The organism is Sphaerochaeta sp. (assembly GCA_022482495.1).
Classification (GTDB): Bacteria; Spirochaetota; Spirochaetia; order Sphaerochaetales; family Sphaerochaetaceae; genus RUG023.
Window position 1 is genome coordinate 1 of sequence record JAKVPA010000011.1, and the last position, 57,671, is coordinate 57,671.

Genomic DNA, 57,671 nt, shown 5'->3' on the forward strand with positions numbered 1-57,671 from the left:
GCTAGGGCATCGGCTTTGCAAGCCGAGGGTCGGGGGTTCGAACCCCCCTGCCTCCAGTGGAAGGTTTTTTTACAGTTGAGCGAGAGGACGGGAAGGATGATATGGTCAAGCGAAGGAAGGGTTCGCGGAGGATGCCTGGGAGCCGCCAGGCGAGGAAGGGCGCGGCAAGCTGCGAAAAGCCGGGGGGAGGAGCCGACATCCCGAGATCCCCGGGTGCCCGAATGGAGTAATCCGCGCGGAGCAATCCGCGCGCCGCGGTGCTGAATACATAGGCGCCGCGGGGAGAGACGCAGGGGAGTGAACCATCTAAGTACCTGCAGGAAAAGAAATCAAACGAGATTCCCCCAGTAGCGGCGAGCGAACGGGGAGGAGCCCAAACCGCGGGCCTTCGGGGCCGCGGGGTTGTAGGGGTGCGCCTGGGATTTGGTCCCGGCGCGCGCCGCATGCACAGCGGAACGGTCTGGGAAGGCCGGCCGGAGCGGGTGAGAGCCCCGTACGCGAAGTGGATGCGGTGGCGCTGGGCGCGCTGCCTGAGTACGCCGGGACACGAGGAATCCCGGCGGAAACAGGGGGGACCACCCTCCAAGGCTGAATACTCGGCGGCTACCGATAGCGTATAGTACCGTGAGGGAAAGGTGAAAAGGACCCCGGGAGGGGAGTGAAAGAGAACCTGAAACCGCGGACCCACAAGCGGTCGGAGCCATGGCGACATGGTGACGGCGTGCCTTTTGTAGAATGAGCCTGCGAGTTGCCGTGCGCGGCGAGGCTAAGGGACAGGAGTCCCGGAGCCGGAGGGAAACCGAGTCCGAAGAGGGCGACGAGTCGCGCGGGGCAGACCCGAAGCCAAGTGATCTAGCCGCGGCCAGGCTGAGGCAGGGGTGGAACCCTGTGGAGGGCCGAACCTAAGTCCGCTGAAAAGGGCTGGGATGAGCTGCGGCTGGGGGTGAAAGGCCAAACAAACTTGGAGATAGCTGGCACTCTCCGAAATAGCTTTAGGGCTAGCGTCGCGCGGACCGCGCGGGAGGTAGAGCACCGGATAGGCGAGGGGCCGTCACTGGCTGCCGAGCTTAACCGAACTCCGAATGCCCGCGCGCCATACGCGGCAGTCAGGCGGCGACTGATAAGGGCCGTCGCCGAGAGGGGAACAGCCCGGACCGCCGGCCAAGGTCCCGAATGCGCGCCGAGTGGGAAAGGAAGTGCGGATGCACAGACAGCCAGGAGGTTGGCTCAGAGGCAGCAACGCCTCCAAGGAGTGCGTAACAGCTCACTGGTCGAGTATCCGCGCGCCGATAATGTAACGGGGCTAAGCGCGCAACCGAAGCCGCGGGGGCGGGCGCCGTAGGGCGTCCGTCCGGTAGGAGAGCATCCCGCATACGGGAGAAGCGGGGGCGGGAGCCCCCGTGGACGGGGCGGGAGAGAGGATGCAGGCATGAGTAACGTGAAAGACGGGTGGGATCCCCGTCCGCCGGAAGCCTGAGGTTTCCAGGGTAAAGGCAATCTGCCCGAGGGTCAGCCGGCCCCTAAGCCGAGGGTGAAGACCGTAGGCGATGGGAAGCGGGTCAACAATCCCGCGCCGCCGGGCGCTTACGATGGGGCGAAGCATTGCGCAGTACGCCGCGGGGCGGCGGTATGCCCCGCCAAAGCCGCGAGGCGCTGAGGGGTCCAGGGAAGTCCGGGCCCCGAGCCGAGCGGTGAGGGAGGGTCCTTACGGGGGCCTGAAGGGTGTGCTGTGCGGTGACGAGAAAGAACCCCTGGGTGCTACGCCCGGGACCGTACCAGAGACCGACACAGGTGGGCGAGCTGAATATGCGAAGGCGACGGAAGAGTTCGCGTCAAGGAACTCGGCAAACTGCATGCGTAACTTCGGGATAAGCATGGCCCCCGCGAGGGGGCCGCAGAGAAACGGCCCATGCGACTGTTTACCAAAAACACAGGTCCGCGCGAACCAGCGATGGGAGGTATGCGGACTGACACCTGCCCGGTACCGGAAGGTCAAGGGGAGCCGTCAGCGCAAGCGAAGCGGCGAGCCCAAGCCCCGGCAAACGGCGGCCGTAACTATAACGGTCCTAAGGTAGCGAAATTCCTTGTCGGGCAAGTTCCGACCCGCACGAATGGTGTAACGATATGGGCGCTGTCTCGACGCGAAATCCGGTGAAATTGAAGTCCAGGTGAAGATGCCTGGTACCCGTGGTTAGACGGAAAGACCCCGTGAACCTTTACTTCAACTTGGCGTCGGCGCGCGGACAGGGATGTGTAGGATAGGTGGGAGGCAACGAAGCGGGGCCGTCAGGCAACGCGGAGCCGCCGGTGAAATACCACCCTTCCCTTTCCGCGCGCCTAACCCGGGCCGCGAACCGGTCCGGGGACTGGGCCAGGCGGGAAGTTTGACTGGGGCGGTCGCCTCCTGAAGGGTAACGGAGGCGCGCGAAGGTCGCCTTAGGACGGTCGGGAATCGTCCGGCAAGCGCAAAGGCACAAGGCGGCCTGACTGCGAGGCGTACATGCCGGGCAGACGCGAAAGCGGGTCTTAGTGATCTGGCGGTGGCGTGTGGAAGCGCCGTCACTTAACGGATAAAAGGTACTCCGGGGATAACAGGCTGATCTTGCCCAAGAGTTCACATCGACGGCAAGGTTTGGCACCTCGATGTCGGCTCATCGCATCCTGGGGCTGGAGCAGGTCCCAAGGGTTTGGCTGTTCGCCAATCAAAGCGGTACGCGAGCTGGGTTCAGAACGTCGTGAGACAGTTCGGTCCCTATCTGCCATGGGCGCTGGACGTCTGAGGGGTCCTGCCTCTAGTACGAGAGGACCGAGGTGGACGGACCTCTGGTGTACCGGTTGTCCCGCCAGGGGCAGCCGCCGGGTAGCCATGTCCGGAAGGGATAAACGCTGAAAGCATCTAAGCGTGAAGCCCCCCCCAAGATGAGACGTCCCCGAGGGTATAACCCTCCTGAAGGAACCAGGGAGACTACCTGGTCGATAGGCCGGGGGTGCAGGCGCCGCAAGACGCACAGCCCACCGGTACTAATCAGCCGTGAGGCTTGGCCATATCATCGTTCCCGCCGTCGCGGGGAGGCTCGGGGGGCGTCCGTCCTGCGGACGGACCCGGAGCCGGCCCGGTGGCCACAGCAAGGCGGACATACCCGTTCCCATCCCGAACACGGTCGTCAAGCGCCTTCGCGCCGATGGTACTGCGGTTCTTCCGCGGGAGAGTAGGTAGCTGCCGGGCCCTTTCTTTTTCCTTTTCCAACACCCTTTCCCAAGGGTGTTTTTCTTTGCCCAAAAAGAACAAGGAAATTCTGATCCTCTCATGAAAAACGGCTCAATCATAAATCCTGTGGGATTTTCTCAGCCACAGGGTTTCTGACATAGCCTTTCCTGCTTGCATCAAAGAGCTTGAGGAAGAAGTAATCGTCATCAGGGTAACCATACCCTTGCCTCCTTAGGGTCTTGATCCGGTTATTGACGCCCTCGATCTTTCCAGCAGAGATATCATAGGTTGCATGGGCGATGATTCCCTCGAAATGGTTGTCCAGCAGTCTTCTGAACCAGAGCAGGTGCTTGTTGCCGGTAGCCATGCACATGTCCATGATTTCTGAGATTGCTCCGGCCATGGATGGCTCATCGGTCATCTTGTAGGCCTCGCAGAGTTTCTCCTTGATCAAGTCCAGCGTGAACAGGAGCTTGTTCTGCCTGATGAGATCCTCATATCTGGCTAGATGTCCGTCCTTGCGGACTACCTGCTCCTTGCTGAACAGCGAGCTTCCCTCGCTAAGAATCTTCCCATCCTCTGCCTCCTGGTCCTTCCTTGCAAGGGTCTGCTTGGAAGAGGTAAGGATATATCTGCTTCCCTTGAGGGATTTTGCAGCCTTCTCATCCCCCTCTGCAATGAGCCGTCTCTGCTCGTCCTTACGGATTTGGCCCACCACCTTGTCGTTGAAGTTCTTGACGATGTGAAAAAAATCGAAAACCGTCTGGATGTGGGGGCAACGGTCTTCAAATGCCTCCTGGAAGTCGCTGTTCATGTCGCAGGCGACCGCCTCAACCCCTTCCATCCACTCCTTGCCCACGTGCTCGATGAACGAGTATACCGAGGCCTTCTTCTTTCCGTGGGCGAGCCACAAAATGTGGCCGGTCTCCATGTCTATGATGATCACCGCGTACTTGTGCCCGTCATGGAGCTTGAACTCATCGATGCCCAGGAACCTCGCCTGCCTCTCGGGCTGGATGAGGCGCTCTCCGTCGACGGTGTACTTCTCTTTCAGACGCTTCAGGTCGATGTCCTTGACGGTATTCCTACCGAGCCCGGTGATATACGCAACTTGCTTGTTGGTAAAGCCATAGGCGAGCAGGTCCCTGGTGAAGTTCAACAATTCAGAGCTGATGCGGTGTCCCTTTGCCTGGAAAGGAACGTCCTGCATATGGCTGTGGCCGCATCGGGGACAATAATAGCGCAGCTTGGTGAACCTGAGACAGCTCAACTTGTCTCCGAAACACAGATGCCTCAGGGTGGCCTCACAGCGGTCATGGATGTGCATCGAGCTTCCGCATAATGGACACAGGCAATCATCGGCACTGCTCGCAAGCTCTCCTTTGAGCAGGTACATCTCTCTGTTTGATACAGTCTTTACTATCTCCGTGGTACGATTGGTGAAGCCTACCAATTCTGAGGGCAACATGATACAGTGCATCTAGGGCTGTCTTCCTTTTCTGTTGAGTGTGGTAACTAAACATTACAGGGACGGCCCTTCCTTATGCAATCATCTTCATTTCCTCTGATGTTCTCGATTCCCTATATGTTGACAGCTCTATCCAATCCCACAGAAAAAGTGATTGAACCTGAAAAACTCATACAATCCTTCAATCGAGTTGATTGACTACGTGAAAACAGTGAACGTACGATACGAATGATTCGTAGACCATTGGGAAAGGAGTTGCCATGCAACCGTTGATCATCTTCATGGACAGTGGAGATACCTTGGTGGATGAATCCACCGAAGTACGAGACCGTCCCGGTGGAATGGTAAGGTCTTGTTCTCTGTTTCCCGGAGCTACGGAAGCCATACGCAGTCTCTGGAGAAAAGGATACTGCATCGAATTGGTCGCAGATGGACTGGTATCGTCGTTCCTGAACATCTATCAACAACAGGGATTGACGGAATGCTTTGCAGCATGGACCGTCTCCGAAGCAGTGGGTGCGGAAAAACCGGATCCTCGGATGTTCCGTACGGCGTTTCGGAATCTGGGGCTTTCCGAGGATGCAGAGACGAAACAGCGTGTCGTAATGGTGGGGAACAATGTTGTACGGGATATCCGTGGGGCCAAAGCGTTCGGCATCCGAAGCATTCTTGCCAGATGGTCGCCCCGGTACGACTACACGATTCACGGAGAGGAAGAACGCCCCAATTATGTGCTGGATTCCATCGGAGGACTGGTGCCTTTGATCGACCAGATCACCTCCCTCCTTCTGTCTGACACATCTGTCTCGTGAAACTGGAACAATCGCTTCGTTTCATGATATACTGCATCGTAGCTGTTGGTCGGAGGAGGACATGATGCAGGACCTTAGCACTCGCTATCTCGGGCTCCAACTGAAGAACCCCATCATAATCGGAAGCGGACCGTATACGTCTACACTTGACAATCTGAAACGATGTGAGGACAGTGGCGCCGGTGCCGTGGTTCTCCGTTCGATCTTTGAAGAGGAGATCGAGCAGACCGCCCAGAACGCGATTGATGAGAATGAACCATTCATGACGCACAGTGACGGCGACGCCTATGTGCGGGAGCATACCGCAGAGCGCGCCATGGAACAGTATCTTGATCTTCTTTCCGGCGCGAAGAAATCCCTCTCCATCCCCGTCATCGCTTCGTTGAACTGCAAGAGCGCCGGGACGTGGACGGAATATGCCAAACGGTTGGCGAAAGCCGGAGCCGACGCCATTGAGGTCAACCACTACACGGTGGCTGCGGACAAAGAGGTCAGCGGGCAAGAGATGGAGAAGCGGTTCCTCAAGCTGGTACGCACGGCGCGTGCCTCCATTTCCCTCCCACTCACCGTGAAAATGGGAATGTTCTATTCTTCCCTGTCCAACCTGTTGTACACGTTCAATGGAGAGAAGATCGACGGCGTGGTGCTGTTCAACCGGTTCTTCCAGAACGACATTGACATCAACGGACAGAAGCTCAGTCAGCATCCCGCGTTGAGTTCCCCGGATGACTATCTCATCCCGCTTCGCTGGACGGCATTGATGAGCGCCCAATTGAAAATGGATATCTGCGCTTCTTCGGGTATTTGGAGCGGGGAGACGGTGGTCAAGCAATTGCTTGCAGGAGCAAAAGCGTGTGCCGTCTGTTCCGTTGTGCTGAAGAAAGGGCCGTCCGTCATCGGAGAGATGCTTTCCTTCCTGAGTGACTGGATGGACCAGCATGGTTACGAGAAGATTGCAGATTTCAACGGCAAGCTTGCCCAGACGAACATCGACCATCCGGAACTCTGGGAACGCAGCCAGTACATGAAGGTCGTACAGGCCAAAGAGGTGTAAGGTGGATTTCAACGCGTATCGTGACATCGCGCCGTATCGTGGCAAAGACGTGGAGGACGCCGTCCAGCGGGTCATCGCCAACGCGCCCTCCGTCCAGCAGATGCTGACCGGTCTGCAGTGCAAGGCGGACCGGTTTGACACGGCAAAGACAAAGGCGTATCTGGAGCATGTCATCACCCAATTGAAACGGGTCCATTCGTATGATGATTTCCAGCGATACGTCACGGCGGGAATTTTTCTTCCGTCCATCCTGAAGAACAGTTCCACCGGATTCTCCACCAGTGGGGTTGAGGGGATCGATCCTCATGAAGCATACTTTTTCATGAGCAACCACCGGGACATCATCCTTGACTGCGCGTTGATCGACCTGGCGCTTCTCCAAGGGGGCAGGGGAATGTGCGAGATGGCCATCGGGGACAACCTGCTGTACAACCAGTTCGTCATCGACCTGTTCAAACTGAACGGAGGCGTGACGGTCAAACGGACGCTTCCCATGCGGGAGAAATATCTGGAGTCCATCCGGCTTTCCCGATACTTCGTCGAGTTGATCACCGAAGAGAAGCACTCCATCTGGTGCGCACAGAAGAGCGGAAGAGCGAAGGATGGCATTGACGTGACCACGCCGGCTATCATCAAGATGCTGTATCTCTCCCAACGCCATCGTGACATTTCCTTCCCTGATCTGATCCGTGAATGCCATCTGGTGCCGGTCGCCGTCAGTTACGAGTACGACCCCAACGACATCAACAAAGGTCGTGAGGAAGTGGATATCGCTGTCAAAGGGTGCCATGAGAAGAAGAAGTACGAGGATTTGATCAGCATGATCCGTGGCCTGACCAAACCGAAGGGAAGAATCCACATCAGCTTCGGCACTCCGATCGTCGATGACTGCGACACCCCGCAGGCGGTGGCCAATCAAGTGGATCGGCAGATTCACTTGATGTACAAACTCTGGCCGACCAACTGCTTCGCCTATGATTACCTGGAGCAGAAACAGCTGTTCAAGGACGAGTACAAGGATTTTGACGGGGACGCGTTCCTTGCCCGGTACGCCCATCTCCAACCGGAGGTGCGTGAATTCGTTCTGAACAGTTTCGCCAATCCCGTCCGGTCCTATCTCCGTGCGAAACAAGGGTGAACGGTCTCTGATCATCCTTCTCCTGCTTGCTCTGGTATCCTGCACGCCCCAAGAGTTTTCGTTGGATGGGACGATAGGGTTTCCCGTATATGACGAGGATTCCAAAGCGGAATCCCTTGCGTTGTTCGCTACGTTCAACGTACCGACGGACCAACAGGTACAGATGGAGATCACCAGCCCTCAGGGGGATGTCTGGACGTTGATGGCTGACCCGGTGCAGATCGGAGAACTCTGGTACTGGGGGTCTTCCTTGTTGGAGCATCAGGATCTGCAGCCTGGCACGTACCACCTCAAGGCGATGCGTCGTGACGGCAAGGTGCTCCAGACGGATGTCTCCGTCCGATGGGATGGGGAACCTCCCGCGTTACCGGAAGCATTTGTCTCTGACGGTCAGTTACAGTGGAAGGGGAAAGCGACGCTTGCGTATCGGTTCCTTTCCTCCTCCGGTGTGGTCATATCCTCAGGAGAAGGGGAGAGCGGGGTGGTGATTCCCAAAGAGGCTGCACGTCTGGAGCTTTCCCACCATGATGATGGCACGAACTGGACGGTCCGTAGGACCATCCCGCTGTGATCACACGATCCGTCCCACCGCTTCCATCAGTTCTTTCTTTGATAAACGGATGACGAACGTCCGTCCATGGGGACAGACGGGATCTTCAAGCCGGAACACCTGACGCACCAGTTCCGCACCGGTGGCGCGGTCGACGACATCCCCCTGGCGGATCGCCTTGTGGCAGGAGACGATGGCATACAATCCTTTCTCCACTTCCTGGCTGGAACCGGTTTCTTCCCGGATGAAATCCACGATTTCTCCTTCGGTGTCCCGCATCAATGACGGGACGGAAAGAAGCTTCCACATCAACGGTTCCGTTCCTTTCTCCAGTTTGATCCCAAGATTCAGGTAGACATCAAGATTCTGGGCCAGGTAGGCGTCCACGTCAGGCGCCACTTCGAAGGACCGGGGCACCAGCAGTGTCTGCACCTGCTTGGTCGTTCGCAGTTCATCGAACAGGATCCGCTCGTGGGCGGCGTGCTGGTCGACCAAGTACAGGTCATCCCCTTTCTGTGCGATAAGGAACAGGTTGAATGCCTGGCCGATGTATACGATTGGCTGGTCCTCTTGCTGCTGGACATCCCAGCTGTCTGCGGCTTCCCGTGTCTTGTCCACTTCCATCCGTGCCTGGGGAGGACTCTGGAGGATCTCCCGTGCCTTGGAAAACCATTCAGGATCCAGAGGTTTTTCTCCCTGATAGGATGGTTGTGGTTCATGGCTTGCGGAAGGCGCGGCGTGTTCGGGACGTTCCTGATGGACGCTTTCCAACGGCAACGTCGGTTGGGCGACGGTGGTGGTCTGCACCACCATGCGCGGAATGGTCCGGCGCATGCCGCCTTGGATCAACTGGGAGACGGCATGGTGGACTTCCGCCTTGTTGCGAAGCTTTACTTCCCGCTTGGTCGGATGGATGTTGAAATCCACCAACGTGGGGTCGATGTCGATGAACAGGCTGCAGTAGGGAAAGGAACCTCCGGGAAGCATTTCCCCGTAGCCGTAGGTCACCGCCTGTACCAGCGCGTAATCTTCCACCGGGCGTTTGTTGACGAAGATGGTGATGCCGGATCGGTCGCTGCGGTGCAAGGCGGGGGAGGAGGTGACGGCATACAGACGGAACCGTTCCGATTGGGAGGAGAGCTCTTCCATTTCCGTGGCGTCCACCCGATGGTCCAGCTTGAGGATGTCGACGACTCTTCCCTTCGGTGTTGTTGCGGGAAGATTTGCCGTACGTTCTCCCTCCATATCCAGACGAAATTCCACCTGGGGGAACGCCATCGCCTTTTCCAGGAAGACGTTCCTGCACATCTGCGCTTCCGTAGCCGGTCGTTTGAGAAACTGGCGTCGGGCGGGGATGTCCATGAACAGACCTTCCACCGTCACCCGTGTTCCTTTGTCCGGACCACCGGGAACGATGGGATTTGTTTTTCCGTTATCAACCGTAATGCTGAAAGGTTCTTCTCCTGGTACCGCCGAAGCGATGGTCGTCCTGCTGACCGAACTGATGGAGTAGAGCGCTTCCCCACGGAACCCCATGGTGGAAAGATGGTACAGGTCATCCAGCGTATGCACTTTGCTGGTGGCATGACTGACACAGCACAGGGGAAGGTCTTCCTTCGCGATGCCATCCCCGTCATCCATCACGGTGATCATTCCCGTCCCTCCTTCGGTGAGGGCGACGGTGATCATCGACGGATGGGCATCAATCGCATTGTCCAGAAGCTCACGCACGACAGAAGCCGGGCGTTCGATCACCTCTCCCGCCGCGATACGGCGGGCCACCAACGGGTCGAGAACGGTGATATGCATCAAAGCTCCTTGCCCAAGGTATACGTGCACAGGACAAATCCTTGCAGAGGATTTGTGCCTGGCATTTTCCGCGCGCCAAGGGAGAAGGTGACATTGGAGATGGTATAACTCGTCGTCACCGATGCTGTCGCGTAATTGCTTTCCAGGTATTCCATGCCCGTCAACTGACCGATGCCGTAGATGGCATATCCTGCTTTCAAGGAGAACGATCCCAGAGACAGACGGAACGAAGCTTCCAGATAATCGGCGCCCAATGAGGTTGCGGCGTTCAGCATTCCCCGCGAGACGGTCGAACCGGTGATGACCAGCGGTTGCAGATACATCAGGGATGCGGAGAAGTACTTGCCCTGCCAATCAGCCTTTCCGACCACATCCAATGTGGAGGTGAAGGAAGTGTCGACGGAAGCGCGTGAGAACTCGCTGTCCATGAGTGGCATGACCACCCCTTTGTGGGTTTCGGCGAACATCTGGAACGTGAACCCTCCTCCACCCAATGAAAGACCGCCACTGACCAGATAGTTGGGGAAGCTGTCCGATGAGGAGCTGTCATAGATGCCGGTGATGTCAACCGCAGGGGAGACAGGCAGGTAGGAAGCGATGCCAAACAGGGCGTTCATGGCGAACAGCCGGGTCGAAACAACCGGGAGGTTCACGTTGAAGTACGGGTACGTTTCTATGGTGGAAGCATTGTTCAGACGATACTGCGCGCCAAGGGCCATTGAAATGGATTTCGCGTCGGGAGCGTAGGTGAAACTTACATTGCCGTACTGGAACTGGGTGTTTCCATCCAGCATTGGCTGGAAGGAGAGATCACGGAACAACATACGGAACGTCACAGTGCTGAAGCGGAGCGCCAGGAACGCGTTCTTTTCCCCTGTTTCAATGGTATTGCCGGAAGCGAGCAGCGACCCTTCCTCAGCGTAGTTGTTGGTATGGTCAATGGCAAAATAGAATGGTGCGGTTTGTTTTCCGATGGACAGCCCGTCAATGTAGTCCAACACGGACGCGATGGTCTGCAACATGGAGTCATGGGCGAAGACGGTGACGTTGGACTGGTAGGAGGTAAAATCGGAAGTGCGGGCGTACGCGTTAAGCTTCAGGGATAAATACTCGGAGTTGAAGAACGGTTTCGCGAACACGGCGTGTTTCATGCGCTGGGTGGTGTCCATGGTGAACTGGTAGGAGAGAGCGACGCCAATGACCGAGGGCCGTTTGCTGACGCTGGTGGTCAACGATGACACCGGAGCCGCGGCAGTGGCCGGCTCAGTGACGGTTTCTGCTTCTTTGGGCTCTGTTGTCACCTTAGCCTGTGGTTCTTCGATTGCTGTCTGTGGTGCCATCACGCGGATCTTGGTCGGCTTGAACACCGGTTTTCCGGGAGTCATCGGTGTGACCGTTATGACAAACGTGGTATGGTACACATTCTGTGATTGCGGCGTTTCTTCTGCCGGCTCGGGCTCCTGGGAGACGGTTTCCTTTACCTGCAGGGTTGTAGGTGCGGAAGGATTCTGGGGTGCCACGGAAGTGACGGAGAGGGACGCAACTGGGGGAGGCACCACTTCAACAGGAACGGAAGTGACGGTGAGGGACTGGGGTTCCGGAGCGATCCGCAACGTGTTTTCCGTTTCCGGTTTGACCGTAGCTGTCAGCGACGTGGGCGCGGATGGGGTGGTGTTGGCCTGAAGTGTTTTGGGCTCTTCCGGCGTCATCGCCGTGGTGGTGCTGGTGGGAGCCGAAGGTGTCACTGGCGTGATGACCGGTTGCAGGTTGTCCACCGCAACGCTCCGGTACTGGTCTTCAGTGGGAGTGAACGGGGATGTCGTGTTGGTTGCGACATCATAGGTGGTGGATGCGGAAACCTTCTGCATCCGTCCGGTGATGCCATTGACTACCCGGATGTCTCCTTGCCATACCGAGACGGATTCTTCTGTCTTTGTGCTGGCGATCAGGAATCCTGCAGGGCCTTTTGCCTGAAACTGCGTCACCGGAGTGCTGACGGTAAGCGTGCCGGCGAAATCCTCTTCCGTCCGGAAGGAGGCGGAACCGTCAACCAGGTACAGGGAAGGGGTGTCCGTGACGAGCGTGCCGGTGACCAACGTGGTGTCGCTTTCCAGGATGACCGTCCCCACGGGGGTCGTGATGATGATCTTCTTGTCACCGCTTGTGATGATCCAGCCGTTTCCGACCATGCCGGCCACTTGGTCCGTCAACGGCATTTCCTTCCCTTGGGCGTCATACAGTTTGAGCTCATCGGAACTGACCGAAAAGAGATCTGATGCGAACAGCGTACACGCCATCGCCAGGAGAAGAACCGTCACCAAGGTTCGTTTCATACCATCCCCCTTACAAAAACACCATCGAAACCGCCAGATCCCATTGGTAGGAGATTTGAGCGTATTCGTCAAATTTCACCGTCCCCGTCACGTCGAATTCCACACCACGGACGCGGAGTTGCACCGTTCCATACAGATAGACATTGTTCAACGTGAACAAACCAGGGAAGAAGGATTCCATATTCCCTTCTCCTTCCGTAGGATAAATCTTTTCATAGTTCACGTCCAGAGAAATGAAATTACGGAACAGCTTGTCGATCCGCACGGTGCCCAGCACCCGTTGCCCGGAGAATCCTTCCCCGGAAAGGTTGGTTCGTAGCCGGATGCCTGCATAGATCTGCTCGCTGTCCCAGTTCATTCCCAACGTTCCATCCAATCGGACGGAGCCGATGTGGAGCGGGTAGAGCTGACCAAGGGAGGAATCATACTCATTGCTGTTTGGATTATTATATCCGGTGGTGAAATAATCGCTGTAGTAGACGCCATCGATCGGGGTCGTCGCACTGAGGTTGAACAAAAACAGGCTCTTGCTTCTTCCCCAAATACCCGCGCGGAGCGCTTTCCCGCCACCAAGAATGTTATCTTTTTCCCCTTGTCCAAGAAAATCAAGGAACAGGGTCAATTGCCCGGCGTCACCGCTGAACATCGGCTGGGCCACCTCGATGCTGCTGAGGAACAACGGACGGAAACTGTAATCCCCCTCTTCGTCCGCTTCAGTACGTGGGTCGAACACGAACGAGTACGCCCATTCCATCCGGTTGATCCGCCGTTCCTTCTGGGGGTCATCGACGGCGAACGGCATCAGATATCCTCGGGCACCGATCATGGTGGGGACGAAAATGTCATCGACGACCAGTTCGAAACCAAAATGGCCCAGTGGACCGAGTTTCAGGTTCAATCCAGGACGGGATTCCAGAAATCCGACGGAATTGTCAAAGTAGGAGGACAGGAGTGCTCCGTCCCCCAAGGTGATGTTGTCCAGTTTCCCGTACCGGAAGTAGAAGAAATCATACCGGTTGCCATAGTGCATTGTCTTGATGAACGCGCTGTACTGCTTGAGCAGCACCATGGAGTAGTCCCAGTCGGAAACACCTTCCTCCTGCTCAGGGATCAAATAATTGGAGAAGTCCAAGGCAAGTCGGAACGGGTCTGTCGTATAGGTTCCCTTCAGCAGAAGGTTGAAGGTCATGGAGAACTTCTTGTAGGAGAAGCCGGGAGAGAACGAAAAATTGAATGAACCGCCACCTTCCGTGTCTGAGGAGGTGATGGCTGTGATCGTTCCGAGGCTACCCCCGTCGCTGAAGACGGGAAGCGGGAACAGGAGGAATAGGGTCGCCAGCAAGGCGATGATGGATAGACGCTTCTTCATCTGCCCTCGATTGTATCGGAAAAACCGTGGGCGTGATAGATATGCTCACGGGTCAGTTTGTCAATTCGGGAGAGATCGGAAACGATCGGCTTGAGCTTGGCTCTGATGTTGGTCTGGTCATACGGGCACACCGGTTTGACCACCGGGATGTCGTACGTGGCGGCCAGCCGCTTGGTCACGTTCTCGTGGACCAAAATCATCGGCCGGATGATGAACAGCTTACCGTCGAAGAACGACTGGACGGGAAGCATCGTCTCAAACCTGCCACGGAAACAGAGATTGATCAACGTGGTCTCCACCAGGTCATCCAGATGATGGCCCATCGCCACCTTGGTGATATGATGGGCGTCGCAGTAGGAAAACAGGACTCTCCGACGGTTTCTGGCGCACAGATAGCAGTTGAACTCTCCGTTGAACGACGGGCTGTACTGGTTCTCGTCCACGATGGTGAACGCGATTCCCAGATCCTGGAAATACTGTTGAAGCGGTTCGCGCATCTCGGGCGCGATGGGATGTTCGATCCAATTGATCATCAAGGCGGAAAGCTGGTAGTCGATGGGAAGCCATTTCTTGCGCACGGAAAGCGCCAAGGCGAGCGCCAGGCTGTCTTTTCCGCCGGAGACGGAAAGGAGCACCTGGTCTCCGTCCTTGATCATCTGGTGTTGGTTGATCGCTTTTCCGGTGGTCTTGATGAAACGCATCACCCACGGAGGAATGTCGCCTTCAAGCAGGCGGTGATAATCAAGCTTTTCATCCATGCCGTTATTGTAGCAGATTTCCCCACCTGTTGCCATCCACGGTGGGAGGTAGGTACAGCCGGGTGAACCGGAGACAGGAGGAGAACGTCTTGCCGATGTCACCGGAGAACAACCGGTCCACCGAGGAAAAATCGGTGAGGGAACCATCGTCGCGGAGGATTGGCATCGTCGCGTCGAACGTGATCGGTTCGGGGATGTCGATCACCACTTCCCATCGGTGGAGGTTGGGATAGTGGGGGGAGAGCCGGGCGAACACGGAGTCTTCCGCATGCATCCGTCCCGCAAGGGAAGAAGCGTTTCGGTCGAACGGATTGGTTTCGTCAAACGGTCGCTCCTGCGCCACGGAGAGCAGGGCGCCGCTCCGGACGGATGCGATCAAAGCGAAGGCGGGATTCCTGACCGTCTGAGCGAGACGGTAGAACGAAGGATCATCCAGTCCGTACAGATCCTCCTCCTTGATATCCCCGTCCCGAAGCGCCGACAGGAGCGCTTCCTTGATCATCGCCGTCGCGGAACGGACATCCTTGTGCCAGTAGACGGTCCGGTACATCAGGTACTTGGCGAACAGAACATGTTCCACCGAGGTGATGGCCCGTTCGGCAAGCGCCGGTTTTCCTTCCGCTTGGGACAAGCTCCGGATGATGTACGGAGCGTCCTGGAATCCATAGGGGATGCCGCAGAAGAACGCGTCACGGTTCAGGTAGTCCAGTTTGTCGGGATCCAACGTGCCGGACAATAGGGATCGGAAGAACCGAATCTCCGTATCGTCCGTCTTCCGGTCCGTGTCAATGATGTCTGCGACGGAAGCGGGATCGGCGCCGGCGTTTCGCACCGCGTCGTTCAGCGGCCCCGGAGAAAGGATCAGATCGGCGGCAAGTTCCTCATGCTGTTTCAGCGCGAGTTCCTTCAGGGAGTGGGCGTAGGGGAAGTGGCCGATGTCATGCAGCAGAGCGGCGACAAGGAAGGAGTGGATCCCTTCCCAGGTGAAAAACGGGTGTTTCCTGACGGGACAGCAGGGAAAGAATGATCTCGTTGGACAGGTGATAGACCCCCAGCGAATGTTCCAGGCGGGTGTGGACGGCGGATGGATAGACCAGGCTGACCGGGCCCAATTGCCGGATGCGTCCCAGCTTCTGGAACACATCCGTCCGGACGATGGCGTCAATTGCAGGACTGATGCGGATGTCCTTCCACAGGGCGTCCCGGATGGTCAGGGTCTCTTCCGCCAAAAGGCGGGAAAGCAACGTTGCAGCGTTCATGGTTCCATCGTACAAAGCGATTTGACAAAAGGGAAGTGCCATACCATGATGGAAGCCATGAGACGCCTACCCCTGATCATGGTACTCTTTTGCCTAGCCCTGCCGCTGTCCGCCGGGGTGGAGCAGTCGTTGGGGCTGTGGGGAAACAAGGTCGAGCCGGTGGATGGAAAAATCGGAGTGTTGTCTGACGATGGGACGCATGCGGCTTTGGTCCGCGGGATGCTCTCCCAGCCGTACAGCCTCACCTGGGTGGAGACCTACGTGGCGGAGGAAAACCGCCCCTCATTCACCACGGTGTATGGCGAGATGCTCGCATCCTTGTTGCCTCAGACCGGTTTCGTGCTGGGGGCGGAGAGCGAGGAGGGGGCGTTTGTTACCGTTCCCGTCCGGCTTTCCGATGGACGGTATCTGACGCTCTCATTCCATGATGACCTGCTTGTCGCCCTTACGCTATGAAAAAGCCCGCCGGTGAAGGCGGGCCAGAACAATCGTTCGCTTCCGGTCACTGACTTTGTTTGTTTCCGTACAGCAAATCAAAATACTCCATGTCGGTGGAAAGCACTTTGTTCAACGACGGAATGGTCTTGCGGTAGCTTTCCAACGTTCTCCACAGCCGGAAGAATTCCGGGTCGGCCTGATAGGCGTCCGCGTAAATCTTGGTTGCCTGGGCGTCGGCGACACCTTTGATCCGTTCGCTTTCCGCGTAGGCGGTGGAGAGGATGGACTTCTGTTCGTTCTCCATCTTTCCTTGCCACTGTGCCAGCTGGCCTCTGCCGTAGGAGCGGTACGCCTCGGCGATCTGGTTCCTTTCCTTGATCATCCGTTGGTAGACACTCTCCGTCAGGTCGTCGCTGTAGCGGATCTGCCGGATGATGATGTCGATCAACTGGATGCCATAGGCATCGGTGAACTTGCTCGCCTGGGTGAACATCATCTGGCTGAGTTTTTCACGGCCGAGGCGGATCGTCTCCTGCTTGGTGTTGGTCTTGGTCAGCGAGCGAAGCGTTTCGGCGTCCTCGATGTTCTCCATGTTCTGCACCTGTTCCGTCATCTGGATGTCGTTGATCTGGTTGGAGTTGCGGACCGCCTCGTTGAGGTAGTTGTCCGAAATCACCGTCCGGATGGAACTGTCCAGGATGTCATTCAGGCGCAACAGGCCGTTGTCCACCGTGTTGACCGACTCGTAGAACTTCGCCGGATCGGTGATCTTCCACCGCGCCGTGGTGTCAACCCAGATGAACTGGTTCTCTTTGGTCGGGATGCGCTGGGCGTCTCCGTCCCAAGAGAGGATCTTCTTCGGATAGACGACGACGTTGTCCACCAGCGGCATCTTGAACTTCAGGCCTGCCGTCGTCTGGGTGTCGACAATCTTGCCGAAGCGGGTGACGACCGCCTGTTCCCCTTCGTTGATCACATAGAATGGCCCCAGCAGGAGGAAAATGATCAGGACGACCAGAACGATCACCAGCGTGGTGATCAGTTTTTTCATGGTGATGGCTTTCATTTGGAACCTCCCACCATCTGCACCGGCAGATAGTTCGCCAAGGATTTGTCGATCAACGTGACCGAACCACCATCGGTGGGGTTGATCACCGATTCCATCGTCTCAATGTACAGACGGGTCTTGGTGATATCCTTGCTCTTCTCGTATTCCTCACGGACGCTGTTGAACCGTGCCACGTCACCTTGCGCGTTGTTGACCCGTTCGGCGGCGTATCCGTTGGCCTGTTGGATCAGCTGGCTTGCTTCACCTTGCGCCGAAGGGATCACCTTGTTGTAGTTCTCCTTGCCTTCGTTGATGTACCGGTTCATGTCCTGGACCGCCTTGTTGACATCCTCGAACGCGTCCTGCACGTCCCCGGCAGGAGGAACGGTGTTCTGCAGCTTCACCGTGACGACCCGGACGCCGAGATGGTAGGTATCGAACAACGTCTGCATCATGTTCTGCGCCTCGACTTCCATTTCGGTCCGTTTGCTGGTCATGACGGAGAGGATGGGAAGATCTCCCACCAGCTGGTTCATCACGCTCTGGGAGATGTCACGGATCGTGATCTCTCCTTTCTGTACGTTGAACAGCCAATCCTTGGGGTTCTCCACCTTGTACTGGACGATCCACTCCACGTTGATGATGTTCAGGTCCCCGGTGAGCATCTCACTTTCCTGGGGGACGCTGCTGGATACCAGAAGCGGTGTGTTTTTCGCCGTGCTCCGATAGCCGAAACTCATTGTGTTCACCACCTGCGTGGCGATGTTGTAGTTCTTCTCAATCCCGAATGGGATCTTCATCTGCAAGCCAGGACCGACGGTGCGGTTGTATTTTCCGAACCGGGTTACCACTGCCTGTTCCGTCTGGTCAACGACGAAGAAGCTTCCCATGACCAGCGCGATCGCCACGATGGCTACGATGATCCAGATGACCAGCTTGGGGCTGATGTGCTGGAACGAGGGTTTCACCTGGCGCGCGCGTTGTGTATTGAATTCCATACGCCTTCCTTCTTCCATCAATGTACTTGCCGCCATCCGCCCGGTCAAGGGAACTGGACGAATCAGCGGGATATTCGTATGTTGGACTGCAAGGAGCATAACCAATGCATGACATCAATGAAGTGAATGCGTTTTTGAAAAAGGCGGGGACGTACTACCTCGCCACAATGGATGGGGACCAGCCGCGGGTACGGCCGTTCGGCACCAGCACGATCTATCAGGGAAAACTGTATATCCAGACGGGAAAGAAAAAGAGTGTTGCCCACCAAATCGCCAAGAATCCCAAGGTGGAGATCTGCGCGTTCCAGGATGGAACATGGCTCCGCCTCTCGGGTACCTTGGTGGAGGATCCTGACCTGAAGGCCCAGGAGTGGATGCTTTCCCAGTATCCGGAGCTCGGCGGCATGTACAAGGTAGGGGATGGAAACAACATGGTCCTGTATTTCAAGGACGCTACCGCTGTGTTCAGCTCCTTCTCCGCGGCTCCGTATACGGTGAAATTCTGATTCAGTTTGCTTCCCGGGCGACGGGGAGGACGGTGTACTTGGGGATGACGCGGCAGGGGTGGTAGCTGAGTTTGCTCTGCCTCAGCCCCATGTCCCCGACATCTTCCTCCCAGTTGATGTACTGGATCCGCTCATCGGCAAACCGTTTGGCGAATTCATGGCTGATCATCTCGCAGGCGCCTTTGATCTTGTGGTCGGCCTTCTCGATGTGGACGTACAGCGTATCCTTGACGATCTCCCCCATGGAGAAGGCGCGGATGGTACCCTCGGAGCGGAGTACGCCCCCCAGCATCCCATAGACATCGTTGTGGTCCAGCACCTCGAACACCTTCGCCTGTTCTTCCTTGAAGACCTGGGAGTTCTTTTCGTCGATCAGGCCGGAGGAAAGATAGAATTCCTTCACCTGGGGAATGTCCTGTTCCGTCAGATCGGTGAATGTGTATCCGGGGTGGCTCTTTTTGAAGAAATCAATGTCGTTGCGTTTGCCATGGAACTTTCTTCCCGCCAGCGTCAGCAACTCCTCTTTGGCGTACAGGTAGTCCCCCCAATCGGGTTCGGGAAGTTCCTGGATGGGAAAGTAGGAGTTGATCATGGCGACATCATCGTCGGTCATCGTGCAGAACGCCACAGGGATGTCCATCACGGCGCAGTACTGGTCGATCTCAGCCAGCGCCGCGTGGATGTCTGGTCCCAGGGGGAGCATGAAGCAGGGCTTTCCTTCGTTGTTCAGTTCCTTGATCACCAAGGTATCATGAAACAGGGCGTATTCCGCCTGATAATAGTCCCTCCACATGAAGAGACCGCCGACGGTATAGTCGCAGGTGCGGCTTACCGCATAGTCGAAGAACGGACGGACGACGGCAATGTCTTCCAGTCCGAGCGGCTTGAACTTAAGCATGGGGCCCCTTTGCGGGGCCGGCTAAGTGGATGGCCATACAGCTCCTCGTATTCGCTTTGAAGAATCGATTATCTGATGGTGATACTACCAATTTCATCAGGAAAGTCAATATGGGGGGAAAGGGTGGACTTTGCTTGCAGTTTCCCGCCTTTCTGTCTATGATTGTCCGTATGAAAAAACGTCTGGTCACTTCCGCATTGCCGTATGTCAACAACATCCCGCACCTGGGGAACCTGCTGCAGGTGCTTTCCGCCGATGTCTTCGCCCGTTTCTGCCGTTCCAAAGGGTATGAGACCCTGTATGTCTGTGGTACGGACGAATATGGGACCGCCACGGAAACCCGTGCCATCCAGGAACATGTCACACCCAGGGAACTGTGCGACCATTACCACAAGATCCATCGGGACATCTATCGCTGGTTCAACATCAGCTTTGATTATTTCGGGCGTACCAGTACTCCGAAACAGACGGAGATCGTCCAGGATATTTTCCGCCGGGTGTATGATGCCGGCTACATCACCGAGCATGAGCAGGAGCAGCTGTACTGCCCCCACTGCCAGCGGTTCCTGGCTGACCGCCTGGTGGAGGGCACCTGTCCCCACTGCGGTTCCGACAAGGCGAGGGGGGACCAGTGCGACAATTGCCAGACGTTGCTTGACCCCACCGAGTTGATCAACCCGAAGTGTTCCGTCTGCGGCACCACGCCGGAGCTCAGGAAGACCAAGCACCTGTACATCAACCTTCCCAAGGCGTTGCCGCTTCTGGAGAAGTGGATGGAGAAAGCGTCGGTGGATGGCTTTTGGGCGAACAACGCCATCCAGGTGACGAAGAGCTGGATTCGTGACGGACTGAAGGAGCGGGCCATCACCCGCGACCTGAAGTGGGGGATTCCCGTTCCGATGAAAGGGTACGAGGACAAGGTGTTCTACGTGTGGTTCGACGCCCCGATCGGCTATGTGTCCATCAGCGCGTACGCCACGGAAGATTGGAAGAAGTGGTGGTTTGATCCTGAGCACACCGAACTGTTCCAGTTCATTGGCAAGGACAACATTCCGTTCCATACGGTGATCTTCCCCTCCTGCCAGTTGGCCACCGGCCAGAACTGGACGATGCTCCATCACATGAGCTCCACCGAATACCTGAACTACGAAGGTGGGAAGTTCTCCAAATCCAACGGCATCGGCATTTTCGGCAACGATGTGGAATCAACGGGCATTCCCGCCGACGTGTGGCGGTTCTACCTGTACTACAACCGTCCGGAAACCAGTGATTTCACCTTCACCTGGCAGGATTTTCAGGAGAAGGTCAACAAGGAGTTGATCGGCAACCTGTCAAATCTGGTCAATCGGACGCTGACGTTCACCAAGAAATTCATGGACGGTCATCTGGACGCAGGAGCGGTGGATGAGACGTTCCACCAAACGGCGCTGGAGTATGAGAAACGGATCGATGCGTTGATGGAACGGGCCGACGAACGTGAAGCCCTCCGGACCATTCTGGAGCTTTCGTCCGCCGGCAACAAGCTGTTCCAGGACAGCGAGCCGTGGAAACTGCGCACCACCGATCCTGTCCAGGCAGAGAAGATGCTCCGCACCCTGACCTGGTTGATCAGGGATCTGGGGGTGATGTGCGCGCCGTACATGCCGACTACCGCGGAGAAGCTGCTTGGTTTCATCGGCCAGGAGAAGGCCACGTGGAAGGATCTGGGCGCCTGGGGTGGGGCGGTGGATGTCGGTGAAGTTTCCTTGTTGTTCTCCCGTCTGGAGGATGAGACGATCGCCACACTCAGAGAGCGGTTCTCCGGAAGCCAGAAAGAACGGGAAGCCAAGGAACATGCCGCACAAGCGGCGGAAGAAGCAAAGAAAGGGGGGGAACTCATGTTGGATCCATCAAAAAGCATCGCGGAGCAATTCTCCGAGCATGTCATTCTGAAAGTTGCGAAGATCACCAATGTCGAGAAGCATCCTGGCGGGGATAAACTGTTCATCCTTACGTTGGACGTCGGAGAAGAAGAACCGAGGACCATCGTCAGTTCCATTGTGCCGTTCTACAAGGCGGAGGAACTGCAGGATCATCACATCGTGCTGGTCTCAAACCTCAAGCCGGCCAATTTCCGCGGGGTGAAGAGCTGTGGAATGTTGCTTGCCGCCACCGATCCTACCGCCGCCGATCCGCACAGCACCTGCGAAGTGTTGTTCCCCGATGACATTCCGGTCGGCACGGTGCTGGAGCCCCAAGGGTATGCCGAGCCGACGGAAAAACTGAGCTATGTCAAACCGGACATGTTCTTCTCCATGCCTCTGTCCACCCATGACGGCGTGCTCACCGTCGATGAAAAGCCGGTGATGAGCAAAGACGGGCTGACGGTTCACGCGAAGAAGTACCTGAACGGCCCGGTGGGCTGATGTTCCTTTCTCCCATCCCGATGGAGGAGTTGGATGGGAACCTCTGCATGCAGAGTTCCTATTGGGCTCGCCTGAAGGAGAAGCATGGGTGGGAGGCGTATGCGTTCCGCATGCGCAAATCCACCCTGCTGGTGTTGGTGCGCAGGTTCCTGCGGTTCTTCACCTTTGCCTACGTTCCGTTCGGACCTCAGGAGGATGTGGATCTTTCTCGTCTTTCCCGTCAATTGGTTCCTTTTCTTCCCAAACACCTGTTCGTCATCCGCTACGATCTTCCCTATGGAAGTGGGGCGGAAGGTCGGTCATTGGTCGTCCAACAGGAAAGCGTCCAACCGGACGCCACCGTGGTGATCGACCTGAAGCCGGGGTATGAGACGGTCTGTTCCGGTTATCGGCAACGGGCACGCCGTGCACTGCAGAAGAGCAAGGATCGTGTGTTGGTGAAGCTGTGGGACGGGGACGAGGAAACGTTCCGTCAGTGGTACGGAGTGTACCTGGAGACGGGAAGCCGGGATGGGTTTTCCACCCGCAGTGAAGCGTATCTCAGGGATGTGCTCTCCCTCTCTGATGCCAAGGTGGAGTCCCGCCTGTTTGTCGCGTGGCGTGACGGGAAGGTGGTGGGAGGAACGATCCTGCTGGCCAACCAGAGGGAAGCGATCTATCTGTTCGGCGCTTCGAAGCGGATGCCGGACTGTACCTGCAGTTACGCGTTGCAGGACGCGATGATCCAGTACAGTATCCAGACAGGCCGTACGGTGTATGATCTGTTCGGCGTCAGTGGAAATGACGGCAGAGGATCGCACTTGGCGTCATTGGATTTGTTCAAGACTGCGTTTGGGGGGCGGAGGATTGCCCGGCGTCCGACGTGTGACTGGCCTGCCGACCGCCTCGTCTATGCGTTGTTTTCTTCTGCGGAGAAGATCCGCTATCGCCACAGCCGAGGCGCTTCACCTCGGCAATGAACCGGTCTCCCCGGTCAAATTCATTGGTAAACAGCTCAAACGAAGCGCAACCCGGAGAAAGGATCACCATGTCGGGGTGCTCCGGATGCGCTGCGGCGTCTTGCTTGGCTGATGAGAACGCCTGTTCCACCGCTTCCTTCATGGTGGCGAACGGCCCTTGGAACGGAATCTTCCGTTCCTCAAGAAGCGGGATCAGCTTGCGGGTGGTGAAGGAGCCGTCCAGTAACGTGACGCTTCCCGCCTGGGCCAGGTCATCGGCCATCGCATCGGCGGAAAGGTTTTTGTCCGTTCCCCCGGTGATCAGGTGGATCGTCGCCATCCGGTAATGGGACAGGGAGAAATGGACCGCCTCGGCGATCGTCGCGGCGCTGTCATTGATGAACGTGATTCCGTCGACGACACATACCAGTTGGCAACGGTGAGGGACGCCGGGGAAGGTGGAGAGGGCGGTCTTGACCGCTCTGGGTTTGAAAGAAAGCGCCGTGAGGGCGAGAGCCGCGGATCTCAGGGTGTCCGGGCAGGCCGAAGGAGCTTTGTCCAGCGAGCGGACCCTGCGTTTGTCGATGTGGCAGGAAGATGCCACCACGTCGACCAGTTCCGGAGGGACGATGATCACGCCATCCCCTTTCTGGAACAGCTTCAGCTTGTCCTCCAGATAGTGCTGCATCGAGTCATAGCTGTTTTGGTGGTCAGGATAAAACGAGGTGAGGATCGTCGCGGAAAACGGCGGCATGGCGTCTCCCAACGCCGCATAGGTGTCGCGGATCTGCCAGGAACTCATTTCGATGATCAGGTATTCTGGAACGGGCTTTTCTTTCTTCTCCCATGAAGAAAGGACGGTGAACGCGCTGATGCCCATGTTGCCGCACAGCTGTGTCTGGTGGCCCAGATGGGTCAGGGCATGGGAGATGGCGAAGCAGGTGGTTGTTTTTCCCTTGGTTCCGGTGACGACAATCGTCTTGATGATGGAAAATTCGGGGGAAGTGAACAGATAATACATGTCGTTGCGTACCAGCTTGGCGTCTTTGAGCAACGGATTATCCGGGGGGATGGACGGGTTTTTGATGACGACGTCCGCCCAGCGGAAATCCTCTTCCCTGTGCTGGCCGGTGATGCAGACGGCACCGCGTTTGGTCAACGCGTCGACCTCGTCTTTCAATTGCTCGCCGCCTTTCAGGTCGGTGACGCGCACCTGTTCCCCATGGTCCAGAAAATACTGGGCCGCGGCATAACCGCCTCCGTTGACCCCCAGGCCGAATACCAGTACGTTCATCAGCTTCATGATACCAGACTGGGGGAAAGGGGACAAGACCGACTGGGGAAAAAGATCGTGTTCCTCTTGACGCAAGGGGGGTATCTTCGCATAATGGTCGGGTAATTATGTCCGACTTCCGTAAAATCGGAATAGGAGAAGGAGCTCAACTGTGCCTTGCGGTAGAAAAAGAAAAAAGCATAAGATCGCCACACACAAGCGGAAAAAACGCCTTCGGATGATGAGGCACAAGAAGAAGTAATTCCCGCTTGGTGATCAAGCTTACCAAACAAAAATCCGTCGGTCGCTCCGGCGGATTTTTTTTGGTCTGATACCCATGGTCTGTTTTGTTGACCTTTTTCCCGATTGTATGGTAAGGTGTAATGTAACCTCTTTATCCACCTTGAGGTGGATCATTTAGTCCGCAAGGAGGAACCATGAGAAATTATGAGTTCACCGTCATCTTCGACGGAGAAGATGAGAAATCGAAGAAGGGCTTGGAAGCGGTCGCAGAGATGTTCAAGAACGCGAACGTGACGATCACCAAGCAGGATGACATGGGAATCAGGCAGTTCGCCTATCCCATCAAGAAACAAGACAAAGGTCATTACGTCTATTACGAGCTGCAGGCCGAACCGACGTCGATGGACGAGTTCGAGAAAGAGTTGCAACTTAATCCGAACGTATTGAAATACCTGTTCGTCAACAAGAGCAAGTAACAGAAAAGAGGAGGAATTCCATGGCGACTGATTTGAACGTGGTAGCCCTTGTGGGTCGCCTTACCAGAGACGCCGAGATCCGCTATACACAGGGCGGTTCGGGGATCTGTCATTTTTCCATCGCGGTCAACCGGAGAAAGAGGACGGGAGACAACCAGTGGGAGGATGAGGCGAACTTCTTTGACTGCTCACTGTTCGGAAAGACAGCCATTTCGATGCAACCCTATCTTCTGAAGGGCAAGCAGGTTTCCATTCTTGGCGAACTGCGCCAGGGCAAATGGGAATCGGACGGCCAGCAGAGGAGCAAGGTGGAGATCGTGGTGAATTCCCTCCAGTTGCTTGGGTCGAACCCCAACGCGTCTTCCTCGTATGGACAGAACTCTGCTCCATCCGCACCGAAGAGCGCGCCAAAGAGCACGCCAGAGACGGCGGCCGCTCCGCAGACAGCGGAGGAAGAACCGGCATCCGGTGGGCCTGACCAGTTCGATGACGACACGATTCCATTCTAATTCTAAGGAGCATACGCATGAACGATCGCGATGAAAAAGATGAAGACCTCATGGATGATGAGGACATGATGGACAAAGGCGGCAAATATGACCGCAAAGGGAACGGCGGCATGCATGGCAAGCCGATGTTCAAGAAGAAGATCTGCAAGTTCTGCACCCAGAAGAGCGAACCGGATTACAAGAATCCTGATCAGCTCCGCAGGTTCACTACGGAACGGGGCAAGATTCTGCCCGCCCGCATCACGGGTTGCTGCGCCAAACATCAGCGCAAACTGACGGCGGAGATCAAGAAGGCGAGGGTTCTGGCCTATCTGCCGTTCGAGAAGCCTTGGTGATGGAACGGTATGACGGGACAAGACAAACGGAATGTTACGGCAACAGCCGTAGCAGTGGGCCTGAGCGTCCTCTTCTCGTATCTGGATCTGCTCTCTCTGCTGTACACCATTCCGGTAATCGTCGCCTCGTCATGGTACCGTGATGGGAGGAGGCTGCTTCCCGCAGCGGTCGCCGGGTTTCTGGTTGTCTCACTCACGTTGGTGAGCAACCGAGAGGCGTTCGGCACCGATTCGGGACGGTTGGCGATCCTCATCGCGTTGTTCATCCCTGTAGTGGTTTGGATTTCCGCTCTTCTCTGGATTGGGTTGGACGGAAAACGGTTTTTGACACGATTTTTGGCAAGTTCAGCGGTTCCGGTAATCGCTTCACTGGCGGTTCTTGTGGTATTTGCCGTACAGGCGGATGCCGCGAAGGTCTTGGATGGTTACTTTTCCAAGACGTTTGTGGACCTTTTCCAGGAAATCGCCATCCATGGCGAAGCGGATCCCGTCGTCAACGCGAACCTCACCAAGTTGTACCGCATGGTGGTGCAGGTGATGGGGGCGGTGTTGGGGCCTATGATGATGACCGTCTGTGGAGTGAATGCGTTCATCGCGCTTTCCATCCAACAGAAGGGTACCGTCAGGCTGACGGAAAAGGTGCTTACCTGGCGCCTTCCGCAGGATTGGGTCTGGGCGTTTCTGGGACTTTGGTTCACCGTGGCGCTTGGATACTTCCTTTCCTGGCCGTACCTGGTGAAGGCGTTGGTCATCAATGTGGCCTTGAGCGTCTCCCTCCTGTATGAGCTTCAGGGATTTGCCATCCTGCTGTTCTGGCTTCGGAAGCGTCATGTGACGCTGACAGCCGGCAAGCTGTTTGGATGGGTGATCGTGTTGGTGCTGTTCCTGCCAGGGATGAACATGGTGGGTGTCTTGGCGCTTCTCGTTGTGGGAGTGTTGGAGACATGGTTTGAATTTCGGAGAAAAGACAAGGAGATTTCCTATGAAAATCATTCTTAATCAAGATGTGACGAACCTCGGTGAAGAGGGAGATGTCGTAACGGTAAAAGACGGTTACGGCCGTAACTATCTGTTGCCGTACAAGATGGCTGTTCCCTATACGCCGGGTAACATCGCCCAGGTGAAAGCCCGGGCTGCGGCGATCGAGAAGCGCAAGCAGGAGAAGCGCGCGGCAAGCGCGTCCCTGAAAGAGAAGCTGGATGCCATGACGATCAACATGATCGTCTCCGCCGGTGAGAACGGCAAGCTGTTCGGTTCCATCACGTCCGCGATGGTCCAGGCTGAGCTGTCCAAGCAGGGTGTGGAGATCGAAAAGAAGAAAATCGATGTCCCGACCCACGCCATCAAGATGACGGGTACCTATGAAGTGCGCGTCCATCTGTATGAGGACGAGTACTCTCTGGTCAAGCTGGTGGTGGAGAGCGAGGCTGAGGTGAAGGCCAAGGCTGCCGCGGAAGCGGAGAAAGCCAAGGCGGAAGCCGCTGCCGCAGCCAAAGCAACCAAGGAAGCGGAAGAAGCCGCGAAGGCCGCTGAAGCCGCACCTGCTGCCGAGGCTGCTCCTGCTGAAGAAGCTCCTGCCGCGGAAGCAGCGCCGGCTGCCGAGGAACCGAAGGCTGAAGAAGCCCAACCGACCGCGGAGTGAGAACGCTTTGAGCGCGTTGATGGGACGTGTCCCTCCCAATGATGTTGAGGCGGAAAAGGCCCTTCTGGGGTTGCTCATCCAGAACAGCAAGCTGATCGATGAGATTCAGACGATGCTGCGTCCGGATGACTTTTACCAGAAGAGCCATGTTTCCATCTACGCGCAACTGCTTTCCTTCAAGCAGAAGAATCTGAAGGAGACATTGGACTTCCGTTCGTTTGCCGTATTTCTGACCAACGAAGGGAAGCTCGATGAATGCGGCGGGTTGTCCTATCTGGTCGAACTGACCAATTCAGAGAAGATCGGATTCGCGACCAACGCCGTCTATTACGCCCAGACGATCCGAAGCCTTTCCCGGCGAAGGAAGCTGATCGACTTCACCGCGTCGCTGCATGAGCAGGCGTTCGACATCTCCGAGGACATCCAAGGGGTAATCGACCATGGGGAGCAGACGCTCTCCGACCTGAACTCAGAAGGTGGCGCAGGTGCTGATTACAAGGACCTCAAGCAGGTCCTTTCCTCCGTCACCAACAATCTCAAACCGTTGAAGAAAGGGGAGAGCGAGGGGATTTCCAGCGGGTTTGAACTGTTGGATGACCTGACCGGTGGATTCCGCAGACAGGAATTGACCATCATTGGCGCCCGTCCTTCGGTAGGAAAGACGGCATTCGCCCTTTCCATGGCGCTGAACATGGTGATGAAGGACATTCGTGTCGGTTTCTTCTCCTTGGAGATGACCGCCACCAGCCTGGGGCAACGGTTGATCTCCCAGTTGTCCAACGTGGATTTCGCGTTGATCCGCAAGCGCTTGGTCAACACCGGAGCCATGATGGACGCCATCATGAAGGCGGCCGGGACGTTGTATGAGAAACAGCTGTACATCCAGGATACGCCGAACATGAAGTTGATGGACCTTCGGGCCCAGGCAAGACGGATGAAGCTGAAGAACGACGTGCAGATCATCTTCATCGACTACATCGGCTTGATCGAGTACGAGGACCAGTCGTTGGAACGGTTCAACCAGGTCTCCCAGATTTCCCGGAGCTTGAAACAGCTGGCGCGGGAATTGGACATTCCGATCATCTGCCTGTGCCAGGTGAACCGGCAGGCTGAGGGGATAGAGCCCAAATTGTCCGATTTGCGGGACAGCGGATCCATCGAACAAGACGCCGACCAGGTGATTCTGCTCCATCGTGACAAGATGAAAGAAAACAGGGAAGACCGGAACGCCGTCCAGGAAACCAAGTTGATCATGGCGAAGAACCGGAACGGCGAGACAGGAACGTTCACCATGGGATTCCGAGGGAACGTCGTCAAATTCGTCATGCTGGACCAAGGACGCAGTTACGCTCCCGGCAACAGCAACAACGCGTAACAGTCATTTGTGGAGCATCGGCTTGAGTTTCACCAAGTACAGGTGCTTGAAGTCCACATAACTCATCAGAAGGAAGATCAGAACCACGGAAACCATACCGACCAACTGGAGTACCCAGTAGGTTCGGGGGGAGAGGCGTTTTCGTGTGAGCATCTCGGCGATGGCGATCACCATCTGGCCGCCATCGAACGCCGGAAGGGGAATCAGATTGCCCACTGCGATGGAAACGCTGACGATCCCGAGGAGATACCACAGGGAACGGAATCCGCTTTCCGTATTGCTCTCCAATCCCAGTGTCGCGATATCCCCGATCATAAGCGCCGCCCTGCCGGTTCCCGTCAACTCCTGCCGTACATCGGTGGTGGAGCCACGGAGCACCGCCCAAAGGGTCGCCGTGGTTTGCCGAAGCAGACGAAGCGCCGTAGAGGTCCCACGCAGCAGGGAGAATGAAGCTCCCGCTTGGATTCGCGTGCGTTCCTGCAGACTGAACTGGAAGGAACCGGAGCCGTCTTCCTTGCTGGCCGCGGTGAACGAAATAGTTCGTTCCGTCCCCTCTCGTTGGATGGTCAGGACGGTTTCCCGCCGGTTCCCCAACGCGACAAGGAGATCATAGTTGTTGGCGATCCGCTGTCCGTTGCAGGCGATGATCTTGTCACCAGCCTTGAGTCCTGCTCGTTCTTCCGGGCTTTCCGACCGGACATGACCGACGATCGGCTCCACCAGATTGGCGATCCCCCAGCGGCCGGTTTCATCACTTTTCCCTCGAAGCGTCATCGTGACATTCTGGCGCAGAATGGTGAACCGATGGCTTTCCCGCGTCGCTGACGCAAGGAGTTCCTCAAGTTGCTGGTAATCACGGACGGGGATGTCATCAAAGGCCAGGACGAGGTCTCCACTTCTCAGTCCGCTTGCGTACGCGGGGCTGTCCGCGTTCTGGAACAGGGTGGGGTAGTCGTTTACCGTGACGATGGCCGCCGGAGTGCTGAGCACGTTGACGGGGACGCTTGCAAGAACGGCATAGATGATGGCGGCGAGGAACAGGTTGAAGAGGGGTCCTGCCGCATAGGTGAACAGCCGTTTGTACGGTTCCACGGAAAACAGCGATCCTGCTTCAGAGCGTCCGAACGTCTTGGACTTGGTTTCCAAGGCTCGTTGCAGGTCATCGCTCCCTTTCATCCTGCAGTACCCGCCGAAGGGGATCAACGAGAGCCGGAATTCTGTCTTCCCCGCCTTGGTGCCCCAGAGTTTCGGACCGAATCCGAAACTGAAGATTTCCACGGAAATGCCACAGAGCCGCGCGACGATCAAATGGCCCAGTTCGTGGAAGATCACCACGACACCGATGCCGACATACCCGATCAGATACTTCAGGAGAAGCATGCGCACGGGAAACCTCCGGCGAAGGAACGATAGCGTTTGTTCAGGGAGACCGCTTCGGAAAGGTCGCGGGGAGCCTGAGCGTCCGCATGGGCGACGGTCGTCTCCACAATGTCGGTGATATCGGAAAAGGCGATTTTGCCGGAAAGGAACGCCGAGACCGCCACCTCATCGGCGGCATTGAACGCAAGGGAAGCCGCCCCTCCTTGTTCCAGCACATGGTAGGTCAGTTCCAGAAGCGGAAACCGCTTGAAATCTGGTGCTTCAAAGGTGAGGGAGAGGTGGGAGAAATCCAATGGGGAAACCAACGGTGCCGTGGTGCCGGGAAGGAGCGCGCTGATGATGGGCAGGCTCATGTCCGGCATCCCAAGCTGGGCGTATACGGCGCCGCTCTTCATGCGGATCATCGAATGGACGATGGACTGGGGATGAACCACCACTTCAATCTTCTGGGGTGGAAATCCGAACAGCTTGCTCGCTTCGATTACCTCCATCCCTTTGTTGGCCAGCGTCGCCGAATCAATAGTGATCTTTTTCCCCATCTTCCACGTGGGGTGGTTGAGCGCGTCCTGGACGGTCACATGGTGCATCTGTTCCTCACTCCACGTTCGGAACGGACCACCGCTTGCCGTGATGACCAGCGTATCCACTTCTTCGGGATGCTGTCCGTTGAGCAACTGGTAGATGGCGCTGTGTTCGCTGTCCACCGGGATGATGGCGCAGTGGTGTTTCTTGGCAAGGTCAAACAGAAAACTCCAGCCGCAGACAACGCTTTCCTTGTTGGCTAACGCCAGGTCTTTGCCTGCCTCAAGGGCATAGACTGAGGCGGGAAGCCCGTCAAACCCACTGATGCCATTGAGAACGATATCCGCTTTGGTTTCCTGGAGCATTTGCCTCAAACCGGGAAAACCGGAATACCCTTCCGTCCATTTGCCACCAGTCAGACAACGTTTCGCGTCAGGAAACTCTGGCCCCAGATCCTGCAGTCTGTCCTTCTGGGTGTGGCAGGAGAGTCCAACGACATGAAGGGGGAGGTGATGGGTTCGGATGGCGTTGAGCGCCGTCGTGCCGATCGAACCGGTCGCTCCCAGGATGATGACGTCCTTCATGCCTTGAAGATGACGAACAGCACCCAGAAGACCGGAGCGCTGGCAAGAAGGGAATCGATCGAATCAAGGAAGCCTCCCCGACCCGGGACGATATTGCTGCTGTCCTTCACTCCTGCGGAACGCTTGAACGCGCTTTCCACCAGATCCCCGACATTGGAGCTGAAGCTGATCACCAGCCCGAGGATCAGGCTTTCCCACCAGTTCACCCCAAGGGCAATGTACCGGCAGTACACGACGGAAAGCATCATGGAGACGACGCCTCCACCGACGAAGCCTGCGATGCTCTTGTTGGGGCTGACCTTCAGCACACCGCGGTTATGTTTCCCGAACGCCATCCCGAAGATGTAGGCGAACGTGTCGTTTCCAAACACCAGCAGGAAATACAGGAGGAGCAGGAACGTGCTGTAATTGGGGTTGCCCTCCCATTCCAGCTCACTGACTTTGATCAGGAACGTAAAGAAAAAGCTCGGATAGAGTAACAGGAGCGCGGAAGACGCCACTCGGTTCATCGAGCCTTTGAACGCATCCTTCTCTCCTTGGATGATCTCCATGGAAAAGGCCAGGAGTGCCAGAAACAGCAGTACGAAATCGGTGATGGGAAGCGGCTCGAAAAAGGTTTCCGCCCACGCGGCGAAGATCAAAAGGGGAGGAACCCAAAATCCCAGATACGGAGCCTGACCGGTTGCTTTGGTGACCAGATCACGCATCTCATACGTCCCCAGCAGGGACGCGAAAAACGCCAACAGGGCGAATGCGAGGTGGTTGTATTGGGGAAGCACGTAGATCAGGACAAAAATGGCGGGGATCGCGATGACCGCGGTCAGGCAACGTTTCAACAAAGAGTTCATACCACCCCTCCGAATTTCCTGACCCGTTTTGCGTACTCCTCACAGACCTGTCTGATATCCGCCGCATCCCAATCGGGCCAAAGTTTGTCGTATGATGCCAGTTCGGCGTATGCGCTGTCCCACAACAGAAAGTTGCTGATCCGCTTCTCCCCAGCACTTCTTACTATCATATCCACCGGAGGGATGGAGGGCAAGTCCAAATGTTGGGTGATTTGTTCCGCGGTAATGGCGCAGACCCCTTGTGCAAGCACCCGATTGACGGAGCGGACAATTTCGTCCCGTCCGCCGTAATTGATGGCCAACGAGCAGGTTATCCGCGTCAGATCCTTGGTGCGTTCCTCGGTATCCCGGATGGAATCCTGCACCGCGGCGGGAAGTCCTTCCACATCCCCTCGAACCAGAATCCGGATGCCCTGCTGGAGAAAAAACAAAAGCTCCCCATGGAGCTTGGAAGCAAGCAGGCTCATCAGATACCCGACTTCCTGATCACTCCGCTTCCAGTTCTCCGTGGAGAATACGTACAAGGTGACGTAGGGGATTCCCTGGTCCCTGCAGGCAACCACGACCCGTTTGACCGCCTTCAACCCTTCCAGATGACCAGCGGTCCGGGGAAGATTGCGTGCCTTCGCCCATCTGCCGTTGCCATCCATGATGATGCCCAGATGGGTAGGGACGGGATTGGTTCCCACCGTCATACCTCCATGATCTCTTTTTCCTTGGAGTCCGCCACTTCACCGATTTTCAGAATGTACGAATCGGTCATTTTCTGCAGTTTGTTCTCCAGATCCTTCTGCTCATCCTCGCTGATCTCTCCACCCTTGGCAAGCTTCTTCAGCTCATCCATGCCTTCCCGTCGGATGTTCCGGATGGAAATTCGGGAGTTCTCCGCCATTGCTTTGGCGTTTTTCGCCAACTGCTTGCGGCGGTCTTCGGTGAGCGGCGGGAATACCAGACGGATCAACTTGCCGTCATTGTTCGGCGGGAGCCCCAGATCACTTGTCTGGATGGCGCGCTCCAAGGCGGGAAGCACACTCTTGTCCCATGGTTGGATCACGATGGAACGGGCTTCCGGTACGCTGATCGACGCCACCTGGTTGATCGGAGTGGGGACGCCATAGTAATCGACCCGGATCTTCTCCAGGACGGACGCGGACGCTCTTCCCGTTCTCAGTCCGTCATAGTCGTTTTTCAGACTCTCCACGCTCTTCTTCATCTTCTCTTCACAATTCTGCAATACTTCAGCCATATGATCCTCTCCAAAAAACAAAAGGCCACCCCCTTCTGGAGTGGTCCTTTGTTCCAAATCTTACTTCAAGCCAGCAACAAAATATTTGTAGCTTACCAATGAAATGTTCGCACCAACTTCCTTGGATACGGCGGCGAGTTTCTTCTCGACACTCATCGTCTCGTCCTTTACGAACGGCTGGTTCATCAAGCAGATCTCACCAAGGTGCTTGTTCAGCTTCCCACGGATGATCCCTTCCTTGACATTCTCCGGCTTGTCCAGATCCTTCACCTGAACGCGGAAGATCTCCATCTGCTCATCGATATAGCTCTGGGGGACTTCCTTCAGCGTCAGATGACTGGGAGTAAAGGCGGCTACGTGCAGGGCGCAGTCATTGGTGAATTCCTTCACCGTCGGATTGTCGAACACTTCCGGTTTGTCGGAAGCGAACTCCACGACGACACCCATCTGGCCCGCGCCATGGATGTAGGTGGCGGCGTAGTGACCGGCTTTCAGCGGGAGAACATACAGCTTCTCCAGCTTCATGTTCTCCTTGATGATGGCGATCAGGCTGTTCACCTTTGCGGACAGCTCGTCGTTGATCTCCGTATAGCCTTTCTCCAGCACCATGTCGCACAGTTCTTCACCCAACGCGATGAACTTGTCATTGGAAGCGACGAAATCCGTCTCACAGGTGACCATCAGCATGACGACGGCCTTGCCGTTGTTCTTGATGAACACGCGGCCGTTGTCCGTGGCGCGGTCCTGCCGTTTGGCGACGGCAGCCAGGCCCATCTCCTTGAGGATCTTGTCAGCTTCATCGAAATTGCCGTTTGCCTTTACCAAAGCGTTCTTGCAATCCATCATGCCGGCGCCCGTGGCGTCGCGCAGTTGTTTTACTTGGGCAGCACTGATCTGCATGGCTCACTCCTTGTACAGTTTCTCTTCGTCGACCTCGATCCCGTCTTTCTTGGAATCAACGTCATCCTCGGCATCATCCTTCTTGTCGTCCTTCTCCTCAAACTTGGAGTAGTCGGTCTTCTCATCGCTGGAGAACACGATGCCTTCATTTTCCTTGTCAAGCGCTTCCTGCGGCTCGCCCGCCGCTTCCGTGCCCTGGGGCTCCGGAACGTCATCCAGGGATTCGACGATCTGGATGCCCGTCTCGTTGTCCGCGTCGATCACTGCGTTGGCGATGATTTCCACGAACAGGCTGATCGCCCTGATGGCATCATCATTGCCCGGAATGGGGTAGGTGATGTCGGTGGGGTCGCAGTTGGTGTCGACGACGGCGACCACCGGGATGCCAAGCCGTTTGGCTTCAGCGACGGCGATCGCTTCCTTCTTGGTGTCGATGATGAACAGGGCGCCAGGCAGGTCCTTCATGTCTTTGATGCCACCGAGGTTCTTCTGCAACTTGTTCTTCTCTTTGGTCAGCAAGGCGACTTCCTTCTTGGTCAGGGAGTCAAAGGTTCCGTCACTCTCCATCTTCTCGATCTTCTTCAGATTGGCGATGGATTTCTTGATGGTGGCGAAGTTGGTCAACATACCACCCAGCCAGCGGGTGTTGACGTACGGCATTCCGCACCGTTTGGCCTGCTCCTCGATGGCCTGTTGGGCCTGCTTCTTGGTGCCGACGAACAGCACGGTTTTTCCCGATTTGACAACCTGCCGGATGGCGTCATACGCCACGACAAGGCACGCGGATGTTTTCTGCAAATCGATGATATGAATCCCGTTTCTCTGACTATAGATGTAACGGGCCATTTTCGGATTCCAGCGCTTTGTCTGGTGACCGAAATGCACGCCTGACTCGAGCAGGCTCTTCATGGTAACTACGGACATTGTTCCTCCTGTCTGACGGACACCCTGCGGTGTTGCGTCACCCTACTGCTGTTACTCGCCCCCGCAGGGGTGGAAATTCTGTGTCATCCACGGACACAGTACAAAGCAGTATGCCAGAAACCCATGAAAGAAGCAAGAGGTGACGCTTACAGGAACGCCGCGCGAAGCGCCAGGAGCGGAAGTCCTACCACCGTGTTGACATCTCCTTCAACGGAGGCGATCAACGCGTCTCCTTTTCCCTGGATCCGATAGGAACCCGCGGCTCCCCGCCATTCCCCGGTATCCAGATAGCCCTCGATCGTTTCCTTGTCCAGCGTACGGAACGTAACGAACGCCGCATCCGCTCCTGAGAAGGTGTGTCCATCTTCGTACAACGCCCAACCGCTTTCCACCATCTGCCGCTTTGCCGAGAACCGGAACAGCTGTTGGTATGCCTCGTCCCGATCCTTCGCCTTTCCGATGAACGCGCCGTCCAGCGAGACCAACGTATCGCAGGCAAGGACGGGAAGAGGGGGATTGGGGTGGACGGAGAGGAACGTGGAGAGTTTTTTCAACGCAAGGAGCCGGACCCGTTCCTTTGGTTCGGTGATGGTGGTGGATTCATCCGCTCCGGTGGGCATGACGGTCACGTCAATCCCTTCCTTGCAGAGGATTTCCCTCCGGGCTGGGGATTGGGAGGCGAGGATCAGGCGGGGAAAGCGGGTGGCGAGGGTTTTCATGCGCCTGCCTGGGCTTTCAGCCCTTCCAGTTCTTCCTGCAGGGAGAACCACGCATCTTCCGCCGCCTCTTTGTCCGCTTCCGCCTTCGTTTTGGAACGCATCACCTCGGTGATCCGTTTGGGATCGGAATAGACGGCAGGCTTCTCCATCTCCGCTTCCAGCGCCTTGATCGTCTCCTCCAGACGGGCAGCCTCGTCCTGTTTGTCCTGACACTGGCGTTGCAGCGAAATGATCCGGTTGCGCAGCTTGTTCGCTTCCTTGTAGGAGAGCGCCCCCGCTTTTTCCTCTTTCTCCGGTTTTCCGGAATCCTGCAGTTCCTCGTACTTCTCCTTTTCGTTGAGCTTGTAGGAGAAATACTCCCAGTCCCCTTCAAAGAACTGGGGCGCCTGTCCGTGGTTCAGGTACAGGATCCGGTTTGCCACATGGCTGATGAAATAGGTGTCGTGGCTGACGAACACCATCGTGCCGTCATACTGCTTCAACGCTTCCATCAGCATCTGCTTGGCGTTGATGTCCAAGTGGTTGGTCGGCTCGTCCAGCACCAGCAGGTTGACCGGATGGAGCAGGATCTTCAGAAGGGCCAACCGGCTCCGCTCTCCGCCGGAGAGGACGGAGACGGACTTGAACACATCGTCTCCTTGGAACAGGAACGAGCCAAGGTAGGTGCGGAGCTTGGGAAGGTCGGAGGTCGTCGCCACGGTGGAAAGCTCTTCCAGCACGGTGTTCTTGGGATCCAGCGTCGTCTCCGCCTCCTGGGCGTAGTAGCCGATCACCACGCCGGCACCGAGGGTGATCGTCCCCTGGTACTCCGTCTCTTTGCCGACCAGCATGCGCAGCAACGTGCTTTTCCCTGCTCCGTTGCGGCCGGTGACGGCAAGGCGATCCCCTTTGTGGATGAAGAACGACAGGTCATCAAAGACGTCGATGTCCCCGTAATGTTTGGTCAGGTGGTCCACCTTCATCACATCGTTTCCTGAATGCGGGGCGGGAGGGAAGGAGAACTCAAGCTGTTTCAGATGTCCCGGAACCTGGATCTCTTCCAGCTTGTCCAGCTGTTTGATCCGGGATTGGACCTGTTTGGATTTGGTCGCCTTGTAGCGGAACCGTTCGATGAACTGTTCCGTCTTGCCCACCAGCTCCGCCTGCGCTTTGGCTTTGGCCTCCAGTTCCTTGATCTCCATCTCCCGCTGGGCTTGGTACTGGGTGTAGTTGCCGGCGTACCGTTTCAGTTTTCCCGCAAACAGCTCGAACACCTCGTTGACCGTATCATCCAGGAACCCCTGGTCATGGCTGACGAGCAGGAGTCCTCCTTTGTAAACCTTCAGGTAGTTCTTCAGCCAGGTGAGCGCTTCGATGTCCAGGTAGTTGGTCGGCTCGTCCAGAAGCATCAGATCGGCGTGCTCCACCAGCGTGCGCGCCAAGGCGATGCGCATCTGCCAGCCGCCGGAGAACTCTGCGCAGGGACGGTCGGCGTCCGACGGTTCGAATCCCAGGCCCGCCATCACCTGCCCGATCTTCATGGTGCGGTTGTAGTATCCGGAAGAGAGCAGTTCCTCTTCGATCTGACGGATGCGTTCCAGCATTCCTTCCGTCCGGTCTCCTTCCGATGTATGTTGGAGTTTTTCCCCGATGGCGTCCTTTTCTTCAATCAGTTCCTCGGAGCGGCTGAATCCTTTCTCCACTTCCCGATATGCCGTGTCGGAGCCAAGGACTATGTCGCTTTGGGGGAGATAGGCGATCGTCATGCCGCGGGTCTTGGTGATGTCGATGGAATCCGGCTTGATCTCGCCGCTGATCACCTTCAAGAGTGTGCTTTTGCCGGAACCGTTGGCGCCGCACAGGGCGGTACGTGACTGGCTGGTGAGGGTGAATGACACGCCGTCCAGGATATCCCTGTCACCAAAGGCGAGACGTACGTCCCGCACCTGAAGCGTCGCCATTCCCTGTTTCTCTCCTGTTGCCCACTCGGCCAAATAACGGTATGATGAGCGTAGCATAAATCCTTTCCATCTGACAACAGGAGATACACCGCATGCTTTGTCTGACGTTGACTGAACCAACCATCGCGAAAGACCTTGAGGTACTTGAGCGCAACAGGCGGTATGTATCGCTGGCCGAACTGAGGCTTGACTGCCTTCTGCCGGAAGAGATCAAGGATGCGTCCGGTTTTCCCAAGAAAGCCGGCCTGCCGGTGATCCTCACCTTCCGGCGCACCAGTGATGGCGGAAAATGCTCCTTGACGGACAAGGCGCGGATGGACATCCTCGCTGCTGTTTCCGAAGGTCCGTTCTCCTACGTGGATATCGAAGAGGACGTCAAGAAACGGGATCTGAAGATCAAGCGGGAGGACCGGACGATCGACTTGGAGGCCAGCCTGAAGGCGAGGGGTATCCGCATCATCCGGTCGTTGCATGATTTTGAAGGGGTTCCTGCCGATCTGTTCGGAAGGATCTCCAAAATGGCCGCCCGTGGGGACATTCCCAAAGTCGCCGTCACGCCGCAGTCCATGCTGGATGTGATCACCATCTTCCGCATCCATGACGAGCTCAGGGAAATCAAGGAGAAAATCATCATCGGGATGGGGCCGTGGGGTGTCTGCACACGGATCCTGTACAAACGGTGCGGCTCGATGCTTTCGTTCTGCTCGGACAACGAAGCGGCGCCGGGACAACTCTCAGCCCAAAAGATGAAGGAACTGTATCGGGCCGACGCCGTCACCGACCAGACCCATGTGTACGGTGTCATCGGCAATCCCGTCCTGCAGACGAAGAGCCCGGAGATCCATAACCCAGGGTTCCACGCCATCCATTACAACGCCATTTACGTCCCGTTCCAGGTGGACAGCGTCCGCGCGTTCTTCAAGTTGGCGGAACTGCTCCCCATCTACGGTTTTTCCGTCACCATCCCCCATAAGCGGAATGTGCTTCCCTACTTGGGGAGGATCACCCGGGAGGTGAAGCAGATCGGTTCCTGCAACACCGTCGTCCACATCCAGAACATGTGGAAGGGGATCAATACCGATTACTATGGCTTCCTGGAACCGATTATGACCTGGATTTCCGACGGGTCGATCAAAAGCGCGCTGGTCATTGGAGCCGGAGGGGCGAGCAGGGCGGTGGTATGGGCGCTGCGCAACCATGACGTCAAGGTGACGATCGTCAACCGGACGGTGGAGCATGCCCAGGCGCTTGCCATGGAAACGATGAGCGCCTTTGACAGCGTGGATCACCTGGGCGCCTACAGTGGTACCGTGGATCTGGTGGTGCAGACCACCAGCGTCGGCATGGAACCCCACAGCCAGGATGACGCGGCGAAGGGGTATCTGTTCAGTGGCAAGGAAATTGCGTTCGATCTGGTGTACAAACCACGGGAAACGGTCTTCCTCCGCCGGGCGAAGGAAGCCGGGTGCCGGACGGTCAGTGGTGCGCTCATGCTGTTTGAGCAAGGCAAACTGCAGTTTGAGGCGTTCACCGGCTACCATTACCCGGGCAATCTCCATCCGGTCATCTGACCGGGGTGAAACGCATCGATCCGCTTTTGTGCGGTACGGTGATCACCATCGTCTCTGGATCCGTATCGAACTGGATGGCGTATCCTTCATCCTCGCCTTCCTGAGGAGCAATCGTATACCGGTCATCATCCTGTCTCATTGACAGAAGCAACGCCGTCGATCCGCTTGCAATGCGCAGTCTGACGTCCCAAAGGTCCTGTGCGCGTTCCGTGACGATCGCGTCCGTCACCAATCCCGTCCGTCCCAAGGGATACGAACCTTCCGAAGCGATCCATGTGCCTTCCACCTGCACTTGGTTGGCCGGTTGCTCCGTCTGTGGCTGCGCGTCACTGCAGGCGTTGCATCCCAGCATGAGAAGCAGCAACAGCAAAATACCAATACTTGTTGATTTCATGGCTATCCTCCTCCATCGATGTTCCATGGCGGAGGGAAAACGTGCCAGCGAAAAAAAGCAGACGATTACAGGCTGATGTACATCCGCCCCATACGTACCAGGAAGATCTTTCCCACTGGTATGATCCTGGTTTGTCCTGCGGGAAGGACGTTCACCTTCAGAAGCATCTGTCCGTCGGTGGATTTGGAGAGCGCCATCGGCTGGGCAAGCAGTTCCTCCTGGTCGACCTGTAAAAAGAGCAGGGTGTTCTTCAAGGAGAGCGCATGCCGGAGCAACGCCACTTTGCCTTGGTAATCGAATCCTCCGGCTTGGGGCGTGTCATCGACCACATTGTCACGGGTCTGGCAGACATCCACCAGCAGTTTGTCCTGGAACCGAAGGGTAAGTGCGGTGCGTATGGCGTTGTCCATTCCTTGTTTCTGGATGGCCGTTCGAAGCGCTTCGTCAAATACCGCCGTCTTGGGGGGGAGCGTACGGGGGATATCGGGCAGTTCTCCTTCTTCCGTCGGTTCCTGCTCCGATGAAGGGGATGCCGCTTCCTCTGCGGTGAACGGTTCGCCTTGCAGTGCGGGAAGGAAGCCGAGCCCATCCTTCAACGCTTTGCTCCAAAGGGGATAGCTCGCGCCATCCATCAGAAACACACCCGCGGAGAGTCGTTGGAGGATCGCCTGGGAAAGCGCCGGAATCTGCTCGACCAGTCGGGACACCCGTTCATCCGCTTTCAGAATGATGCCATGGAACAGCTGTGCTTCACGATACCGTTCTTCTTCCAGGGACAGTTCATCCAACAGAGCCGGTTTCGCGCCATTGTCCGCAAGATAGCTGCGGACCATGTCTCCACGAAGACCGCTGTCCAACGCGCGGAAAAAGCTCTCCTGGGATATCTGGTAGACGGTACGGACATCCAGTTTCACCAATGTGGCGAACCGCCAAAGAATATCGTTCACGGGAGTTGAGCCACTGTAACCGATGGTACGGTCACTATCGATGACCAGCGGGGACCGTTTCGTTTCCGATGCGGTCGCGATGTGCAGTATCCCATCCGATTCCTGGATCACGCCCCACGCGCAAAGGGTTTCCTCCATACGGTCAGGAAATGGTTCCGATCCGGTCGCGGTCAGCAACGCCGTCACCAGCGGAAACGTGTCGGCGCGGAGTGAACCAAGGGTTGAGAGCACCTCAAGGAGTCGTCGCATCGCGTGAAGGGAAACGCCACTGTCGACGGACAGCAGGCTGGCGAGCATCGTACGGGAGTCTTGGGAACACAACGTTTCCACGTGGGCGAAGTTGATGGCTCCGTCGACAAGGAGCCCCGCTTTCGCCAAGGTTCCAGACAAATGTCCGAAAAACGTCTGTCTGAGGGTGTCCGGACACGCGGGGAACGCTTCCTTCAGGACGGCGTCCTCCACCGGACGCTTCCTTCCGTATGCCAGGGACAGATATCCTTTGAGTACATCCCGTGTGGCGGTGAAACCTTCTGTTCCCGGTTCCGGCGGACCGAACAGGACGGAAAGGTTGAGGTACGGTTTTGCCAGTGGTTCCAGAAGCGGATTGAGAGAGAGCGCGTCCCCCTGCTTGACCAGCCACAGACGCGCCACCAGCAAGGAGAGCCTGCGGATTCGCTCCGGATAGCTGATCTGGGGAAACAAGCAGGCAAGCGCCTTGCCTCCGACCGGTCCGAAAAGCTTCACGGCGGTAAGCACTTTGAGGTCATCATCGTCCAACAGATCGGTCAGGTGCTGCTGGACGGAGGGACGGGCAAGAAATTCGGTCAGCGAACGGGTAAGATCCCGTTTGGAGAACGGGGTGCGGATGTTACCCAGATAATTGCGGACGATGGGGAAGTACACGTCATCCGGATACGCGTTGAACAGGGAGGCGAACTGCTCCCGGGCCAGGTCACTCATCGTCTGCCCCATACGGAAATGTCATACCGATATCCTTGTTCGGCGAGGAATTTCTGACGGTTCGCAGAAAACTCCTCCTCACAGCTGAAACGGGTGACCAGCGTGTAGAACCTGCTGGTGCGCTCCTTTGGCCGGAGGATACGTCCCAGGCGTTGTGCTTCTTCGCTGCGGGAACCGAACGTGCCGGAGACCTGGATGGCCATGGAAGCGTCCGGCAGGTCAATGGCAAAATTGGCCACTTTGCTCACCACCAGCGTGTGGATTTTTCCTTCCTTGAAATCACGATACCGTTCCTCCCTTTCTTTCGTCGGGGTGGAACCGGTGATCAACGGAACCCCCAGTGCCTTGCGGATTTCTTCCAACTGGTCCAGATACTGCCCGATGATCAAAATGAAATCGTCCGGGTTTCCGTCCACCAGGTCCCTGACCACTTCGATTTTACGGGGATTCTCGCTGGCGATCCGGTACTTCTTCCGTTTGTCCGCCACGGCGTACGGGACTTCCAGTTCTTGGGGAAGGTCGATGCGTATCTCGTGGCAGAACGCCTCGGCGATGTATCCTTTTGCCTGCAACTCACCCCATGGACGGTCGTACCGTTTGGGGCCGACCAGACAGAACACCTCGTCCTCCCTGCCATCCTCACGGACCAGCGTCGCCGTCAGACCGACCCGGTGGACGGCTTGGAGCCCGGCCGTCACCTTGAAGACCGGAGCGGGCAGCATGTGCACTTCGTCATAGATGACCAAACCCCATCCGCCGTTGGTAAGCAGTTCCATGTGGGGGTAGGGGCCTTCCTTGTCCGGCCGATAGGTCAGCACCTGGTAGGTGCAGACGGTGATCGGTTTTGTTTCCTTCTTCTCGCCGGTGTATTCACCAATGGCATCCTCCGGCACTTCCATCTTGTCATGGATCTCATCAATCCACTGATGGACGGCAGCCACGTTGGTCGTAAGGATCAACGTACGGGTGGACAAGCGTGCCATGATTTCCATGCCTACGACCGTCTTGCCGGATCCACAGGGGAGGACGATCACACCGAAGCCGCTGCCTCCCTGTCCATCACCAAGAAGCGCTTGGGCGGCTTCCTGTTGGTAATCCCGGATGACGAGCGGTTTTCCGCTGATCTGGCAGGTCTTTCTCAATTGCATCGGCACCTGGATTCCCGCTTCCAGCTTGATCCGGTCGTCCACCGGGTATCCCAGTTTGATCAATTGCAGCTTCACTTCGCCCCGGTCGTATTTCTGCAGATGGAAATGGAAGTCATCTTCCGGGACGAGCAGTTTGGACAGACTCTTGGACGCGGTGATCTCCTGGGAGACCCTGCCGGCCTTCACCGAAAGGCGATAGTACAAGGGATCATCCGTCTCCTCCATGGTGATCTGCCCGAACCGGCCGGCCATGTCGTTGATGAAGAACGTGACGGATTCCGGTACCGGGTAGCGGGACCACACGTCCAGACGTTCCTCGATCCAGGAGACCTGGCAACCGAGAGAGACGGCGTTCCACAGGGAAATCTCATCCAGACGGTAGGTGTGGACATGTTCCGGACTTTTGACCAGCGCGGCGAAACGGACCAGGTCCGTTCTGCATGCCTCCGCCTGGGGATGATGGACATCCAGCAGCAACGTACGGTCACTCTGGACGATCAACGGGGTGTCTTTGCTCATGTGCGATGCGCCTTGTCCATGTACCACGCGTCCAACAGCACCGCCGCGGTCATCGCTTCGACGACCACCACGGCACGGGGCACGATGCAGGGATCATGCCGGCCTTTGACCACCAGATCAACGGGATTCCCTTGTTCATCCACCGTCTTTTGGTGGCGGGAAATGGAGGAGGTGGGCTTGAACGCCACACGGAAAACCAGTTCCTGTCCGTTGCTGATGCCTCCCAGAATGCCTCCGGCATGGTTGGATAGGAAGCCGGAGGGCTCCATCTGGTCGTTGTCCTCGCTTCCTCGCATCTCGGCGGCATGGAATCCTTCTCCGATCTCAAAACCTCTGACCGCCCCGATGGAGAACATGGCGTGGGCCAACAATGCCTGGAGCTTGTCGAACGTCGGCTCTCCCAGTCCGGTGGGGAGACCTGTGGCGTGGCATTCCACCACGCCCCCGACGGAATCCAGATCCATCCGTGCCTGTTCGATCAGATCCAGCATCTTCACCGTGGCTTCCTTGTCCGGACAGGTCAGTTCGTTGTCCGCTTCCTCCCAGTTCCGTTTCCCGGCGCGGATTGATCCGATCTGCACCGTGCCGGCCTTGAGCGTGACGCCGTATGAGGCGAGGATCTGTGTGGCGATGGCTCCCGCCGCCACGCGGGCCGCCGTCTCCCTGCCGGAAGACCTGCCGCCGCCACGGCTGTCTCGGATGCCCCATTTCTGCATCAGGGTGTAATCGGCATGGCCCGGCCGGTACAGGTGGGCCAGTTCATCATAATCGGAACTGTGCTGGTCGTTGTTGGGAATGAGCAGGGCGATGGGCGCTCCAGTGGTTTTGCCTTGGTAGATGCCGGAAAGCACCGTGACGGCATCGCTTTCGTTCCGTTTGGTACCCAGGCTGTTGCCACCCGGACGCCTGCGGTTCATCATCGCCTGTACGGCGTCCCAGTCAATGGGAAACCCTGACTGCACGCCGTCGATCACCACCCCGATCGCCTTCCCATGGGATTCCCCGAACGTGGTGAACGAGAATTCATGTCCGAAACTGTTGTGTCCCATCTTCGTATCCTTCCAGCTGACGGGCGCACCATGCCGCCGTCTGCTGCACCGTAGGGCTATCGGGCAAGTGTAGCACGATTTGGCAGCTCTTTCCATAGACACCATCACGACGGAGGAAGATCGGATGAAAACTTCCCGCAGGGTCTGCCGGATCGAGGAACGGAGGGATTCCGTCGCCGATGATCCGCTTGAGGAGCACCGGTTCAGGGACGGAGAGATACACCAGGGTGCCGAAACGCCCGCACAGCTCGAGAAGTCCAGGGTTGTCCGCGGCGCCGCCGCCCATGCTGATCACCGTCGCCGGATGCGGCTGGGACAGAAATGCGAGCATCGCTTCCCGTTCCTTCTGTTGGAACGCGTCCTTTCCGTACTGCTGATAGTACTCCCTGATCGTCATGCCTTGGGGGATGAGAGTGAGGGTAAGATCATCCGCGTCCACCCAACGGATACCCCATTGGGCGGCGAGATACCGGCCGATATGGGTTTTGCCTGAGTGTTTCAGGCCGCAGAGAAACAGATCCTGCATGCTTCCTCCGGAACAGGTTCAGAATTGGTCGAAATAATCCGTCCACTCGGATGGATAGATGCCACGGTCAAAGGCACGTGGCTTGCCGTTTGCAAGGAGCTTGAGGCTTTCTTCCTTGGCTTCCATTGCTCTGGCGTCAACTTTCAGCTGCCAGCGGCTCTCCGCGAGGTCCTTTTTGACGCGTTCCTGGTAGTTGTTCTCACGGATCACCCGTTTCAAGGCGTAGTGGAACGTGATGACGATGGCGTACCACAGGACGGACAGGAGGGCATCGACCAAAATCGAGGTGCTGAATGGAGATGCGGACCCAAACAGCAACATACCATTGCTAAGCCCCATCGCCAAGGTGAACAGCAGGGGAAGTATCCAATATTGCCCCCCCTTCGCACACAGGAACCTGATGCACGCGCCCAGCGTGGCGAAGTTGCAGAGCAGGCAAAAAAGCGGGAGCAGATATTGTTCCATGACAGAACAAGATGTTACCATATGCTCATGCGGTTTTGCAATCAATTGAGCGATGACGTATTGAAGAAGCGTGAACGGCTCCGGACGAGCGACATACGGGGGGATTACTATCGTGACACCACGGCGATCATCCACAGCTCTCCGTTCCGTCGGCTGAAACACAAGACGCAGGTGTTTTTCGCACCGAGCAACGACCATATCTGCACCCGGATGGAGCACTGCCTCCATGTGGCATCCATCGCAAGCACCATCTGCCGTGGGCTTGGAATGGACACCGAACTGGCATGGGCCATCGGCATGGGGCATGACCTTGGCCACACCCCGTTCGGCCACACCGGGGAACGGATCATTTCCCGGTTGATGGAAGAGCGGGGATTTCCGCCGTTTGAACACGAGGTCAACAGCCTTAGGATGGTGGATTTCCTTGCTGACAAAGGAAAAGGATTGAACCTTACCTATGCGGTGAGAGATGGTATTGTCAGCCATTGCGGAGAACATTTCACCCAAAGCCTCGCTCCGGATTTCACCGTCAAGGATCTGTCGCGCATCACTTCCCGCAAGGGCTTGGTACCCGCCACGTGGGAAGCGGTGGTGGTTCGTTTTTCCGATTCCATCGCCTATCTGGGACGGGACTTCGAAGACGCCTGCCGTCTTGGAGTGATCGAAGCGTCCTCGCTTCCCGCCTTGGTCAAGGACAAGCTGGGAACCACCAATGGAGAGATCATCAACAGTCTGGTCAATGACATCATCGATTCCAGTGACGGGACAGGGATCCGTTTCAGTGATGCGCTGTTCCCTACCGTCCTCGCCATGAAGGATTTCAACTACCAGCACATCTACCAATCCGACATGCTCCGTGGGTATGACGCCTATTTCTCCCGTCTGATCCGTCTGGTGGTGGACTATCTGGAGCGGTTGGACAGGGAAGGAGGCGACAACGAGGCGTATTACCGACAGGAACAAAACCTGCTTGCATTAGGCTACTACCGCCATCGTATGGAGATGCGTGACGCCTATCTGACTCATGACGGGAATCTCTCCCGGATGGTGTTCGACTATGTCGCCGGCATGAGCGACAATTTCTGCTTGGACTGCGCCGACGAAATCCTCAAGCCGATCCACATCGGGGAGTCGGCGATGGGCAAGTGGTTTGACGCCCGTTAGAGCAAAATGTCGGTGAGTTTCCGTTTGGGAACGTGGAGCGTTCCCTGCGCATCTTTGTAATACTTCACCGAGTCGGTCATCTCTTCCAGAACAGGGTGTTCTCCTTTCTTCCCCAGCGCCAGGACGGTGTGGATGACGATGTGTTCGTCCAAATGCAACAGCGCGTGGATCGCTTTCCGGTCGATGGCTCCCATGACGCACACACCGATGCCCATGCTTTCGGCGAGGAGGATCAGATTCTCCGCCGCCATTCCCGCGTCGGTGTCGTACCCTTCCTTTTTCACCGTGGTGTCAGCGCAGAGGACAATGTACGCCACCGGGCGTTCCCCTTCCTTGGGATTTCCGTTCGGAGCGATGTATGCCGCCCAATGGACCAGCGGAAACATCGCTCCCACTTCCTTGGGATCATTGACGATCCGGTAGCGCAGCGGCTGCAGGTTGGCCGCGCTGGGGGCAAGGCGCGCCGCGTCCACCAGACGAAGCAACGTCTCTTTCGGAATAGGCTCCTGCAAGAACTTCCGGATCATTCTTCTTCCGTGGATCGCTTCCTCAACCGTCATGGCATCCTCCTAATTCAGCTCTTTGCCCAGATTCTCGATTTCCTGGATGAATTGCCCCAGGTCATTGTACGCCCGGTAGACGGCGGCGAACCGCACATAGGCCACCTTGTTGAAGTTCTTCAGTTGCCGGAGCGTCTCATCCCCGATGGCCGAACTCTGGATCTCACGGGTGTTGCTGGCCCTGAGGTTCAGCGCGTCCTCCACGTCCTGGGCGAGGTTGACGATCTGCTCTTCGCTGACCACCAGCTTCTCCGTGCAGGCGCGGATGGAACGTTGCAGTTTCTTTTCATCAAACGGTTCCCTGCGGCCGTCCCGTTTGATGACCATCAAGGTACGGTCCTCCACCTTTTCGTAACTGGTGAAGCGGAAGCCACAGTCCGTGCACTGACGTCTGCGGCGGATGGAAGTTCCGCTGCGGTTGGTGCGGGATTCCAGCACTTTGTCTTTCATCGATCCACAATGGGGGCAACGCATATCCAAAGTATACGGGATATGGAAGGAAAGTACAATTGTGCGTATCGCAACAGAATACCTGGTTTTTCAGGGGTGCTACTGTTCATTCTGTTGCAATTCCCCAGTCTTTGTGCGTATGATAACACCGAAAGAGGAAGAGAGGCGTATGGCGGAATCGGTTTCCAGTTATGTCAAACGGATCGTGGACAAGTCACCGTTCATCCACGAGATGCTGATCAGCGGCATTCTGTCGTACAGCAATTACGCCGAGTCGATCCAGCCTGAGGTGGAGAAGCTCTGTGGCGCCAAGGTGAAAAGCGCCGCCATCGTCATGGCGCTCCGCAGGTACGCGGAGGATCTGAAGGGACGGGAAACGGAGCAGCATGCCGGTAATGTCGAGTACCAGATCGTGATGAAGACCAACATCTTCGACCTGAACCTGGTCAGGAGGGACAGCTTCATCTCCAAACTGGGGGTGCTTTACTCGCAGATATCCCCGGAAAAAGGGGATTTCCTGAACATCTCCCTGGGAAGCCATGAGATTTCCCTGGCGGTTTCGGAGAAATACCGTCCTCTTGTGGAACACCTGTCCGAGGGGGAGGAGATCCTTCACCGGATGGAAGACCTGGTCGCCCTGTCGCTGGTGTTCACCGGGGATTTCCTGCAGACGCCTGGCATCGTGTATGAGGCGGTGCGCCGTCTTGCCTGGGAGGAGATCAACGTCATTGAGATCATCTCGACGATGAACGAACTGACGTTCGTCATCCGCAGGGAGGACTCGATGCGGGCCTTCGAGGTGTTGCAGAGTTTTCTTGCAAAAGGTGCGTGATTTCTGCTATAGTCGGAAAAAACCGGAGACGGATAGCGCGGCCATGGAGGTCGATGGGGTGGTGCAGCACCCCAGCCGTGATGGCGCCAGGGTTCCTCCGGTGCTTCTTTGTTCAGGTGGTTTTGTATGACAAACAACCTTCTTTGGATCGTCCAGCTGCTCGTGGACTTCTCCCTGATCATGCTTGCGTTTCGGCTCTGGGGCAAATACGGACTGTACGTCTGGTGCGCCATCAGTGTGATCGTCGCCAACATCCAGGTGACGAAGAACGTCATGCTCTTCGGCATGGACGCGACGCTGGGCAATGTGCTGTACGCGACAAGTTTCCTGGCTACCGATCTGCTTTCTGAGTTCTATGGACCCAAGCAGAGCGGGAAAGCCGTCTGGGTGGGGTTCTTTGCGTTGGTCTCGATGACGGTGATGATGCAGCTGGCGCTGTTTTTCCAGCCCAGCGCCTCGGACATCGGACAGGCGGCGCTCTCCCAGATCTTCGGGCTGATGCCCCGCATCGCACTGGGCTCCCTGATCGCGTATCTCTGTTCCAACACCCACGACATCTGGGCGTTCGAGTTCTGGAAAAAACGGAAACCGGGCAAGCGTACCTTGTGGATTCGGAACAATTTCTCCACCATGGTCAGCCAGGCGATCGACACGGTGATCTTCACGTTGATCGCCTTTGTCGGCGTCTATCCCAAGGATGTGGTGATCTCCATCATGATCAGCACCTACGTGCTGAAATGGGTCGTCGCCGTGTGCGACACTCCCTTCATGTATCTTGGGCGCAAGTGGTTCGACGAAGGTAAAATTCCGGAAGACCCGTTCAGCAGGTGACAAAGAGCCGGTGACGGAGGAATTCCGTCGCCGGTTTGGTTCCCGCGAAGACCGGAGGCGCATACGGCTTGCGTTCCACCAGGAACGCGTCATCGTACCGCAGCGGAGTGCCGTCGGCATGGACGATGTCCATTCCTTGGCTGCGGAGGACGGCGTGGCTTGCCGCCACATCCCAGACGTAGCCGTGGAATTCGGCGCACGCCTGGATGCCGCCGAACACCACCGGAGAGGCGAAGTGGAGGATGGAGGAGCCGAAACAGCGGATTTTACCGGGAAAGCCGGAGACTGAAATATGCTTGAGGGCTCCGCTTCCGATGACGATCTGCTTCACGATATCCTTGCCTTTTGCTGCTTGGAACGGAGAACCGTTCAACAGCAAAGGTTTTCCGGGATCAAGACGGAGGAACATGCCGGGGGCGGAGAGCCCGAACCGAGGGGCGAAGATCATCGCGCCGACTGGTTCCCGCCTCTCGTCAAGAATTCCCAACGCGATGGCCCAGGAGGGGAATCCCTGCTGGTACATTTCCGTCCCATCGATCGGGTCGAGGATGAACGTGCATTGCACTTCATCGGAAAATGGTGTCGTTTCTTCCTCGCTGATCACATTGGCCTGGGGAAACAGCTGGTGCACCAACGACAGGATCGTATGGGAGATGAACAGGTCGGACGGCGTGACCGGGCTGCCATCCGCCTTTGCCGTCACATTGATTCCTTTCTGATGGTCTACGGCGTACCGTCCGCATTCCTCCATGGCATGGGCGATGCGGTCCAACTTTTCTTCATCAAGCGTCATGCATCCAGTGTAGTGAAATGAAACGGCTTTTCCAAGAGCCATGCTGTTGCAGAATGCAACCGGTTCATGGTAGGGTAGCGGCGTATGGAAACAGCATTGGAAGCTTCGGTGCGGGAGTATCTCACGACAAGCGAAGCCTATCAGGCATGCCTTGCCGGCAGGCCGTCTTTGCGCGCCCAGGGGATTGAGGGATTCCCTCTTGCCATGCTTGCCCGGCTTATCGCCCGCAAGAAGAACGGTCGTGTCTGGGTGGTGTGCCCGACGGAGGAAGTCGCCCTGATGATGCTCCGCGACTGTGGAATTCCGGTCAACGGTCGGAAAGTCGAGGCTCTTTCCACCAGCGAGATGAACTGCGTCTACCTTCCTTCCAGCGGGAAAATCCTTTCGTTGGATGAACCGGACGATGGGAACTCCTCATATGAACGAATCCGTGCGCTTTCCCGTATCCATGAGATGAAAAACGGATTGGTGGTCACCCATCTCCGACCGTTCGTCGCTCCGGTACCTTCCACGGGGCTGATCGCCGCTTCCACGCTTTCGTTTACCGTCGGCGGGCCGTTTGAAAGTACACGGTTTTCCGAGACTTTGGTACAGGCCGGATACGTCCGCAGTCCCGCCACCACCAATCCGGGGGAGTTCACCCTCCGGGGAGAAGTGATGGATGTCTTTCCCTATGGATCCGACACCCCGTTCCGGCTGTATGCCGATTGGGACAAGGTGGGGAAAATCAGTACATTTGATCCCCTGACCCAACAGACAAAACAGGAAGTCAAACAGGTTTCTTTGACGTTACCCACAAATCAAACTACCGAGTACGGTATCTTAATAGATTCATATATACAAAAAGGTGACTATTTCATCTGGGTTGGGGATCAACGGCTTACCACCAGCTTCAAAAGTCTGGAACTGGAGGCGAAGGCGTTCTACCGGGAGGCGTACCGCAGTGGGGGAAGCGCCAATTTGGATGACATCCTGTTTGATTACACGTCGTTCCACCAACGCTGGACCGATTCGTTGACGGTGATGGATATCCGTGGTCAGGATCCCGAGGCGTTTTCCTTTGACATCGACGGACCACGGTCTTACTTCGGCAGCGTGACGCTCCTCAGGCAGGATCTCACCGGTCTTTCCAAGGATGGATGGCGCATCACGGTGTTTTCCGCAACCGCTCCGCAGACAGAGCGCCTGAAGCAGATGCTTTCCATATATCCGAAGATCCAGTACGAGACGCGGGAGATATCCGGAGGATTCTCCATCGCCCGGCTGAAAGTCATCGCCATTTGTGAACATGAGATCTTTGGCCACCGGCGCCAGATGGTCAAGACACTGCAGCACGTGCAATCCAGTCCGTTGGACAGCTTCGTCGATCTGAACGAAGGCGACTACGTGGTCCACATCAACTATGGCGTCGGACGGTTCATCAAGATCGACCGGGTGAAGAGCTTCGGCAAAGAACGGGATTACATCAAGATCCAGTACGCCGACGAGGAGATGCTGTACGTACCCATCGAGCAGGCCAACCTGGTGCAACGGTACATCGGCAGTGAAGGCGGGGCGCCGAAACTGGACAAGCTGGGAGGGACCGGCTGGGCGCACAAGAAAGCCAAGGCACGGAAGAGCGCCGAGGAACTGGCTTCCAAGTTGATCGACCTGTACGCCAAACGGAAGAACTCCGTCGGATACGCGTTCCAGAAGGATACTGACTGGCAACTGCAGTTCGAAGCCTCGTTCCCCTATGATGAGACGCCGGACCAGCTTGCCTGCATCGAAGACATCAAGAGCGACATGGAAAAGCCCATCGTGATGGACCGCCTGATCTGCGGAGATGTCGGCTATGGCAAGACGGAGATCGCCTTCCGTGCGGCGTTCAAGGCGGTGATGAGCGGCAAGCAGGTGGCGTTCCTCGCCCCTACGACGATTCTTGCCGAGCAGCACTACCGGAACTTCCTTGCCCGGACCAAGGATTTTCCGGTGCGCAGCGCCCTGATGAGCAGAATCATTTCGCAAAAAGACCAGAAACGGGTCAAGCTCGACCTGGTGGAGGGCAGGGTGGACGTCCTTTTCGGCACACACCGGATTCTGCAGAAGGACATCCTGTTCAAGGATCTTGGCCTGTTGGTCGTCGATGAGGAGCAGCGTTTCGGCGTGAAGGACAAGGAACGCATCAAGGAGATGCGCCTTTCCATCGATTGTCTTTCCCTTTCCGCCACCCCGATCCCCCGTACGCTGTACATGTCCCTGCTGAAGATCCGCGATATGTCGTTGTTGACCACCCCTCCCATCGAACGGCTTCCCATCAAGACGTTCATCCAGCAGTATGACGAGGGGCTGGTCGTCAAGGCGATCAAGGAAGAGGTGGCCCGGGCAGGACAGGTGTTCTACCTGCACAACCGGATCGAGACGTTGGATGAAGTGGTCCGCTTCCTCCGTGCCGATCTCCCCGGGGTGATCATCGAGAGCGCCCATGGCCAGATGGACAGCGACGAGCTGGAGGATACGATGCGTCGTTTTCTCAGTGGCGGCATCCAGGTGCTGGTCTCCACGACGATCATCGAGAACGGCATCGACATCCCCAACGTCAACACGATCATCATCGACCGGGCTGACCGCTATGGGGTCAGCCAGCTGTACCAGCTCCGGGGCCGGGTGGGCCGAGGCGACCAGCAGGCGTACGCCTACTTGTTCTACCCCAATGACGAGACACTCTCCGACGTGGCGTTGAAACGGCTTCGGGTGATCAGCGAGAACACCGAGCTGGGCTCGGGGTTCAAGGTGGCGATGAAGGACATGGAGATCCGCGGGACGGGCAATCTCTTGGGACGGGAGCAGAGCGGGCAGGTGGCTTCCGTTGGGCTTGACCTGTACATCAAGATTCTGGATGATGCCATCGAAACGCTGCAGAAACACGGCTTGAAGGAAGAGGATCGGGATGTGTTCCTGGAGCTGGATTACACCGGCTTCATCCCGGATACATACATCACCGCTCCTTCGGTGAAGTTTGACGTGTACCGGAGGATCGCCGGCATCCGTACCGAAGCGGAGCTGGAGGCGTTCACCGGGGAGCTCGCCGACAAGTACGGCCCGATCCCAGAGGAGGTGGCCAACCTGCTGTACATCGCGGAGATCAAGATTCTCTGCCGCAAGCTGTCCATCGTCCATCTGACGGAACGGCAGGGAACGGTGACGCTGGAGTTCGGCAGAGTTGCCGACGTCAACCCCCAGAAGGTGATCGCCCTGATCAAGCAGAGCGGGAAATCGGTCTGGTACGACCAGCGGCGCGGCAATTTCCTGTTCATGAAGACGGACAAGGTGTCATTGAAGGACAAGGCGTTGTTCCTTCTGGAAAAACTGGAACGATTGAGGTGATCGGATGCAACGGACGCAACAGGATGTGTATCAGGATATTCCCGAACTCAAACGGGTCGAGGTGCCCCGCGACGACCATCGCAGGGAGGTGAAGAGCTATGTGCTTCGCAGCGGCTATCTTCATGAGTCGGACCTTCAGTCGCTGAAGCGGTATTTCCCCCAGTATGGAATCCCGTACCGGGATGAAGTGACCGATTTCCCCGCGTTGTTCCCCAAACGGCAACCCCTGTGCGTTGAAATTGGTTTCGGTATGGGGGACGCCACCCTGAGGATCGCCAAGGAACGTCCCCAGTATGATTACCTGGGGCTTGAGGTGTTTCTCACCGGTTTCGCCCGTCTGATGCGCAGGGTGGGGGACGAGGCGATCCCCAACCTCCGGTTGATGCGTTTCGACGCGGTGACGGTCCTCCGCACCATGGTGGCTGACGGATCGGTTTCCGCTTTCCATATCTTCTTCCCTGATCCCTGGCAGAAACACCGGCAGCAGAAACGCCGCCTGATCCAACCGCTCTTCGCTTCCCTGCTTGCCCAGAAACTGGAGAAGGGCGGATACATCTACTGTGTCACCGACTGGGAGGAGTACGCCGAGCAGATCAAAGAGGTGCTGGGAGCCACCGAAGGGCTGGTCAATCCATATGGTGGGTATGCCGATCCTCGTCCCTGGCGGCCTCAGACCCATTTCGAGGAAAAAGGATTGGCCGCTCAACGCCCCATCCGGGAGATCTGGGTGGAAAAACAGTGAAAAAACGGCTTGCACGACCGTGCCGGTTTTCTGCATACTTGCTCGTATAGGAAGCCATGGTGAACCTTTTTGTGCTCATGCCGCTTGCGTTACTTCTGAGTCTGTACGTAGTCAGCTCCGCTTCTCAACCGCGGATGCATGGCCTCCGTGGCACGCTGGAGACAGGATTCCTCTTGGGGCTCTGTTGCGTGCTTGCAGCCCTTCCTGCGCTGTTTTCCGGGGAAGGATATGCCGTTCTCGGTTTCCCCAGATGCTGCTTTTTCTCCTTGACCGTGTGGTATGGACCGGCCGTGATGGCGATCCCCCTCGTTTTCGCCTGTGCGCTTTCTCTTCTGGCTCCGGAATCCGGTATGACGGCAGCTTGGTTCGGGTATGGCCTTTGTTTTCTCGTCGGGGTGCTGGTGCATCATACGGAACGGAAGCAAGCCATTCCTGCAACGCTTTTTGTGGTGGGTGCCTTGGCCGCATTCGGCGGAACGATGCTTTTTGCCGCAGGGGGGAAACAGCTGTCGCTTCCGACCATTATTTCGTTCCTTCTCTCCGCCATGGTGGCGTCCCTCTCTTCCTGCCTTTTCGTCTGGTTGGTCCGTCTTCTGGAGGAAAAAGGGGATGCGGCAAAACGGTTGGCCGTCCGTGCCAAAAGCAATTCGTTTCGTTGTTTGGCAAAACGCCGGTGGCGATGACGCTCTCCGAACCGGAGAACGGCGTGTTTGCCTGTCGGCGAACGAAGCGTTCCAGCGGATGATGGGATACGGAAAACAGGAAATGCTTTCGCTGGGATGGAAGGGGCTTGTCTGCGGGCAGGACGCCGATGTGTGGGAACGTGGGATGTGCGTCCCTGGTTCCGAGGAGAAGCGCGTGCAGGTGCGGTTGCGTACGGCGGATGGATCGTTGCTCTGGACGGAAGTGGTGATGACCTCTTTCCCCTGTTGTCAGGTACAGAAGGTGCTGGGAGTCGTCCGTGACATCACACGGGAGAAGGAGGAGGAGCTCAGGCTTTCCTACGCGGGGTGCCATGACACGTTGACCGGCCAGTACAACCATACCGCTTGGGAAGAGAAGGTCAGGGAACTTTCCATCGAGCATGAGGATGTTCCCCTTGCCGTGGTGGTCGGGAATCTCCATTCCGTCAGTATGATCAACAGCATGTTCGGCAGGCAGGTAGGGGACCAGCAGATCAAACGGTTTACCGACATTTGCGCCGATTGTCTTCCCCAGGGTGGCTATCTGGCCCGCACGGATGGGGACGAGGTGTCCCTGTTGCTTCCCCGGCATGACGCGCGGATGGCAGAAGCGTTGACCGAACGGATTCTCTCCCGTCTTTCCTGCCATACGGTGGGTGGGATGATTACGCTCTCTGCGTCTTTTGGCATTGCAACCACCAACCAGGTCACGGACGATGTCGGGGCGGTGGTGGAGAAGGCGGAGGATGACCTTGAAGCGCGACGCATCTATGACAACGGAGAGGGCAAAGGAAATGTCGTCACGGTGATCCTGAACAGCCTGCAGGCGAAGAGCCCACGGGAGGAACAGCATTCCCAGCGGGTCGGCGACGGGAGCGCCGCGTTGGCCCGTGCCGCCGGTCTCAGCCCCCGGCTGGTCTCCCAGATGCGCGTCGCGGGATTGCTCCATGACATTGGGAAGATCGGGGTGGATGAGCAGATACTGAACAAACCGGGCAAGCTGGATGTCCAGGAACGGGAAGCGGTAAAACGGCATTCCGAAATTGGTTCACGGATCCTTTCTTCCTGTGTCCAGACAGCCCCGTTGGCAAGTTGGGTACTTGCCCATCATGAACGGTATGATGGATGCGGGTACCCCAGAGGTCTGAAAGGAACGGACATTCCGTTGTGTTCCCGGATCCTCGCCGTGGTGGATACCTGGGACGCCATGGTCAGTGACCGCCCGTACCGCAAAGCGCTCACCCCGGACCAGGCGGCAGCGGAGATTCAGAGAGTCAGCGGAACCCAGTTGGATCCCGACCTTGCGCGGCTGTTCATCACCCGCGTGCTGCATCGTCCCTGGGCAGCCTGATCCAAACAAAAACGACCGGGGATTGCCCGGTCGTCGACGTACCAGAAAAAAACGGTTATTCTTCTTCGTCCGTCTTCATGTGTTTCTTTCCTTCCTCGATCACCTCATCGGCGAGTTTGCCGGTCAGTTTCTCGTAGTGGTCGAACTCCATGTCGAACGAACCGGTCCCGCTGGTCATGCTCTTCAGATCCACCACGTAGTTCAGCACTTCGGACTGGGGGACCAACGCCTTGACCACCTGCAGTGAGCCTGCTTCCTCCTGTCCGAGCACACGTCCCCGTTTGGAGGAGAGGTCGGAAAGGATCGCTCCAAGGTATTCGTTGTCCACGTAGATCTGGATGCTCATGATCGGCTCGAGCAACACGCATCCCGCTTTGGCCAGCGCCGCCTTCATCGCGCCTTTTCCGGCGAGTTTGAACGCCATGTCGCTGGAGTCGACGGGATGTTCCTTGCCGTCGATCAGGGTGATGGCGATGTCCACCATCGGGTAGCCGGCCAGGAACCCTTCGGCCATCTGCTCATGCAGTCCTTTCTCGATGCCGGGAATATACCCTTTGCTGATCGCCCCCCCCTTGATGGCGTTGGTGAACACGTACTGCGCGCCCCGTTCGGACGGTTCGATCTGCAGGACCACCTTGGCGTACTGGCCGTGACCGCCGGTCTGTTTCTTGTGGGTGTATTCGGCAAGCCCGCTCGGCTTGGTGATCGTCTCGCGGTACGCAACCCGGGGAAGCTTGGTGTGGATGGTGATCTTCTGTTTGTCCCGGATCTTGTCCAGGATCATGTTTAGGTGCAGTTCCCCGAGACCCGCCACATAGCTTTCCTTGGTTTCTTCGTCGAACCCGGTCTTGAAGGTAAGGTCTTCCTCAGCGACACGGTACAACGCCTCGTTCATCTTCACTTCGCTCTTCTTGTCATCCGTACTGATGGCAAGCTTGTACACCGGAGAGGGGAGTTGCAACGGTTGGAACGTGTACGTCGCGTTGGAATCCTCAAGGAGCGAACTGTTCGTCATGATCGCATCCGCCTTGGCGATGATGCCGATGTCCCCTGCGGGAAGCGCGTCCGTCTCCACCAGCTTGCGGCCGACCATCCGGTAGACCTTCATCGGTTTCTCCTTCTTGCCGCTGGGGCGTACCACCATCTCGGTGTTTCCGGTAAGCGTACCGGTGACCACCTTGACGAACGAGAGCCTGCCGTTGAACTGGTCCAGCGTCGTCTTGAAGCAGTAGCCGCTGAAAGCTCCGTCCGGCGTGATGGCCAGGTCGTGATGCTGTCCATGAGCGTCCAGGATCCATTCCTTTCTCCCCAGCGGGGAGGGGAAGTTGTTCTTGATGAAGTTCAGGAGTGTACCCACACCCAGTCCCAGGCTTGCCTGTCCGCAGAAAACCGGGACGACACGGTTGTTGGCGAAC

Annotated in this window: 51 protein-coding genes, 2 rRNA genes and 1 pseudogene (1 of these 54 running past the window's edge); 24 read left to right on the plus strand and 30 right to left on the minus strand. The window is 56.9% G+C overall.

The features are described 5' to 3' along the window. Positions 1–103: 103 nt before the first annotated feature. A 23S ribosomal RNA gene (locus LKE28_10350) occupies positions 104–3,046 on the plus strand. 66 nt (positions 3,047–3,112) lie between these two features. Then, positions 3,113–3,226 (plus strand): 5S ribosomal RNA (gene rrf, locus LKE28_10355). A gap of 97 nt (positions 3,227–3,323) precedes the next feature. Here the strand turns inward: rrf and LKE28_10360 are convergent. Next, a complete protein-coding gene (locus LKE28_10360) occupies positions 3,324–4,535 on the minus strand; it encodes an ISL3 family transposase (GenBank protein MCH3908604.1) in 1,212 nt (403 codons plus the stop codon). 401 nt (positions 4,536–4,936) lie between these two features. Here LKE28_10360 and LKE28_10365 point away from each other — a divergent pair, with 401 nt between their 5' ends. The 4 genes from LKE28_10365 to LKE28_10380 all read left to right on the plus strand — a co-directional run bounded on the left by LKE28_10365 (position 4,937) and on the right by LKE28_10380 (position 8,251). Then, entirely contained in the window at positions 4,937–5,488 is a 552-nt protein-coding gene (locus LKE28_10365) for an HAD family hydrolase (GenBank protein ID MCH3908605.1), read from the plus strand. Between the two features lie 61 nt (positions 5,489–5,549). Then, positions 5,550–6,542, plus strand: a complete 993-nt coding sequence (locus tag LKE28_10370; GenBank protein ID MCH3908606.1) for a dihydroorotate dehydrogenase-like protein — start codon at positions 5,550–5,552, stop codon at positions 6,540–6,542. 1 nt (position 6,543) lies between these two features. Then, entirely contained in the window at positions 6,544–7,680 is a 1,137-nt protein-coding gene (locus tag LKE28_10375) for a glycerol acyltransferase (GenBank protein ID MCH3908607.1), read from the plus strand. Then, positions 7,664–8,251, plus strand: a complete 588-nt coding sequence (locus LKE28_10380) for a hypothetical protein (GenBank protein MCH3908608.1) — start codon at positions 7,664–7,666, stop codon at positions 8,249–8,251. Before LKE28_10375 ends, LKE28_10380 begins: the two co-directional genes overlap by 17 nt. Here the strand turns inward: LKE28_10380 and mutL are convergent, their stop codons facing one another. The 6 genes from mutL to LKE28_10410 form a co-directional block, all read right to left on the minus strand. Then, positions 8,252–10,039, minus strand: a complete 1,788-nt coding sequence (mutL, locus tag LKE28_10385; GenBank protein ID MCH3908609.1) for a DNA mismatch repair endonuclease MutL — start codon at positions 10,037–10,039, stop codon at positions 8,252–8,254. Then, a complete protein-coding gene (locus LKE28_10390) occupies positions 10,039–12,372 on the minus strand; it encodes a hypothetical protein (GenBank protein MCH3908610.1) in 2,334 nt (777 codons plus the stop codon). The genes mutL and LKE28_10390 overlap by 1 nt, the downstream gene beginning before the upstream one ends. 10 nt (positions 12,373–12,382) lie before the next feature. After that, on the minus strand, positions 12,383–13,741 hold the full coding sequence (locus LKE28_10395) for a hypothetical protein (GenBank protein MCH3908611.1): 1,359 nt from the start codon (positions 13,739–13,741) through the stop codon (positions 12,383–12,385). Beyond that, complete coding sequence (locus tag LKE28_10400) at positions 13,738–14,499, minus strand: tRNA 2-thiocytidine biosynthesis TtcA family protein (GenBank protein ID MCH3908612.1); 762 nt, start codon at positions 14,497–14,499, stop codon at positions 13,738–13,740. The genes LKE28_10395 and LKE28_10400 overlap by 4 nt, the downstream gene beginning before the upstream one ends. Before the next feature lie 4 nt (positions 14,500–14,503). Further along, on the minus strand, positions 14,504–15,331 hold the full coding sequence (locus LKE28_10405) for a hypothetical protein (GenBank protein ID MCH3908613.1): 828 nt from the start codon (positions 15,329–15,331) through the stop codon (positions 14,504–14,506). A 106-nt stretch (positions 15,332–15,437) separates the two neighbouring features. Then, positions 15,438–15,758 carry a hypothetical protein gene (locus LKE28_10410; protein ID MCH3908614.1) on the minus strand — a complete coding sequence of 107 codons (321 nt, stop codon included), beginning with the start codon at positions 15,756–15,758 and terminating at the stop codon, positions 15,438–15,440. A gap of 57 nt (positions 15,759–15,815) precedes the next feature. Between LKE28_10410 and LKE28_10415 the strand changes: the two genes are divergently transcribed. Further along, complete coding sequence (locus LKE28_10415; protein MCH3908615.1) at positions 15,816–16,214, plus strand: hypothetical protein; 399 nt, start codon at positions 15,816–15,818, stop codon at positions 16,212–16,214. A gap of 46 nt (positions 16,215–16,260) precedes the next feature. On the opposite strand, the gene hflC is transcribed toward LKE28_10415, so the two are convergent. Next, a complete protein-coding gene (hflC, locus tag LKE28_10420; GenBank protein ID MCH3908616.1) occupies positions 16,261–17,262 on the minus strand; it encodes a protease modulator HflC in 1,002 nt (333 codons plus the stop codon). Beyond that, positions 17,259–18,242 (minus strand): FtsH protease activity modulator HflK, encoded by a 984-nt coding sequence (gene hflK, locus LKE28_10425; protein MCH3908617.1) that lies wholly within the window; start codon positions 18,240–18,242, stop codon positions 17,259–17,261. The genes hflC and hflK overlap by 4 nt, the downstream gene beginning before the upstream one ends. 104 nt (positions 18,243–18,346) lie before the next feature. On the opposite strand from hflK, the gene LKE28_10430 reads away from it, so the two are divergent. After that, positions 18,347–18,748 carry a pyridoxamine 5'-phosphate oxidase family protein gene (locus tag LKE28_10430; protein MCH3908618.1) on the plus strand — a complete coding sequence of 134 codons (402 nt, stop codon included), beginning with the start codon at positions 18,347–18,349 and terminating at the stop codon, positions 18,746–18,748. Position 18,749: 1 nt separating this feature from the next. On the opposite strand, the gene LKE28_10435 is transcribed toward LKE28_10430, so the two are convergent. After that, complete coding sequence (locus tag LKE28_10435; GenBank protein MCH3908619.1) at positions 18,750–19,646, minus strand: phosphatidylglycerol lysyltransferase domain-containing protein; 897 nt, start codon at positions 19,644–19,646, stop codon at positions 18,750–18,752. Between the two features lie 170 nt (positions 19,647–19,816). Between LKE28_10435 and metG the strand changes: the two genes are divergently transcribed. Together metG and LKE28_10445 are read left to right on the plus strand one after the other, a co-directional pair. Further along, positions 19,817–22,051 (plus strand): methionine--tRNA ligase, encoded by a 2,235-nt coding sequence (gene metG / locus LKE28_10440; protein ID MCH3908620.1) that lies wholly within the window; start codon positions 19,817–19,819, stop codon positions 22,049–22,051. Between the two features lie 110 nt (positions 22,052–22,161). Then, positions 22,162–22,908 (plus strand): annotated as a pseudogene (locus tag LKE28_10445) (peptidoglycan bridge formation glycyltransferase FemA/FemB family protein). Here LKE28_10445 and LKE28_10450 read toward each other — a convergent pair. After that, positions 22,871–24,283, minus strand: coding sequence for a UDP-N-acetylmuramoylalanine--D-glutamate ligase (locus LKE28_10450; GenBank protein ID MCH3908621.1), 1,413 nt, complete (start codon positions 24,281–24,283; stop codon positions 22,871–22,873). The pseudogene LKE28_10445 and the gene LKE28_10450 overlap by 38 nt on opposite strands. A gap of 416 nt (positions 24,284–24,699) precedes the next feature. On the opposite strand from LKE28_10450, the gene rpsF reads away from it, so the two are divergent. From rpsF to dnaB, 6 genes are all read left to right on the plus strand, one after another. Then, the gene (gene rpsF / locus LKE28_10455; GenBank protein MCH3908622.1) at positions 24,700–24,981 is read left to right on the plus strand and encodes a 30S ribosomal protein S6; all 282 of its coding nucleotides are present in this window, start codon (positions 24,700–24,702) and stop codon (positions 24,979–24,981) included. Between the two features lie 20 nt (positions 24,982–25,001). Further along, positions 25,002–25,490: a single-stranded DNA-binding protein gene (gene ssb / locus LKE28_10460; protein ID MCH3908623.1), complete on the plus strand. Its 489-nt coding sequence runs from the start codon at positions 25,002–25,004 to the stop codon at positions 25,488–25,490. Positions 25,491–25,555: 65 nt separating this feature from the next. Further along, positions 25,556–25,825 (plus strand): 30S ribosomal protein S18, encoded by a 270-nt coding sequence (rpsR, locus tag LKE28_10465; protein ID MCH3908624.1) that lies wholly within the window; start codon positions 25,556–25,558, stop codon positions 25,823–25,825. Positions 25,826–25,834: 9 nt separating this feature from the next. After that, on the plus strand, positions 25,835–26,824 hold the full coding sequence (locus tag LKE28_10470; protein MCH3908625.1) for a hypothetical protein: 990 nt from the start codon (positions 25,835–25,837) through the stop codon (positions 26,822–26,824). Then, on the plus strand, positions 26,808–27,467 hold the full coding sequence (rplI, locus tag LKE28_10475) for a 50S ribosomal protein L9 (protein ID MCH3908626.1): 660 nt from the start codon (positions 26,808–26,810) through the stop codon (positions 27,465–27,467). The genes LKE28_10470 and rplI overlap by 17 nt, the downstream gene beginning before the upstream one ends. Before the next feature lie 7 nt (positions 27,468–27,474). Beyond that, on the plus strand, positions 27,475–28,842 hold the full coding sequence (dnaB, locus tag LKE28_10480; GenBank protein MCH3908627.1) for a replicative DNA helicase: 1,368 nt from the start codon (positions 27,475–27,477) through the stop codon (positions 28,840–28,842). A 3-nt stretch (positions 28,843–28,845) separates the two neighbouring features. Here the strand turns inward: dnaB and rseP are convergent, their stop codons facing one another. The 9 genes from rseP to LKE28_10525 all read right to left on the minus strand — a co-directional run bounded on the left by rseP (position 28,846) and on the right by LKE28_10525 (position 37,905). After that, a complete protein-coding gene (gene rseP / locus LKE28_10485) occupies positions 28,846–30,222 on the minus strand; it encodes an RIP metalloprotease RseP (GenBank protein ID MCH3908628.1) in 1,377 nt (458 codons plus the stop codon). Next, positions 30,210–31,328 carry a 1-deoxy-D-xylulose-5-phosphate reductoisomerase gene (gene dxr / locus LKE28_10490; protein ID MCH3908629.1) on the minus strand — a complete coding sequence of 373 codons (1,119 nt, stop codon included), beginning with the start codon at positions 31,326–31,328 and terminating at the stop codon, positions 30,210–30,212. The genes rseP and dxr overlap by 13 nt, the downstream gene beginning before the upstream one ends. Next, positions 31,325–32,176: a phosphatidate cytidylyltransferase gene (locus tag LKE28_10495; protein ID MCH3908630.1), complete on the minus strand. Its 852-nt coding sequence runs from the start codon at positions 32,174–32,176 to the stop codon at positions 31,325–31,327. Before LKE28_10495 ends, dxr begins: the two co-directional genes overlap by 4 nt. Continuing rightward, entirely contained in the window at positions 32,173–32,871 is a 699-nt protein-coding gene (gene uppS / locus LKE28_10500) for a polyprenyl diphosphate synthase (protein MCH3908631.1), read from the minus strand. Before uppS ends, LKE28_10495 begins: the two co-directional genes overlap by 4 nt. Beyond that, a complete protein-coding gene (frr, locus tag LKE28_10505) occupies positions 32,868–33,422 on the minus strand; it encodes a ribosome recycling factor (protein ID MCH3908632.1) in 555 nt (184 codons plus the stop codon). Before frr ends, uppS begins: the two co-directional genes overlap by 4 nt. Positions 33,423–33,482: 60 nt before the next feature. Then, positions 33,483–34,322, minus strand: coding sequence for a translation elongation factor Ts (tsf, locus tag LKE28_10510; protein ID MCH3908633.1), 840 nt, complete (start codon positions 34,320–34,322; stop codon positions 33,483–33,485). 3 nt (positions 34,323–34,325) lie between these two features. After that, complete coding sequence (rpsB, locus tag LKE28_10515) at positions 34,326–35,246, minus strand: 30S ribosomal protein S2 (protein ID MCH3908634.1); 921 nt, start codon at positions 35,244–35,246, stop codon at positions 34,326–34,328. 146 nt (positions 35,247–35,392) lie between these two features. Further along, entirely contained in the window at positions 35,393–35,965 is a 573-nt protein-coding gene (locus LKE28_10520; GenBank protein ID MCH3908635.1) for a Maf family nucleotide pyrophosphatase, read from the minus strand. Then, positions 35,962–37,905, minus strand: coding sequence for an ABC-F family ATP-binding cassette domain-containing protein (locus LKE28_10525; protein ID MCH3908636.1), 1,944 nt, complete (start codon positions 37,903–37,905; stop codon positions 35,962–35,964). The genes LKE28_10520 and LKE28_10525 overlap by 4 nt, the downstream gene beginning before the upstream one ends. A 92-nt stretch (positions 37,906–37,997) precedes the next feature. Here LKE28_10525 and aroE point away from each other — a divergent pair, with 92 nt between their 5' ends. Further along, positions 37,998–39,476 (plus strand): shikimate dehydrogenase, encoded by a 1,479-nt coding sequence (aroE, locus tag LKE28_10530; GenBank protein ID MCH3908637.1) that lies wholly within the window; start codon positions 37,998–38,000, stop codon positions 39,474–39,476. On the opposite strand, the gene LKE28_10535 is transcribed toward aroE, so the two are convergent. The 6 genes from LKE28_10535 to LKE28_10560 form a co-directional block, all read right to left on the minus strand. After that, positions 39,469–39,870, minus strand: coding sequence for a hypothetical protein (locus LKE28_10535; GenBank protein MCH3908638.1), 402 nt, complete (start codon positions 39,868–39,870; stop codon positions 39,469–39,471). The genes aroE and LKE28_10535 overlap by 8 nt on opposite strands. A gap of 65 nt (positions 39,871–39,935) precedes the next feature. Beyond that, positions 39,936–41,789: a hypothetical protein gene (locus LKE28_10540; protein ID MCH3908639.1), complete on the minus strand. Its 1,854-nt coding sequence runs from the start codon at positions 41,787–41,789 to the stop codon at positions 39,936–39,938. Then, positions 41,774–43,444, minus strand: a complete 1,671-nt coding sequence (locus LKE28_10545) for a DEAD/DEAH box helicase (protein MCH3908640.1) — start codon at positions 43,442–43,444, stop codon at positions 41,774–41,776. Before LKE28_10545 ends, LKE28_10540 begins: the two co-directional genes overlap by 16 nt. Continuing rightward, positions 43,441–44,493, minus strand: a complete 1,053-nt coding sequence (gene aroC, locus LKE28_10550; protein ID MCH3908641.1) for a chorismate synthase — start codon at positions 44,491–44,493, stop codon at positions 43,441–43,443. Before aroC ends, LKE28_10545 begins: the two co-directional genes overlap by 4 nt. Continuing rightward, complete coding sequence (locus LKE28_10555) at positions 44,468–45,019, minus strand: hypothetical protein (GenBank protein MCH3908642.1); 552 nt, start codon at positions 45,017–45,019, stop codon at positions 44,468–44,470. Before LKE28_10555 ends, aroC begins: the two co-directional genes overlap by 26 nt. An 18-nt stretch (positions 45,020–45,037) precedes the next feature. Next, a complete protein-coding gene (locus LKE28_10560; protein ID MCH3908643.1) occupies positions 45,038–45,484 on the minus strand; it encodes a hypothetical protein in 447 nt (148 codons plus the stop codon). A gap of 27 nt (positions 45,485–45,511) precedes the next feature. Between LKE28_10560 and LKE28_10565 the strand changes: the two genes are divergently transcribed. Next, positions 45,512–46,648 (plus strand): HD domain-containing protein, encoded by a 1,137-nt coding sequence (locus tag LKE28_10565; protein MCH3908644.1) that lies wholly within the window; start codon positions 45,512–45,514, stop codon positions 46,646–46,648. On the opposite strand, the gene LKE28_10570 is transcribed toward LKE28_10565, so the two are convergent. After that, positions 46,645–47,208 (minus strand): nitroreductase family protein, encoded by a 564-nt coding sequence (locus LKE28_10570; GenBank protein MCH3908645.1) that lies wholly within the window; start codon positions 47,206–47,208, stop codon positions 46,645–46,647. The genes LKE28_10565 and LKE28_10570 overlap by 4 nt on opposite strands. Before the next feature lie 9 nt (positions 47,209–47,217). Next, on the minus strand, positions 47,218–47,682 hold the full coding sequence (gene nrdR / locus LKE28_10575) for a transcriptional regulator NrdR (GenBank protein MCH3908646.1): 465 nt from the start codon (positions 47,680–47,682) through the stop codon (positions 47,218–47,220). 145 nt (positions 47,683–47,827) lie between these two features. On the opposite strand from nrdR, the gene LKE28_10580 reads away from it, so the two are divergent. Together LKE28_10580 and LKE28_10585 are read left to right on the plus strand one after the other, a co-directional pair. Further along, entirely contained in the window at positions 47,828–48,490 is a 663-nt protein-coding gene (locus LKE28_10580) for a hypothetical protein (protein MCH3908647.1), read from the plus strand. A 126-nt stretch (positions 48,491–48,616) separates the two neighbouring features. After that, entirely contained in the window at positions 48,617–49,321 is a 705-nt protein-coding gene (locus LKE28_10585; GenBank protein ID MCH3908648.1) for a queuosine precursor transporter, read from the plus strand. Here the strand turns inward: LKE28_10585 and LKE28_10590 are convergent. Further along, on the minus strand, positions 49,311–50,114 hold the full coding sequence (locus tag LKE28_10590; protein MCH3908649.1) for an inositol monophosphatase: 804 nt from the start codon (positions 50,112–50,114) through the stop codon (positions 49,311–49,313). The two genes, LKE28_10585 and LKE28_10590, sit on opposite strands and share 11 nt — an antisense overlap. An 84-nt stretch (positions 50,115–50,198) precedes the next feature. Between LKE28_10590 and mfd the strand changes: the two genes are divergently transcribed. From mfd to LKE28_10610, 4 genes are read left to right on the plus strand one after another with little or no spacing between them, the layout of a single operon-like run. After that, on the plus strand, positions 50,199–53,480 hold the full coding sequence (gene mfd, locus LKE28_10595) for a transcription-repair coupling factor (protein ID MCH3908650.1): 3,282 nt from the start codon (positions 50,199–50,201) through the stop codon (positions 53,478–53,480). 4 nt (positions 53,481–53,484) lie between these two features. Further along, entirely contained in the window at positions 53,485–54,222 is a 738-nt protein-coding gene (gene trmB, locus LKE28_10600) for a tRNA (guanosine(46)-N7)-methyltransferase TrmB (protein ID MCH3908651.1), read from the plus strand. A gap of 56 nt (positions 54,223–54,278) precedes the next feature. After that, positions 54,279–54,905: a hypothetical protein gene (locus LKE28_10605; GenBank protein MCH3908652.1), complete on the plus strand. Its 627-nt coding sequence runs from the start codon at positions 54,279–54,281 to the stop codon at positions 54,903–54,905. Then, the gene (locus LKE28_10610) at positions 54,856–56,256 is read left to right on the plus strand and encodes a diguanylate cyclase (protein MCH3908653.1); all 1,401 of its coding nucleotides are present in this window, start codon (positions 54,856–54,858) and stop codon (positions 56,254–56,256) included. Before LKE28_10605 ends, LKE28_10610 begins: the two co-directional genes overlap by 50 nt. 55 nt (positions 56,257–56,311) lie before the next feature. Here the strand turns inward: LKE28_10610 and LKE28_10615 are convergent, their stop codons facing one another. Continuing rightward, a protein-coding gene (locus LKE28_10615) for an elongation factor G (protein MCH3908654.1) crosses the window boundary here: on the minus strand, positions 56,312–57,671 show its 3' portion. The gene runs 728 nt beyond the window's last position; the window shows 1,360 of its 2,088 coding nt (coding positions 729–2,088); the start codon falls outside the window, past its right edge; its stop codon occupies positions 56,312–56,314.

Bases quoted from the DNA above. Each gene is read 5' to 3' on its own strand.
- LKE28_10360 (MCH3908604.1), bottom strand. From the start codon at position 4,535: ATGCACATCCATGACCGCTGTGAGGCCACCCTGAGGCATCTGTGTTTC.
- LKE28_10365 (MCH3908605.1), top strand. From the start codon at position 4,937: ATGCAACCGTTGATCATCTTCATGGACAGTGGAGATACCTTGGTGGAT.
- LKE28_10370 (MCH3908606.1), top strand. From the start codon at position 5,550: ATGATGCAGGACCTTAGCACTCGCTATCTCGGGCTCCAACTGAAGAAC.
- mutL (MCH3908609.1), bottom strand. From the start codon at position 10,039: ATGCATATCACCGTTCTCGACCCGTTGGTGGCCCGCCGTATCGCGGCG.
- LKE28_10390 (MCH3908610.1), bottom strand. From the start codon at position 12,372: ATGAAACGAACCTTGGTGACGGTTCTTCTCCTGGCGATGGCGTGTACG.
- LKE28_10395 (MCH3908611.1), bottom strand. From the start codon at position 13,741: ATGAAGAAGCGTCTATCCATCATCGCCTTGCTGGCGACCCTATTCCTC.
- LKE28_10400 (MCH3908612.1), bottom strand. From the start codon at position 14,499: ATGGATGAAAAGCTTGATTATCACCGCCTGCTTGAAGGCGACATTCCT.
- LKE28_10410 (MCH3908614.1), bottom strand. From the start codon at position 15,758: ATGAACGCTGCAACGTTGCTTTCCCGCCTTTTGGCGGAAGAGACCCTG.
- LKE28_10415 (MCH3908615.1), top strand. From the start codon at position 15,816: ATGAGACGCCTACCCCTGATCATGGTACTCTTTTGCCTAGCCCTGCCG.
- hflC (MCH3908616.1), bottom strand. From the start codon at position 17,262: ATGAAAGCCATCACCATGAAAAAACTGATCACCACGCTGGTGATCGTT.
- hflK (MCH3908617.1), bottom strand. From the start codon at position 18,242: ATGGAATTCAATACACAACGCGCGCGCCAGGTGAAACCCTCGTTCCAG.
- LKE28_10430 (MCH3908618.1), top strand. From the start codon at position 18,347: ATGCATGACATCAATGAAGTGAATGCGTTTTTGAAAAAGGCGGGGACG.
- LKE28_10435 (MCH3908619.1), bottom strand. From the start codon at position 19,646: ATGCTTAAGTTCAAGCCGCTCGGACTGGAAGACATTGCCGTCGTCCGT.
- metG (MCH3908620.1), top strand. From the start codon at position 19,817: ATGAAAAAACGTCTGGTCACTTCCGCATTGCCGTATGTCAACAACATC.
- LKE28_10450 (MCH3908621.1), bottom strand. From the start codon at position 24,283: ATGAACGTACTGGTATTCGGCCTGGGGGTCAACGGAGGCGGTTATGCC.
- rpsF (MCH3908622.1), top strand. From the start codon at position 24,700: ATGAGAAATTATGAGTTCACCGTCATCTTCGACGGAGAAGATGAGAAA.
- ssb (MCH3908623.1), top strand. From the start codon at position 25,002: ATGGCGACTGATTTGAACGTGGTAGCCCTTGTGGGTCGCCTTACCAGA.
- rpsR (MCH3908624.1), top strand. From the start codon at position 25,556: ATGATGGACAAAGGCGGCAAATATGACCGCAAAGGGAACGGCGGCATG.
- LKE28_10470 (MCH3908625.1), top strand. From the start codon at position 25,835: ATGACGGGACAAGACAAACGGAATGTTACGGCAACAGCCGTAGCAGTG.
- rplI (MCH3908626.1), top strand. From the start codon at position 26,808: ATGAAAATCATTCTTAATCAAGATGTGACGAACCTCGGTGAAGAGGGA.
- rseP (MCH3908628.1), bottom strand. From the start codon at position 30,222: ATGCTTCTCCTGAAGTATCTGATCGGGTATGTCGGCATCGGTGTCGTG.
- dxr (MCH3908629.1), bottom strand. From the start codon at position 31,328: ATGAAGGACGTCATCATCCTGGGAGCGACCGGTTCGATCGGCACGACG.
- LKE28_10495 (MCH3908630.1), bottom strand. From the start codon at position 32,176: ATGAACTCTTTGTTGAAACGTTGCCTGACCGCGGTCATCGCGATCCCC.
- uppS (MCH3908631.1), bottom strand. From the start codon at position 32,871: ATGACGGTGGGAACCAATCCCGTCCCTACCCATCTGGGCATCATCATG.
- frr (MCH3908632.1), bottom strand. From the start codon at position 33,422: ATGGCTGAAGTATTGCAGAATTGTGAAGAGAAGATGAAGAAGAGCGTG.
- tsf (MCH3908633.1), bottom strand. From the start codon at position 34,322: ATGCAGATCAGTGCTGCCCAAGTAAAACAACTGCGCGACGCCACGGGC.
- rpsB (MCH3908634.1), bottom strand. From the start codon at position 35,246: ATGTCCGTAGTTACCATGAAGAGCCTGCTCGAGTCAGGCGTGCATTTC.
- LKE28_10520 (MCH3908635.1), bottom strand. From the start codon at position 35,965: ATGAAAACCCTCGCCACCCGCTTTCCCCGCCTGATCCTCGCCTCCCAA.
- LKE28_10525 (MCH3908636.1), bottom strand. From the start codon at position 37,905: ATGGCGACGCTTCAGGTGCGGGACGTACGTCTCGCCTTTGGTGACAGG.
- aroE (MCH3908637.1), top strand. From the start codon at position 37,998: ATGCTTTGTCTGACGTTGACTGAACCAACCATCGCGAAAGACCTTGAG.
- LKE28_10535 (MCH3908638.1), bottom strand. From the start codon at position 39,870: ATGAAATCAACAAGTATTGGTATTTTGCTGTTGCTGCTTCTCATGCTG.
- LKE28_10540 (MCH3908639.1), bottom strand. From the start codon at position 41,789: ATGGGGCAGACGATGAGTGACCTGGCCCGGGAGCAGTTCGCCTCCCTG.
- LKE28_10545 (MCH3908640.1), bottom strand. From the start codon at position 43,444: ATGAGCAAAGACACCCCGTTGATCGTCCAGAGTGACCGTACGTTGCTG.
- aroC (MCH3908641.1), bottom strand. From the start codon at position 44,493: ATGGGACACAACAGTTTCGGACATGAATTCTCGTTCACCACGTTCGGG.
- LKE28_10555 (MCH3908642.1), bottom strand. From the start codon at position 45,019: ATGCAGGATCTGTTTCTCTGCGGCCTGAAACACTCAGGCAAAACCCAT.
- LKE28_10560 (MCH3908643.1), bottom strand. From the start codon at position 45,484: ATGGAACAATATCTGCTCCCGCTTTTTTGCCTGCTCTGCAACTTCGCC.
- LKE28_10565 (MCH3908644.1), top strand. From the start codon at position 45,512: ATGCGGTTTTGCAATCAATTGAGCGATGACGTATTGAAGAAGCGTGAA.
- LKE28_10570 (MCH3908645.1), bottom strand. From the start codon at position 47,208: ATGACGGTTGAGGAAGCGATCCACGGAAGAAGAATGATCCGGAAGTTC.
- nrdR (MCH3908646.1), bottom strand. From the start codon at position 47,682: ATGCGTTGCCCCCATTGTGGATCGATGAAAGACAAAGTGCTGGAATCC.
- LKE28_10580 (MCH3908647.1), top strand. From the start codon at position 47,828: ATGGCGGAATCGGTTTCCAGTTATGTCAAACGGATCGTGGACAAGTCA.
- LKE28_10585 (MCH3908648.1), top strand. From the start codon at position 48,617: ATGACAAACAACCTTCTTTGGATCGTCCAGCTGCTCGTGGACTTCTCC.
- LKE28_10590 (MCH3908649.1), bottom strand. From the start codon at position 50,114: ATGACGCTTGATGAAGAAAAGTTGGACCGCATCGCCCATGCCATGGAG.
- mfd (MCH3908650.1), top strand. From the start codon at position 50,199: ATGGAAACAGCATTGGAAGCTTCGGTGCGGGAGTATCTCACGACAAGC.
- trmB (MCH3908651.1), top strand. From the start codon at position 53,485: ATGCAACGGACGCAACAGGATGTGTATCAGGATATTCCCGAACTCAAA.
- LKE28_10605 (MCH3908652.1), top strand. From the start codon at position 54,279: ATGGTGAACCTTTTTGTGCTCATGCCGCTTGCGTTACTTCTGAGTCTG.